Here is a 57,419-nt window from a genome sequence, read left to right on the forward strand (position 1 = left end):
CCTCTTCGGCGCCGTGCCACCGGACCAGGTCCAGCATCGCCGGATGCATGCCCTTCTCCTCGAGGATGTCGGCGTTGAGCAGCCAATCCCCGAGTACCGCGGTGTAGTGCTCCATTCCCGCGAACAGCCCCAGTCGTTCCTTGAGCCACTCGTCGCGCGCGCGTCCGGTCAAGCCGTGGTCTCCGAGGATGCGATCGACCAGCCAGGCGACTTTGGCGACGTAGGAGTCGACGTCCAAACCGATCGCTCGCAGATGCCTGCGCGCGGCTTCGTGACTGTTGGCGTGCATGGTTTCCTGCCCGATGAACCCCGTCACCTCCTCCCGCAATCGCTCGTCGTCGATGTGCGGGAGAGCTTCGGCCAGCGCCTGTGCCATGGCGCGTTCCCCTTCGGGTAGCACCAGGTGCATCACATTGACGATGTGGGTGGCCAGGGCTTCACCCGGCACATAGTGCATGGGCACGGAATCGAAATCGAAATGGACGTCGCGCGCGGTGATCGCATGCGCTTCGTCGCGATACCGGCGCTGGGTCGCGCCCGCCTGCTCAGCCATGACCCGACCGTACATAACTACAAATCATATTGCAATGTTGCAGCAACAACTAGGCTCGAATGTTGCAGAAAGGATCGGCTTTGCTAGCGTTGGCCTATGCCCACCGCGTCGAAGAGCCCTGCGAACAGCGAAAACGCTGCCAGTGACCTCGTCACCCGGATTCTGGACGCGGCCTTGGTCCTGTTCGAGCAGGTCGGTGTCAAGAAAACGACGATCGAGGAAGTGGCCAGGAAGGCGGGCGTCGACCGGGTGACCGTCTATCGCCACGTCGGGGGCCGCGACGACCTGGTGCAAGCCGTGATCAGTCGCGAGGTCGCCGCGGTACTCGCCGAAATCGCCCAGATCCCCGACCGCCACGACGATCTCGGCGATCTCGTCGCCGACATCTTCGTCACCGTCATCACCCGCTGGCGCACGAATCCGCTCGTCGACCGCATGCTGGCCCTGGAGCCCGCGCGTGTGGTCTTGAAACTCACCGTCGACGGCGCGGGACCCTTCGCGATGTCAGTCCATACCACCGACACCGCGCTCCAGCGCGCCGTCGAGCGGGGAATACTCCCGCCCGCTACGGATTTGACCACCCGTGCGGAAATCGTGTGCCGGATCGTCCACTCGCTGATCCTCGCCCCGCACGGGCTCACCGAACTGCGAACCGACCGGCAACTCGGCGATTTCGCTCGCACCTACCTGGTGCCCGTGGTGGCCGGACCCAACGTCCTGCCCGGCTGACATCCGAGCGCGCGAGACCCCCGCGCCGTCGTGCTGATGCGCGCGAATGCTCGGTTCCGGCGCGTCAACAGCTTTCGGCGACTTGTAGGGTTCGGGCAGCGCCGGAAGAATGTCCGGCGAAGGCGCGGAGGAAGGGACGGCGGGATGTCGGACGCTTCGGTCGAGGTCCTCCTGGACGACTTCGAGAACAAGGACAAGTGGGAGGTCGCGGCAGCGGGGGCGGACCGGACGCATCTGACGACGTTCGCCGAGGGCGCGCCGGGCAAGAGGCCCGGGGTGTACGCCGATGGCGTCGCGGGCGCCGACTACCGCGCGCTCGTGCTGTTGATCCGGTCGGCGACCGACGATCTCGAGGTCGAGCTCGACGTTCGGCCGGGGCAGTCCTTCTCGATCGCCGGACGGTTGGAAGCCTTGAGTCTGTGGGTGCGCTCGCCGCACGCCTCGATCCGGGTGTCCGCGCGGGTGCGCGGCGCAAGCCGGGACGAGCGAGAGCTGGACTTGGGGGACATCGCCGCGAACGCAGAGTGGCGACCTCTCACACGGGAACTCGCCGACCCGATGGACGACGCCGACCTCATAGCTTTGACGATCCGGCTCACCCAGGTAGTGAAGCGGGAAGGCGAAGTGATGATCCTGCTCGACGACCTGACCGCCCGTACGACGGCGTAAGAGCGACCGGCAACCCGCTGCCGCTGCAACCGCTTTGCTTCGGGCCGCTCTGCGAATGGTCATCGTGGGGGCCGGAAGCGATCACCCCGTGAGCCATCTGAAGTCTTTGCGGCTCACCCTGTCCAGCTTCTCCTGTCCCCGAAGTGCTTCGACGCGTGCGGATGTCGGCCGGAACGAGTAGTTGTCCATATGGCGACCCCGGGTGTGCCGCCGAACAGCGCCCCGACGAATCGTACCCACGCGCAACCTGTAGGCGCTCGGTGGCAATGTGCCCCCTGGGCTCGGCCGGTAGCTGCCTCGATGCTGACAATCCGCGGAGGGAACCGAACATTTCGGACCTGAAATTAGCTAGAAGTGTGCTGAGCTATGCGTGCCTCTCCTGCCGCTTCCCCGTGCCCGGAATCGCCCGGACGGTGATGAACGGTTCGTCGCGCATCGTCCCGCTGATCATGTCACATGCTTCCCGATGCGGCTCCGTGCTTCTGGCGCACTTGGCGTCGAAGAAGGCGACTTCATGATCTTGCCATCCAGACTGCTCCAGCCAACGAAGAGATGAGGTAGCTGCACGTTGACTATCTGCTGATCGTGAAGGAGGAGGGTTGGCGAACGCGATGAACTGCAAGGTGGCCGTCGTCGGCGCGGGCTTCGGTGGCATCGGGATGGGAGTCGCGCTACGACGCGCCGGGATCACCGATTTCGTGATTTTCGAGCGGGGTGGCGACGTCGGCGGTGTCTGGCGGGACAACACCTATCCGGGGTGCTCCTGCGATGTGCCGTCCCACTTGTACTCGTTCTCGTTCGCCCCGTATCGCAGTTGTCGCGTCCGGTTTCCGCGCCAACGGGAGATTCTCGACTACCTGCGCCAGGTTGCCGCCGACCACGGGTTGGGCCCGCATCTGAAGCTGGGTGTCGCGATCGAGGAGGCGACCTATCTGGAAGCCGAGGGCCGCTGGGAACTGACCACTTCCTGCGGGCAGCGCGTGCTCGCCGATGTGGTGATCTTTGCCGTGGGCCAGTTGCACCGGCCGAATGTGCCGGATTTCCCCGGTCGAGCCGATTTCGCCGGACCGTCCTTCCATTCCGCGCGATGGGACCACGACCAGGACTTGCGTGGGAAGAACGTGGCCGTGATCGGCACCGGCTCGAGCGCGGCGCAGATGCTGCCGACCCTGGCCGCGACGGCGCGTCACGTCCGCGTCTTCCAGCGCACGCCGCACTGGGTGCTGCCCAAACCGAGTTCCGGCTTCGGACCGGTCGCCCGAGCGGCGCTGCGGCTGCCGGGCGCCCACGGCCTCTACCGCCGGGCCCTGTACTACTGTGCCGACGTCGTGCTCACACCGATCATGCGCCGGGGCTGGTCGTCGCGGCCCGCCGAATGGGCTGCCCGGCGGTACCTGCACAGCCGGATCAGCGACCCGCGGCTGCGCGCGAAACTCACCCCCGGCTATCCCATCGGCGGCAAGCGCATAATCTTCGACAGCCACTATTACACGGCGTTGACACGCGAGAACGTCGACCTGATCACCGCCCCCATCACCCGGATCACCCGCGACGGACTACTCACCGCCGACGGCGCGCATCATCAGGCCGACGTGATCATCTACGCAACCGGCTTCCGCGCCCCGCAATTCCTGGTCCCGATCAGCGTGCGCGGACGTGGGGGAGTGCTCCTGCACGACCAATGGAACTCGGGCGCGACAGCCCTGCTGGGTGTGGCGGTTCCCGGCTTCCCGAATGCCTTCCTGATCGCGGGGCCGAACAGCTTCAACCCGGCAGGCAGTAACCCGGGTATGAAGGAACTCCAGATCGACTACATCATCCGGTGCCTGCGCTGGCGGGACCGGATCGGCGCTTCCGCTATCGAAGCCCGGGCCGCCGCGATGCGGGCGCACCAGCAGTGGATCGAACGAGCCGTCGCGACGACGGTGTGGCCCACCGTCGAGCAGAGCTGGTACAAGCACAGCAGCGGGCGGGTCACCAACCCCTGGCCTGCCTCGGCCCGTGCCTATGACCGCGCGTTGCGGCGACCGCCCGACGAATCGTTCCGCGCTGTCTCCCTCGATCCGGCGACGCCGGATCGCAAGCCTGCGCCACGAGCGAAGCGCGGGCGACCCCCAGCCGTGCCGGAGCGTTCCGAACCGGAACCGACTGCGGTGATCCGCACCGAATAGGGGTGTGCTCGACGGGTCAATGTCCTGATGCCACGGGCTCGTACAGGGCGATGTGCCAGGGAGAGCCGGGCGTCGGCTGTATGACCGCGCGGCGTTCGTGTGGTCCGGTGACCGGCTGCCCCGCCGCGAACCCGTTGGCGCGCACCCGGTTCAACGCGGATTCCAGGTCGTCTACCTTGATCGCGAGGAACGGGGTGTCGTCGTCGCGGTCGGTGCCCGCGAGCATGACACGGACGCCATCGCAGTCGAACTGGGCCCAGCGGTCGCCGTCTACGACGGTGGGCTCGGCGCCGAAGACGGCGCTCAGCAGTGCCACGGTGGCGGGTAGGTCGTCGGTGGGGTAGGCGGGGCTGAGCCGCTGGATCGTCATGGGGGCTCCGTAACAGTCGAAGGCGCAGGTTGGTTCAGCAATGTCCCGCCGCGCGTGCGCTGCGAATGGCCGCGTATGTGGCGGTGTTCGCCCGCACCGCCTCGGGCAGGTGGACGGCCATGCTCATGAAGCCATGGAACATGCCGTCGTAACGGTGGACTTCGGCCGCGACACCGGCTTGCCCGAGCCGCCGCCCGTAGTCTTCGCCCTCGTCGCGTAACGGATCGAACTCGGCGGTGACGATGTGTGCCGGAGGAAGTCCGGACACCTCGGCGCTGAGGGGGTTGACGTACGGGTCGGCGCCGTCGTGCGAGCCCAGGTACTGGCTCCAGTACCAGCGCAGGTGCGCGGCGGTGGTGAAGTAGCCTCCGGCGTTCTCGCGGTAGGAGTCGGTGGCGCACGCCGGGTCGAGCATGGGGTAGAGCAGTAGTTGGCGGGCGATCGGAGGACCGCCCCGGTCCCGTGTCATCAGCGCCATGACGGCCGCGAGATTGCCGCCCGCGCTGTCCCCGGCCACGACGAGGCGGGCGGGATCGCCACCCAACGACTCGGCATGGTCGGCGACCCAGCACAGCGCGGCGTAGGCGTCCTCGGCCGCGGCGGGAAACCGGTGTTCGGGCGCCTGCCGATAGTCCACCGACACCACGATCGCCCCCGCTCCGACGGCAATGGCCCGGCAGAACCGGTCATGGCTGTCGAGGCCGCAGAGCACGAATCCACCGCCGTGACAGAAGATCACGATCGGCGCCCGCCCCGCCGCGGCTGCGGGCCGATAGATCCGGACCCCGACCTCGGGTGCGCCCGGCGGGCCGGGAATCCGCCGCTGCCGTACCTGCGCGACGGGGATCGGCTCGAGGACGGGCGCTGGACGAGCGGCGAGCAGCCTGCGCGCCTCGGCGGCGTCGAGCACCGCGGTGCCCAGTTCGGGAAACGCGGCGCTCGCGGCATCGACGATCGCCCGCGCCTCGGGTGTCAGCGGCATCGTGCTTCGCTCCTTCGGCTATCGCTGCGCATCCGGCGGCAGGAACTTGCCCGCTGCCAGCCCGCCATCGATCGTCACTTCGGCGCCGGTGATGTAGGCCGAAGCGTCCGAGGCCAGGAACGCGACCAATTCGGCGACTTCCTCCGGCGTGCCGGTGCGTTGCAGCGGTAACGCCGGAAAGCTGCCCGGCCCGGTGGTCAGATACGGGACCATCGGAGTCGCGATCGGGCCCGGATGCACCGAATTGACCCGGATACCGGCCGGGCCCAGCTCGAGCGCCGCGGTCTTGGTCAGGCCGCGCAGTCCCCATTTCGAGGAACCATAGGCGGAGTGGCCCATCAGCCCCTCGAGGCCCGCCTGCGAGGAGATGTTGACGATCGAGCCACCCCCTGCTCGCGTCATCGGACCGACCGTCGCGTGGATGCCGCGGAACGGGCCGACCAGGTTGACGCGCAGGATCCGCTCGAGTTCCTCGGGCGAGGTCTCCGTGAGCGGCCCGGCGGTGTAGACGGCGGCATTGTTCACCAGGACGTCCAGCTTGCCGTAAGCCGAAATCGCCGCGTTCACAGCGGCATTCCAGTCGTCACCGCTGCTGACGTCGTGCCGGACGAAACGCGCCGCACCGCCGAGGGATTCGGACAGTTCCGTGCCCTCGGCCTCCAATACGTCGGTGATCACCACTCGGGCGCCGCGTTCCACGAACAACCGGGCTTCGGCAGCACCCTGTCCCCGGGCGGCCCCGGTGATCAAAGCGACTTTTCCGCTCAAATCGACCATGTCGAACTCCTCGATGTCTTCGGCGCGGGAATCAGTGGTTGCGGAAGTGGGGGATGACCTTCTCGCCCCAGTGCCGGATGGTCTCCAGGCAGGCCTCTTGCGGCACGGTGCCCATCTGGATGAGGCAGAGGATCTCGTCGGCGCCCGCGTCCTGCAGGCGCTCGACATAGGCGATCGCGTCCTCGGGGCTACCGTAGGCGTGTTCGACATTGAAGACCGAGGTGGCGCCGGTCCGCACCGGGATCTTGGCCTCGTGCAGGTAGGCCACATGGTCGTCGGCGGCCTGCTTGATGGCGGCGACCTCGTCCGCGTTCGGATCGACCGCCTCGTCGGGGGCGGGTCCCGCACCGTAGTAGTGCTTGATGGACTGCGCGAAGAAGCGCTGCCCGCGCGCGCCGATCTGCTGGGCCCTCTCCCGGTCGTCGAGGACGATGGTCGGGCACAGCGCCGCGAAGTGATCGTTCACGACGGTGGACACGAACCGCTCACCGGTGCGGACGGCGATCGCCTCGTCGTAGGTGCGCCGCAGATCCGCGATCTCCTCCACGCCCGCGAAACCGAGGACGAGCGCGCCGATTCCGTAGTCGGCGGCCATCTTCAGGGTGTCCTTCTTGGTGCAGGCCATGAACAGCGGCGGATGCGGCAACTGCTCCGGCCGCGGCAGTAGTGAGTGCGGTGAAACCTGCAAGAGCTCGCCGTGGTACTCGAATTCTGCTTCCGGGTCCTGCCACGCCTTGCCGATCATCCGCAGCGACTCCTCGACCTCCTGGTAGGTGCGCTCGGGGTCGACACCGCACATCGACGTCTCGACCGGCGTCGCGCCGCGACCCGCGCCGAGGTCGAGGCGGCCACCGGACAACACGTCGAGCATCGCGGCGCGTTCGGCCGCCCGCACCGGGTGGTTGAAGTGGAACGGCATGCACACCACGCCGTGGCCGATCCTGATCCGCTCGGTCTTGGCGGCCACCCAGGTCAGGAAGACCTCCGGTGCGCTCATGTGCGCGTACCACTTCAGGCCGTGGTGTTCGACCGCCCAGACGGTGTCGAACCCCATCCGGTCGGCGAGCACCGCCTGCTCGACACAGTCGCGCAGCACTTGGTGCTCGTGCTCGCGCGACGGGTCGGCCATCTGGGCTTCGAAGATCATCGAGAACTTCATCCGGTCTCCTTGTCGATCGCCCGATCCGGGCGAAATCCGGTTTCGTCGGGGTGGCTCGTCCCGGCGGGGGACGGCCGGAAGCTGTATGCCTAATCGAAATATGACCGCCGGAACCTCTCAGGTCAGGAGCTAGTCCCGCTGGCCGGGACCGTTCGGTGCCGGGCGCTTTCCCCGGTCCTAGCGTCGGTGGCGAATGACGGTCAGAGAGGACGGGAATCGGTGGGACAACTCGACGGCAAGGTGGCGCTGGTCACCGGCGGGGCGCGCGGTATGGGCGCCGAGCACGTGCGGCAGTTCGTCGCCGAGGGCGCGCGAGTGGTGTTCGGTGACGTGCTCGATCACGAGGGAACGGCGCTGGCCGCCGAGCTGGACTCCGCCGCGCGATACGTGCACCACGACGTGACCAGCGAGGCCGATTGGGCCGCCGCGGTGTCCGAAGCGGTCACCCATTACAGGCGGCTCGACGCGGTGGTGAACAACGCGGGCATCCTGCGTTTCGTCCCGATCGTGGAGATGGGCCTGGCGGACTTCACCACGATCATGGCGGTCAATGTCACCGGCACCTGGCTCGGCATCAAGACCGCCGCGCCGGTGCTGGCCGAGACCGGAGGTGGAGCAATCGTGAACGTCTCCTCCGTGGAAGGATTCGTCGGCGCCGCCGGTCTCTCGGCATACAGCGCCAGCAAGTTCGCGATCCGCGGCATCACCAAGTCGGCCGCCCGGGAGCTGGGCCACTTGGGCATTCGGGTCAACTCGCTGCACCCGGGTGGCATCGCCACGCCGATGACCGCGGGGGTGTCCGGAGCATCGGGCGTCGACGGCGACGACTTCTTCGCGAGCTTGCCGATTCCGCGCTGGGGGCAGCCCGCCGAGGTCTCCCGTGTGGCGGTGTTCCTGGCCTCGGACGCGGCCAGCTACTGCACCGGAGGCGAATTCGTCGTCGACGGCGGCATGCTCACCGGTTGCGGATACTGACGGAAGCGACGCGATGACTCAGGAATTCGAATTCGACGTGGTGGTCGTCGGTTCCGGCGCAGCGGGCATGACCGCCGCCCTGACCGCCGCCTACCGCGGCCTGTCGGTGACGCTGATCGAGAAGAGCCGATCCTTCGGCGGTTCCACCGCGCGTTCGGGCGGCGGTATCTGGATTCCCGACAACCCGGTCCTGCGGCGCGAAGGCGTGCCCGACAGTCCGGAGCTGGCCCGCACCTATCTCAAAGCGGTGGTCGGCGACCGGGTTCCGGAGGCCAAGCAGCGGGCGTTCCTCGATCGCGGGCCCGAGATGATGCGCTACCTGGGCGCTCGGAGCAAGCATTGGGAATTCGTCTACGACCGTGGCTATTCCGATTATCACCCGGAGTTTCCCGGTGGATCGGCCCAGGGACGCAGCATCGAGCCCGCGCCGCTGGACGGACGGCTGCTCGGCGGCGATCTGCACAAGATCAACCAGCCGACCATGTCCGGCCCGAAAGGAATCGCTTTCACCGTCAGCGACTTCCACGACCTGAACATGATCGCCCGCACCTGGGCAGGAAAGCGCACCGCGATGAAGGTTGGTGCGCAGGCGGTGCGCAACAAGCTGCTGGGGCGGCTGCCGCTGAGTCTCGGCAAGGCGCTCGCGGCCCGGCTGTGGCTGTCGCTGCGCGACGCCGGGGTGCCGGTGTGGCTGAACACGCCGCTGACCGAACTCCTCACGGAGGGTGACGCGGTGGTCGGCGTGCGCGCCGAGCACGACGGGAGGCCGGTGGTGATCAAGGCGCGCCGCGGCGTGGTGCTGGCGGCCGGCGGCTTCGAGCACAACCTGGAGATGCGCAAGCAGTACATCAGCGGTCCCCAGTCCACCGACTGGACTGTCGGCGCCACCGAGAATGTCGGGGAGGGCATCGTCGCGGGCCAGAAGGTAGGTGGTGCGGTCGATCTCATGGACGACGCCTGGTGGGGCCCGTCCGTGCGCAACCCCGACGGTCCGCCGTTCTTCTGTCTGGCCGAGCGTTCACAGCCCGGCGGCATCATGGTCAACCACGCCGGTGAACGATTCGTCAACGAATCGGCCCCGTATGTGAACGTGGTGCACAAGATGTACGAGCGGGAAGCGGACGGCGGCGGGCACATTCCGGCGTATTTCATCATGGATCAGCGCTTCCGGGACCGGTATCTGTTCCTGGGGAACTTCCCCAAACGTCCTCTTCCCCGGAAGTACCTGGATGCGGGGATCATCTCCCAGGCCGGGACCCTCGCCGAGCTCGCGACGAAGATCGGTGTGCCCGCAGGGACGCTGGCCGCGACGGTGCAGCGGTTCAACCGCTTCGCCCGTGCAGGTCGCGACGAGGACTTCCGGCGTGGCGATTCCGCCTACGACCGCTACTACGGCGACCCGACCGTGCGGCCCAATCCCTGTCTCGCCCCGATCGAGCAGGGTCCCTTCTACGCGGTCGAGATGGTGCCGGGCGACCTGGGCACCAAGGGCGGTTTGGTCACCGACGAGCACGCTCGCGTCCTGGACGCCGACGATCGCCCGATCGCGCGTCTGTACGCGGCGGGGAACAACTCGGCCTCGGTGATGGGCAACGACTACGCGGGTGCGGGCGCGACCATCGGTCCCGCCATGGTCTTCGGCTACATCGCGGCCGACCACATCGCGGGCGGCCGGCCCGGCGGCACCGCGCGGTCGACGGATACATCCATTGAAGGAGAGGTCTGATGGGACGGGTCGAGGGCAGGAACGTCATCGTGACCGGCGGCGCCCGGGGGATGGGCGCGGCCTTCGCGCGGCGGCTGGTTGCCGAAGGCGCCACGGTGGTGATCACCGACGTCCTGGTGGACGAAGGTGTCGCGCTGGCTTCCGAGCTGGGCGGCGACGCCGCGACCTTCCTCCCGCTCGACGTCACCGACGAGGCGGCGTGGAACGACGTGGTCGCCTATACGGAGAAGGCCTTCGGGCCGGTCTCGGGCCTGGTCAACAACGCGGGCATCGTGCACGTCGATCCGATCGAGAAGCTGTCGGAAGCCGACTTCCGCAAGGTGATCGACGTCAACCAGGTCGGGGTGTTCCTCGGCATGAAGGCGGTGCTGGGGTCCATGCGCCGGGCCGGAGGCGGCTCCATCGTCAATATCTCCTCGATCGGCGGCATCATCGCCTTCTCCGGCATCCTCGGCTACACCGCCTCCAAGTGGGCGGTGCGCGGCATGACCAAGACCGCCGCGCAGGAGTTCGCTGCCTACGACATTCGCGTCAACTCGGTGCATCCCGGCGTCGTCGCCACGGAGATGACCGCCGATTCGGCGCGTTCGCAGGGTATGTCGGGCAACCAGCCGATCCGCAGGCCCGGCCGCCCGGAAGAGCTGGCGAATCTGGTGCTGTTCCTGATCAGCGACGAGTCCAGCTTCAGCACCGGCTCGGAATTCGTGGCCGACGGCGGCTACACCTCCCTGTGACAACGCCCGGCAGGGCAAGCCGGCGGGCCGACCGCCGATCGAGACAAGGAATCAACCCGTGAAGAATTTCGAGGGCAGGACCGCGGTGATCACCGGCGCGGGCGCCGGAATCGGCCGGGCATTGGCGGTCGAGCTCGCCCGCCGCGGCGCCCGTCTGGCGCTGTCGGGCCGTCACGCGGACAACGTCGCCGAGACCGCGGCGCTGTGCGCGGCGGAGGGCGCGCAAGCCCGCGCCTACGAACTCGACGTGACCGACCGGGACGCGGTCTACCGCCACGCCGACGAGGTGGCCGAGGACTTCGGCCGGGTCAACCTGGTCGTCAACAACGCCGGAGTCTCGCTGACCGCGAACGTGGAAGAACTCAGCTGGGCGGACTTCGAATGGATCGTGGGCATCAACTTCTGGGGCGTCGCGCACGGCACCAAGGCGTTCCTGCCCCACGTCATCGCCTCCGGTGACGGGCACATCGCCAACGTGTCGAGCATGTTCGGCCTGGCCGCGTGCCCCAGCCAGGGCGCCTACAGCGCAACCAAATTCGCGATCCGGGCTTTCACCGACGCGCTGCGGCAGGAGATGAACATCGCCGGGCACGCGGTGGGCGTCAGCAGCGTGCACCCCGGCATGATCAAGACCGAGATCGCCTGGAAGGCGCGGGCGGGCGGCGATCGTGATCGCGACGCCTTGGCCGCCAACTTCGACCGCCTGGCCAAGACCACCCCCGAGCACGCCGCGCGGGTCATGGTCGACGGCATCCGCAAGAACAAGGCGAAGATCTTGATCGGCACGGACGCGCGCGTGATCGACTGGCTGCCAAGGCTGTTCGGTGCCGGATACCAGAAGATCCTCACGGCTCAGATGAAGAACGAAGTCGCCTAGAACAACGGCCTCGCCGTGTCGGCGCGGTCGGTCGCGTTCATGGCCGGGATCCGAGGCCACTGCGCTGAGCGGTTCAGCGCGGTGGCCTCGCCGCGCGGTCACGAAGGACCTGTTTGAGAACCTTTCCGCCGGCGTTGCGGGGCAGGGACTTCACGAACTCGATGCGTCGCGGGACCTTGTAACCGGCCATGTGCGTGCGGGCCCACCCGGTGATCTCCGCCGCCGCGATGGTCGCGGGACCGGTGCGGACGACGAAGGCGCAGCCCACCTCGCCGAGCCGGGGATCGGGAACGCCGACCACCGCCGCTTCACGGATCGCCGGGTGTGTGAGGAGGATCCGCTCGATCTCGGCGGGATAGGCGTTGAAGCCACCGACGATGAACATGTCGGCGAGGCGGTCGGTGATGCGCAGGTAGCCGTCGGCGTCCATGGTGCCGATGTCGCCGGTGCGCAGCCAGCCGCCGGAATCCACGGCCGCGATGGTGGCCTGCGGATCATCGAGATAGCCGTGCTTGACGTTGGCACCGCGAACGACGACTTCGCCGGGCGCACCGGCCGGCACGGGCCGACCGGATCCATCCACGACGCGCACCCGCACGCCCGGCAGGGCCCTTCCCACCGTTGTCGCGACCAGGTTCGGCGGCGCATCGGGGGAGCAGACCGTCGCGATGCCGGTCGACTCGGTCAGCCCGTAGCCGGTGAAGACCTTTTCGACGCCCAGATCACGGCGGATGCGTTCCACCAGCCCGGTCGGCACGCTCGAAGCACCCGTACCCGCCAGCCGCAGTGACCTCAGATCGTGGGTGATGGATCGGCCGTCGGAGAGCAAATCGTGGAAGAGCGTAGGGGGACCAGTGAGCACGGTGATCCGCTCGCGTTCGATGACGCCACAGATCCGCTCCGGATCGAAGCGGCCCACCGGCACCATGGTGGCGCCCCGCAGCAGGCACGCGATGACCCCCGCCTTGTAGCCGAAGGTGTGGGAGAACGGGTTCACCAGCAGATATCTGTCGTCGCCGCAGAGAGTGACGGCATCGGCCCACCGGGTGAACGCCACGATCGTCTGCCGGTGGGTGGCGGGCACACCCTTCGGCGCACCCGTGGTGCCGGAAGTGAACAGAATGTCGGACATGGATTCCGGGTCCACGGACGCACTCCGCGCCTCGGCCTCCGCCGGGGGTATCTCGGCGCCGAGCGCGAGAAACCGCGGCCACGAGAGGTGATCGCGCCTGTCCTCGGATGCCTGATCGAGGAGGACGGTGGTCCGCAGCTCGGGCAGAGCGCGCCCGGAATCCCGCAGCATCGCCGGGTAGTCGGTGCCGAGGAACTTACCCACGGTGAACAGCATGCGGCACCGGCTGCGGGCGAGGAGGTCGGCGGCCTCGTCACCGCGTAGCCGAGTGCTGAGCGGGACCAGCGCCGCCCCCGCACCGAGCACGCCGAGCGCGGCGATCACCCATCGCGCGCCGTTGGGCGCCCAGATCGCTACCCGTTCGCCGGGCCGCACTCCCGATCGCGACATCATCGCCTGCGTGACTCGCCGGGCCGCCGCGGCGAGTCCGGCGTAGGTGAGCTGTCCCCGCGCGGTCACCATCGCGATGCGCGCGCCGTCGCGCCGCGCCCGATCGGCCAACACCGCCGGGATCGTCGCGAGCTCACCGGTCGCTTCGCGCCGTCGATCCATGCGGCGATGGTGGCGCACCAGCTGGGCGAGCGGTGGCGATCAGCCTCGAATATCCCGCTGACCGGGAATCCTCCCTCCCTGCGGCCCGCTCGGCCCCTCACGCGGATCGCCGCACCCGGGTGCCAGGCGCGGGTGTCCATCCTGCTCAGCGGGACCACGGCTACGGCAGGCGGCCGCGAGCCCGGCAGGCTCGAATCGGGCGACAAGTGTGCGCGCCGCGGTTCGCGCCCGGCAGGACACGGTCCGGCGGACGAGATCCGAATCGCGCGCAGGCGCGGACCGTTCAGTGATTGCTAAGGAGTGACATGACCACCGGAGCAGAGCTAGTGGAGCGAAACGACGAGGCAGCGAGCGCGGCGCCGGTCATCGAACTCGACGGCGCCTGTTCGCTGTCCAGGGAACGCATCGGCGGCAAAGCATGGAGCGTCAACCGCATGCGCGCACTCGGTCTTCCCGTGCCGCCCGCGTTCGTGATCACCATCGACGGGTGGGCCGACTTCTCGGCGCGCGGGGTGATCGGCGAGGGCACCTGGCATGCGATCCGTGCGGGCATCGCCGCGCTGGAACACGGCACCGGACGAACCTTCGGAGCAGGCGCCCGTCCGCTGTTGGTGTCGGTGCGTTCGGGCGCCGCGGTGAGCATGCCGGGAATGATGGACACGGTGCTGAACCTCGGCATGAACGAGCCCGTCGCGCAAGCGTTGGCGGCCGAGACCGGTAACCCGGACTATGCGGCGGATACCAGGGAGCGCTTTCGTACGCAGTACCGCGAAACCGTGCTGGGTGCTCCCGCCGGTGCGGTGCCGGAGGATCCGTGGGAGCAGTTGCGGGCGGCCATCAGCGCCGTCTTCCGGTCCTGGGATTCGCCCCGGGCGCAGACCTATCGGCGCAATCGCGGTGTGCCCGCGACCTTGGGCACCGCGGTGACCGTGCAGGCCATGGTCTTCGGCAACCTCGACGAGTACTCCGGCACCGGCGTGCTGTTCAGCCGCAACCCGAACACGGGAGAACGCGCGATGTTCGGCGAATGGCTGGTCGGCGGCCAAGGCGAGGACGTGGTATCGGGTCGGACCACCCCACGACCGCTCGACGAACTGGCCACCCTGTTGCCGCAGGTGCACAGCCGGCTCGTCGCGGCGGCCGAGTTGTTGGAACGCGACGGCCGCGATATCCAGGACATCGAATTCACCGTCGAGTCCGGCACCCTGTGGCTGTTGCAGGCGCGCCCCGCCAAGCGGTCGGCACGGGCGGCCGTGCGGGCCGCGGTCACGATGGCCGAGGAAGGACTGATCGGCACGGACGAGGCATTGCGCCGGGTCACGGCCGACCAGGTGCGGGCCGTGCTGCGTCCGGCGACCGGGGAGTACACCGGGACGCCACTGGCGCGCGGCGAATCCGCGTGTCCCGGACTGGCCTCGGGCGTGGTCGTCGGCGATCCGCACGAGGCGGAGCGCCGTGCGGAGGCCGGTGAGGACATCATCCTGGTGCGCCCGACCACCAGCCCCGACGACCTGCACGGCATGATCGCCGCCCGGGCGATCGTCACCGGGCTGGGCGGCGTCACCTCGCACGCCGCGCTGGTCAGCCGCGAGATCGGCCGACCGTGCGTGGTCGGTTGTGGTCCCGGTGTCGTCGCGGCGCTGGCCGGCCGAGTGGTGACCGTGGACGGCGGCGCGGGCACGGTGTGGCCGGGCCGTGTCGAAGGCAAACCCGTCGACGCGAGCACCCTCGCGGATGTCGGCCGGTTGGCAGGCTGGGCGGGCACCGGCGTCGACGAGTTGTCGGCGTGGCTGGACGCGCGTGGGACCGACGCCGCGGCAGCGGTGGACGTGGCGCCTTCGGCGGTGGCAGAGGTTCCCGACCTCGATCTGCTGCGCCTGATCGGCATCAAAGGCCGCGCCGCCCACGACGCGCTCGCCGCGGGCGTCGGTGCGTCCGCCGAGGTCGTCGCCGCCCGATGCGCGGAGTTGGTGGCCAGGGGCTGGTGTGCCGCGACGCCGATCGGTGTGCGCCTCACACCCGAAGGCAGACAGCACTTGGACTGCCTGCTGGCAATGGAACGACAGGCGGTCGACCGGGCCGCGATCGCGTCCGTCTATGCCGAATTCTGTGGTTATAACGACGTTCTCAAAGAGATCGTGACCGCCTGGCAGATGAGAGATCCGGCCACCGTCAACGATCACGCCGACGCCGATTACGACGGTGCGGTACTGGCCCGGCTGACCGAACTGCATCGCGCCGTGCGACCACTGTTGGAACGGATCGGTGACGTCGCGCCGCGGCTGGCTCGCTACCCCATCCGGTTCGCGCGTGCGATCGAGCGAATCGCGGCCGGTGATCAATCCTGGGTCGCCAGGCCCGTGCTGGACAGTTACCACACCGTGTGGTTCGAGCTGCACGAGGACCTGATCGGACTGTGCGGCCTGAGCCGCGCCGACGAGGCGGCGGCCGGCCGTGCCCACTGACACCGCGGGAGAATCCACTGTGCCGGATAACCGGTGGGTCGAGTTCGCCCAGATCGACAACGTCCGCGATCTGGGCGGACTGCCCGTGCGCGGCGGTGGCACAACGCGTTTCGGGGTGGTCTACCGCTCCAGCACCCCGCAGAACCTCACCGAATCCGATCTGGCGAAACTGCTCGGTCCGATCGGTCTGCGCACGCTGATCGATCTGCGGCTGCCCGACGAAGTGCGGCGGGAGGGCTACGGACTGCTCGCCGGCGCCGACGTCCGGCGGATCTGCCTGCCGGTGCGCAAGTCGCCGCGATCCTCGCTGGCGGCAAGGGATCTGGTCCCCGACGCCAGCCGGGTCGATCTTGTCGACCTCTACGACAAGCTGCTGGCGGGCAGCGTCGACTCCCTCGTGGCGGCCGTGCGGCTCGTCGTCGACGCCGGCCGCCATTCGGTGCTGTTCCATTGCGCCGCGGGCAAGGACCGCACCGGCGTACTCGCCGCGGTGCTGCTGGACGCCGTCGGCGTGCACGCGGAGGCCATCGCCGCCGATTACGCGTTGACCGGTGAACGCATGCAGCGAGTCCGCGACCGGCTCGACGCGCTCGCGTCCTACGCCGGGCTGCCCCCGGTCAGCACCGGCATCCTCGGTGTGGAAGCCGAGGTGATGCGTCGTTTTCTCGCGAATCTGTCCGCCCGGCACGGCGGCGCGGCCGAATGGTTGCTGACCAACGGACTGACCACCGCGGAGCTGGCACGACTGCGCGAAGTGCTGACCGCACCGGCATAACCGCTCGACTCCGGACGGTGCGGTGAGCGGGGGCGATACCACGAGGCCGCCGCGCCGAGCGTCGACGGGCAAGCGCGATCGGACGGCCGCACATCCGGTGGGCTGACACCAGTGAGCGGGTCGGTGGATCATGATCCACCGACCCGCTCTCGTTCGCGACTACCGCGACAGCAGTTCGGACTTCAGCGCCTCGAGTGTCGCACCGTCGACGCCGAGCCCCTCGGAGACGAACCGGTCGAACGACCCGAACGACGTTCCCGCCTGATCGAACGCGGCGTCGAGGAAGTCGGCGCGCACGCCGAGGATCGGCTCGAACAGCGCGGGATCGGTGACCAGCCCCTTGGCCACCAGTCCGTCCATCAGCGCCTTGTTGCCCGCGGCCAGGTGGTCGTTCGATTCCAGATAATCCTTGTACACCTGGCCCTTCGGAACGCCGAGCGCGGTCATCAGGATCGCGGTCATCCAGCCGGTGCGGTCTTTGCCCGCGGTGCAGTGGAACAGCACCGGTCCGTTCGCGTTCGCGATATCCCGGATGGCTGTCGCGAACTGTGCGCGAGCCGTGGCGTCGGTGACGAGCCAGCGATAGTAGTCGCGCATGATGCCGACGGCTTTGCCGTCACCGAACATCTGCTGCTGCACCGCCGGACCGCCCTGCACGGCTCTGCCCACCATCACGTAGAAGTCGTTGCCCGGGTCGTACACCGGACGCGCGAGCGCGGGAATCGACACCGGAAGCTTGTCCGGGTTCGCCCCCGACTCGGCCGGACTGCGGAAATCGATCACCGCGGTGATGCCCGACGCCACCAGCTTCTGCTGGTCGGCGGCGGTGAGCTTGTCCAAGGCGTCGGTACGGAAGACGACGCCCGTGCGCAGTTTGCCATTGCCCTGGGTGGGATAGTCGCCGATGTCCCGGGCGTTCGGCGCCGTCGACAGCTGCATGGACCGGTCGTGCACGGTGTGTACGAGTCCCGGGCCCGCGAATGCGGTACCGGTGGACGGGAACACGGCGATCAACGCCACGGCGACACCGGTCACCGCACCGCGTACAGCACGCGAAATCGTCACTGGATCATTCCTTCCATTGGGTCGCGGCCCGGCGGCGCCGAGCCGGCAGGTGAGCCGGGGTGCCTCACCCCGGCCACAGCTCAGGCGTCGATGAGCAGGGTGACCGTGCCCGCCGACCCGTCGACGCGCACCCGCTGCCCATCGGCGAGACTGGTGCTGGCGGACTTGGTGTCGACGACACAGGGGATGCCGAATTCCCGGGCCACGATGGCGGCGTGCGAAGCCGAGCCGCCGATGTCGGTGACCACCGCGGCGGCGTAGGCGAACATCGCGGTGTGCCCGGTGTCGGTGACCGACGCCACGAGGATGTCGCCCGGCTCGATGTCGTCATCGAGGGACAGCACGCGTCTGACCGTGCCCTCCACGACGCCGGGACACACCCCGATCCCGGTCAGGCTTTCTCCGGGGGCCAAAGCGTTCGCGTCCGGTAGCGGTTGCCAATCACCCGCGATCACGTCCGGCATCCGCACACTCTGCAACCGGGTCAGTTCCGCTCGCCGTCGCGCGACGCGCTCGGTCGAGTCGGCAGGCGCCCACAGGATCTCGTCGAGGGTGAGGAAGCACGCGTCCTCGGCTCGCTGTAGCCGACCGGCCCGGATCAGCCGTTCCGCTCGCTCGCGCACGGCGAGGCGCAGGCAGTGGGTATAGCGGACGACGGCGTCGCGGACGCGTTCGCGCGCCATCGTCGCGCCGGCTGCCATGCGCGCGGTGCGACTGGCGGCCGCATCGACCGGCTCCCGTTCGGGCGCGGGCATCTCCGCGGCTCGGGCGGCGGCGACCACCAGCAACTCGGGCCGGTCGCCGAAGGTGGGGTTGATCAGCTCGCACTCGCCCGGCCCGCGATGTCCGATCCGTTCCAGCTCCTCGTCCAGCGCGGCGGAGAAGGCCGGTGAGGCCGCCCGCGCCGCCGTGACGTCGCCCTTGTGTGCCGCGTCGTGCAGTGCGGTACCGGTTCGGCACAGTCCGGCGAGCCGTTCCACGGCGAGCATGGTCCTGGCCGACTCCAACCGCTCCGGATCGATGGGTACGACCGCTGATTGCTTGCCGCGGGAGTGGATGGCGGTGGCCGCGCCGGTCATCATCACGCCGATGGACGCCGCCGCCCAGGATTGGTTCAGCCGGTCCCGCCACAGCAATGCTCGCGCGTGCAGCTGCTCGTCGGTGAGCTCGCGTATGGCCGCGGCGCTGAGGGTTTCCCGGTGGGCGGCGGCGTTGATGCCGTCGGTGGTCTCGCGATACCGCAGCGCGGTGTGCAGCACCCGGCCCGCCGCTCGCCAGGTGGCGCGGGTACTGGCGAGGCCGGTCGGAGTGGGTGGCTTGCCGTGCGGGGTCAGCGAGATCTCGGCCGGAATGTTGCCGTAGACGTCCCGTCGGATGCTCTGCTCGTCCCACCCCGGCATGTTCTCCGCGGCCAGCACACCGATGGAGGCGTTGATGTAGATGTGGTGGCCGAGCACGGTGGTGACCCGGCTGGTCCAATGCTCGAGCGCTATTCCGTCCAGCGCGATCATCCTGCCCATCGCGGCGTTGGCCAGCCGGATCGCACCCGCCTGTAGATCGACGGTCAACGGTGTGAGTGGTCCGGGCAGTGCCTCGGAGGTATTCGTCGCGGTGTGCACCGGGTAGGCCGGGTCGACCCGATCGTCGAACTCGCCTTCGAGGCCCTTCGGTGCCACCGACACCAGGGCGTGGCCGTCCGACGTGGTTGCGCGGGCGGGTATCACATACCGGGGCAGAGGAATAGCGCCTGGCTGAGTGATGAAGTCGCCACCGCTGTACTTGCGTCCGGCCAGCCCGCGAACGATGTCGGCAGCCACTTCCGACGCGCTCCAGCCGCAGCGGAATCCCCAATCATCGCGAGCCGCGTCGGCATTCAGCTCCGGTGGCGCCGACCGGGTACGGGACGCCCACGAGAAGATCCGGGTGCCCGCGGCCTCGCGGATGCTGCGCGCGTCGTCGCCCGAAACCACGCCGGACGCCGCCAGGTCGACGACGCCGGTGCGCGCCGATCCCGCAGCCACCACCAGGAAACGTTCGAGGTCGTCGTGATGCAGCAGCTGAAAGCCGCCCGTACGGCGAGAATGCAGCAGCGGCGACAGAATGCGCCAGTTCTCGCGGTCGACCCGCCTGCCCCCGACCGGCGCGGTGCGCACGATGAGGGCTTGCGCTCCACTGGACCGCACGGCATCCACGGCGATCGGATCCGCACCCGCGACGACCGGGATCACGAGCCGCGCTCCGGCTCCTCCGGCCGCACTCGCGATCGCGGCGAGCGAACCGCCGAGATGCACCACCGTCGCGCAGCCGGCGACGGCCCGTGCGCAGATCGCAGGCCCAGCCGGGTCTCCGGTGATCACCCGGACCCGAGGGTCGACGTACCGGTGCCGCGCACGGTCCAGCCCGACCACATCGTGGCCGGCGGCCAGCAGCGTGCGCGCCACCGCGCGACCGGTCGGAGCGGAGACTCCGGTGACCAGGACCCGCATGAATTCCTCCTCCTCGCTGGCGTCCCACGCAGACGTGACGCCGTTCACACACCATCGCCATCCGGTGCCGCCGCGACGGTCCGCAGTCCCGATGAACGGGACCGGGGGGTCGCTCAGCAAGATGGGCGAGCGGCTACGGCGAGCGAAGCGGAAAGGTCGACCACATGAGTGGTCGGAACGCGGTCGCGCCCCGGGATGCCGCCGAAGTGCGCACCTATGACATCGAGACCGATGTGCTGGTGGCCGGTTACGGTTGTGCCGGGGCCGCCGCGGCGTTCGAGGCGGCGACCGCCGGCGCCCGGGTGCTGGTGCTGGACCGGATGAGCGGTCCCGGTGGCGCGTCGGCCCTGTCGGGCGGGGAGATCTACCTCGGCGGCGGCACACCGATCCAGCGGGCCTGCGGATTCGACGACGATCCCGCGGCCATGGCCGCGTTCCTGTCCGCCGCGCTCGGCCCGGGCGCCGACACGGACAAGATCGCTCGCTACAGCGAGGACAGCGTGGCGCATTTCCATTGGCTCGCCGACCGTGGCGTGCCGTTCGAACCCACGCTGTGGAATGCGCCGGCCTGGGTGCCGCCCACCGACGACGGTCTCATGTGGCTCGGGGAGAACAGCAGGCCGTTCTGCGAGCTCGCCACACCCGCGCCCCGCGGCCATCGCCCGGCCACCGCCGACTTCGGCGGCAAGCTGCTCATGGACCGTCTTGCCGGAGCCGCCCGATCCGCCGGTGCGACAGCGCTTTTCGACACCCGCGCGACCTGCCTGATCGTCGCGGGCGACGGCGCTGTCGCTGGAGTGGTGGCTCGGCGCTACGGTACGGAGCTGACCATCCGGGCCCGCCGTGGCGTCGTACTGACCACCGGCGGATTCGTCGACAACGACATCATGCTCGCCGCGCACGCGCCGAAACTGCTGGGACACACCAAGGTCAGCGCGGGCACCGACGACGGCAGCGGGATCCGGATGGCGCAGGCGATCGGCGCGGCCGTGCGGCACATGTCCTCCGGGCAGGTCGGCATCTCGCTCATTCCCGGCCTCGCCGCGCGCGGCATGGTGGTGAACGGGCACGGGCAGCGGTTCATCAACGAAGACACCTATCCCGGCCGGATCGGCCAGGCGGCATTGTTCCGGCAGGGCATGGCGACGTGGGTCGTGCTCGACGAACAGGCTTACGAGGAAGTACCCGAACAACAGCGGTGGGGTGTGCGGCCGACCCATGTCGCGGAGACCGCCGAGCGACTCGCCGACCTGATGGGCGTACCGGCGGCCGCGCTGGCCGACACCGTCCGTCGATACAACACCTTCGCCGCGGCCGGCGCGGATCCCGAATTCGGGAAAGCGCCCCGGTGGGTGCGGCCTCTCACACCACCGCTTGCCGCGATCGACGTGCGGGCGGGGGTACGGCCACCGTCGGAGTCCGGTGATCGTCGCGGGACCGGCGCGTCCGTGTTCACCCTCGGTGGTCTGCACACCTCGCTCGACGGCGCCGTGCTCGATCAAGACGGCACTCCGGTCCCCGGACTGTTCGCCGCGGGCCGTGCCGCGAGCAACCTGCACGGCGAGGGCTACATCAGCGGCACGTCGCTCGGCGACGGCACCTTCTTCGGCCGTCGCGCCGGTGCGGCCGCAGCCCACACCAGCTGACCCGGAGCTGGATTCCGGTGATCGGGATGGATCGGATCCGACGGCACCGCACCGGCCTAGCGTCGAGAGGCGCACTACGAGGAGGACTACCGGATATGACCAACAAGGTGCTCGATCGGGTACGGGATCTGCTGCCCGCGATCCGAGAGCGAGCCGCCGAGACCGACCGGCAGCGCAGAGTGCCCGAGCAGAGCATTCGGCAGCTGACCGAGGCCGGGGTGTTCCGCATGCTGCAACCGTCCCGCTTCGGCGGCGACGAATCCTCACCCGTCGCGTTCTACGAAGTAGTCCGTGCCATCGCCACCGCATGCCCGTCCACCGCGTGGGTCTCGTCGGTGCTGGGCGCGCATCCGTGGCAACTGGCGCTGTTCCCCCTGCGGGCGCAGGAGGACGTGTGGAGCGCCGATCCGGACACGCTTGTCTCGTCGTCGTACGCGCCGACCGGCAAGCTCACGCCCGTCGAGGGCGGATTCCGGATCAGCGGTCGCTGGAGCTTCTCCTCCGGCTGCGATCACGCCCGCTGGGCATTCCTCGGCGCGGTCGTGCCGGACGGGGAAGGGGGAGCGGAGTACCTGACCGTTCTGGTGCCGCGCACCGACTACCGCATCGAGGACGTCTGGCACGTGTCGGGGTTGTCGGGCACCGGCAGCAACGACATCGTCATCGAGAGCGCGTTCGTCCCCGTCCACCGGACCTACCGCGCCAGCGAGCAGGCGGCGCTGCGCGGACCCGGCCAGGAGGTCAATACCGCACCGCTGTACCGGATCTCGTTCGGCTCGGTGTTCTCCAACACCATCACCGCACCCATCATCGGCGCCGCCCAGGGCGCTTACGAAGCGCACATCGAGCGTATGCGCGAGCGGGTGCGGATCTCCTACGGCGGGCAGAAAGCGGCCGAGGATCCGTTCGCCCACGTCCGGGTCGCTCGCGCCGCCTCCGAGATCGACGCGGCCGTCCTGCAGATGGAGCGCAATATCGGCGAACAGCTGCGCTATGCCGAGGCAGGTGAGGAGATTCCGTTCGAGTTGCGGGTACGCAGTCGCCGCGACCAGGTGCGCGGCACCGAACGTGCGCTCGAGGCGATCGACCTGCTGTTCGACAATTCCGGTGGTCACTCGATCCGCAAACCGAATCCGATGGAGCGGCACTGGCGCGACGCGCACGCCGGGAGCGTGCACGTCATCAACGACGTCGAGCGCGCGTTGGTGGTATACGGCCGCAACGCCTTCGGGCTGCCGGTGACGGACCGGATGATCTGATGACGCTCACCGCCGAGAACACCACGCGCTGGAGCGTGACGGGTGGGCTGAGATCGCGCTACCACGAGGCGGGGTCGGGTGCGCCGCTTGTCCTGCTGCACGGCTCCGGGCCGGGGGTCTCGGGCTGGGCGAACTTCGGCGCGAATCTGCCGGTGCTGGCCGAGCGCTTCCGCTGCTTGATCGTGGATCAGCCGGGCTTCGGCGCCAGTGGTCGCCCGGAAGTGTACGAACGCAACTATCTGCGCGTCTCCGCCGACGCGGTGCTCGGACTCCTCGACGACCTCCATTTGGAACGCGTACACCTGCTGGGCAATTCGATGGGCGGTGCGGTCGCCACATTGCTGGCGCTGGAACATCCCGACCGGGTCGAGCGGCTCGTGCTGATGGCGCCGGGAGGCGTCGGGGTGAATGTGCTCGGGCCGGAACCGTCCGACGGCATCACGCGGTTGCTGGAGTTCATCGCCGACCCGACTCGGGAGCGCCTGCTGCCCTGGCTGCGCACGATGGTGTCGAACCCGGCGACCCTCACCCGGGAGCTGATCGACGCCCGGTCGGCCGCGGCCTCGGACCCGGCCGCCATCGCGGCGCTGCGTGATGCCTACGCGACCTTCGCCGATCCCGCTCTCGCCGAACCGGTCCCGCTGTGGGCGCGGCTGCGCGGCCTGCGCGCGGAAACCCAGATCCTGTGGGGTCGCGACGACCGGGTGACGCCGGTCGAGGCGTCGTTGCTGCCGTCACGCCAGATCCCGAATGCCGACCTGCGCGTTTTCGCCAGCTGTGGGCACTGGGTGCAGATCGAGCGCAAATCGGCGTTCGAACATGCCGTCATCGATTTCCTCACCGCCGGTCTTTGATCGCCGCCAACGGCCCGCGTCGATCACACGCCGTGATCGCGAACCCACCCCGCGATCTGAGTGCGGGAGGTGAAGCCCAGCTTGGTGAGGATGTGCTCGACGTGGGTCTCGGCCGTGCGAACCGAAATCACCAGCTCGGCGGCGATGCGCTTGTTGCTGTGGCCGGCTGCCACCAGCCTGGCGACGTCCTTCTCCCGGCGAGTGAGGACATCCGCCGCCTCGGACGCGGCCGAAGCGGGGCGCGGCGACGGCGCCGCGGCGGGCGCGCGGCCCAGCGCGTAGTCGATCGCCTCGCCCAGCGACAGCGCGGCGCCGCTGTCGAACACCTCCTGGAACACGCGCTCGCCCAGGGCTTCCCGGGTCCGGCCGCGCATCTTGTCGCCCAGTACGCCGGTGATGGCGTGTGCCAGCCGTACCGTGCTGCGCGCGAGGATCTCCGCGGCGCCCAGCAGGCGTGCGGCTCGTTCGAAATCGGCGCGCGCGACGGCCGTCCAGGCCAGCCCCTCGAATGCGGAGGCCAGCCACACGCATCGGTCGAACTGGCTGAACATCTCGATGGACCGGGCGAGATGCCCGGTCGCGGCATCCTGATCGCCGCGCCGCCAGTGGTCCAAGCCCATCGACCACTGCGCCAGGCCGCCGAGCAGATGCGGTCCCCGTTCGGTGGCGACCTCGAGCAGCCGCTCGGCGAATACGGTGGAGCGCGCGTCGGCGAGCACCAGCGCGCACACGAAAGCGAAAGCGAGGCTGTCCATCTCGATCGCGTGATGGCCGCATTCCGCCGCGAGATGCGCTGCCGTCTCCGCCGATTCGAGGGCACGGGCGGTGTCGCCGTCGTTGAAGGTCAGCAGCGCCGAATCGAGCACGGCCTCGGCGAGGATGTCGGGGGCGTCGAGTTTCCGTGCCAGGGCGACGCATTCGTCCACCAACTGGTGAGCGGACCCGCGATCGGACAGCAGCGCCGCGAGCGAAGCCGCCGCGGAGAGCGCGCGTGCACGCGGCCGCGTCGGTTCGCCGGACTCGGCCAGCGCGTCGGTCAGCCAGCGATAGCCCTCGGTGAGGAAGCGGTTGTGTTCCCAGAACGGCCGCAGCACCGCGGCCATCTCGAGCGCAGACTCCGGTGTGCCCGCGAGATCGAACTGCAGAGCCGCGCGTAGATTCGCGTGCTCGCGATTCAGTTCGCGGAACCAGGCCACATCGTCGGAACTCCAATACGCGGTCCGGCCGCGCAGCGCCAGCCGCCGGTAGTGGTCGCGGTGGCGTGACCGTACCGCGGGCTCCTCACCCCGTTCGGCCAGCCGGTCGTGGGCGAACTGCCGGATCGGCTCCAGCATCGCGTATCGGCCGATGTCGCCGTCGTAGCGCAGGCTCAGCACCGATTTGTCGACCAAGCCCCGCAGCGCGTCGAAGAGCGTCCGCGGGCCGGGCTCCTCCACCACGCACACGGCTTCGGCGGCGTCGATGTCGAAGCCGCCGGAGAATATCGACAGCTGTTCCCACAGTCGCTGCTCGGCCGGGGTGCACAGATCGTAGCTCCAGCGGATCGCGCCTTCGATGGTCTGCTGCCGTTCCGGCGCGAGACGCGGTCCCGCGCTGAGCAGGCCCATGGTGTCGTCGAGCCGGGCGAGAACTTGTTCGGGCGTGAACATGCGAAACCGCAACGCGGCCAATTCCAGCGCGAGCGGAACACCGTCGAGCCTGCGGCAGATCGCGGCCAGTGCGCCGCGGTTCGCGGGCGTGGCGGCGAAGCGCGGATCGGCGGCACCCGCTCGCTCGGCGAGCAGCCGCATCGCATCGCTGTCCGCGGTCTCGTCCTCCGGTAGCGGCAGGGGCGCGAGGGGCATGACCTGTTCCCCCTGCACGCCCAACACCTCCCGGCTGGTCGCCAGCACCCGCACGTCGGCGGTGGTGGCCACGAGCCTGCCTGCCAGTTCCGCGCAGGCCTCGATCAGGTGCTCGCAGTTGTCCAGGATCAACAGCAATCGTTTGTCGGCGAGGAACCCGGTCAGCCGCGGCAGCGGCGCCGCCGTGTCGTCCCGCAGCGCCAGCGCCTCCGCGACCGTCACCGTCACCAGATCGGGGTCGTGCACGTCGGCCAGTTCGACCAGCCAGACCCCGTCGGGGAACGCGCGCGCGACCGCGGCGCCGACTTGGCGGGACAGCCGTGTCTTGCCGACGCCCCCCGGCCCGAGCAGCGTCAGCAGCCGTGTCGTGGGCAGCAGTCTCTTCGCGGCGGCGAGTTCTTCCCGGCGCCCGACGAAACTGGTGACCTCGGCAGGGAGATTGCCGATCGGACGCCGCGCCATGGGTGTCAACCCTAGGTATCCCGTCTCGCGTGCACGAGCGTTCTGGGCAAATTCCACTGTGCCGGGCGTGCTCGGCGCTCGCGCCGATGTGCGGAGACGGGCAGAGCCGCCGGCGTGGGAGGGACCGGATCGCCGCCGTTCACCGGACGGCGACAGCGGCGTCGACCTCGGTCAACTGATGGCGCATACGGTCACGTTTGGCGCGAAGATAACGCACATTGTGCTCGGTCGCCCTGATCTGCAGTGGAATGCGCCGTTCGACGACGATGCCGTACGTGGTCAAGTCGGCCTGTTTGGCGGGATTGTTGCTGAGCAATCGGACCGACCGCACGCCCAGGTCGGCCAGCATCCGCGCCGCGGCGCCGTAGCGGCGGGCGTCGACGGGCAGCCCGAGCCGCAGGTTCGCCTCGACCGTGTCGGCGCCCTCGTCCTGCAGCTCGTAGGCGCGCAGCTTGTTCAGCAGTCCGACGCCGCGTCCCTCCTGTCCGCGCAGGTACACCACGACGCCGCGGCCCTCCTCGGCGACGGCTCGCAGCGCGTCGTCCAACTGCTCACCGCAGTCGCAGCGCAGCGATCCGAACGCGTCACCGGTGAGACATTCGGAGTGCACGCGCGTGAGCACGTCGTGTTCGCCGGGCTCGCCGAACACCAGCGCGAGATGTTCGGCGCCGTCGGCTGTGTCCCGGTAACCGATCACCCGGAACTCGCCGAAACGGGTGGGCAGCCGGGTTTCGACGACCCGGACAACGCCCGACTCGAGCCGGTGGCGGCAGGCGATCAGGTCGGCGATCGAGATGATCGGGATTCCGTGCACCCGGGCCATGGTCGACAGTTCGGGAAGCCGCGCCATCGACCCGTCGTCGCCTACCACCTCCGCGATGACGGCGGCGGGGCGCAGACCCGCCATTCGTACCAGGTCGACGGCGGCCTCGGTATGCCCCTGTCGGCCCAGCACGCCGAGCGGGTGGGCCCGCAACGGGAACACGTGCCCGGGGCGGGTGAGATCCCGGGGTGTGGTGGCGGGATCGGCGAGCAGGCGCATCGTGTGCGCGCGGTCGGCGGCCGAAACGCCGGTGCCGACACCCGCCGCGGCGTCCACCGAGACCGTGTACGCGGTGCCCTTCGGGTCCTGGTTGACCGCCGTCATCGGCGGCAGTTCGAGCCGGTCCAGGTCGTCTCCTGTCATGGGCACGCACAACACGCCGCTGGTGTGCCGTACCAGGAACCCGATGTTCGCCGCGGTCGCCTTCTCCGCGGCGAGCACCAAATCCCCTTCGTTCTCGCGGTCCTCGTCGTCCACGACGAGCGCCATGCCTCCGCTCGCGATCGCCGCTACCGCGGCAGGCACCGAGTCCAGTTCACCGGTCATCGTCCGCCACCTCCATATGCCTGATCGAAATATGCCGGGGCGACAACAACCAGTCGGCGTCTCACTCAGTGAGGCGATCGATGTCCGCGAGCAGCTCCTCGGCGAAATCGCGCTCGGCCTCGTAGTGCCGCACGCACCAGCGCAGCACCAGTTGCGGGTAGACCCAGTCCGGGTTCGCCTCCGCGCCGTGGGCGTCGGCCTCGGCGCGCTGCCGCATCTTCTCGGCGTAGGCCGCATGCTCGGTCAGGATCTCGCGCATGCGGTGGGGCTCGGCGAGGTTGCCCAGCCACGCCCGCAGCATCACGCTGTGCTTGAGCACCGGCGCCTCGACGGGCGCGTGATTGACCCAGTTCGTCGCGGCCTTACGGCCTTCCGACGTGATGGAGTACATCCGCTTGCCGCGCACACTGTCCTCCTGCACGACCGTGCGGGAGGTGGCGTAGCCGTGTTTCTCCAGGCGTTTGAGCTCGGCGTAGATCTGGCTGAACGACGGGCTCCAGTAGAAGAACTGCAGGCTCCAGTCGGCCCACTTCTTCAGGTCGTAGCCGGAGAGTTCGTCGGCGTGCGAGAGCATTCCGAGCACGGCCCACGCGGTGGTCGGCAGGTCGGGCACCGCGGGTGTGACGCCATCGGTCATCGTCGGAATGTACCGCCCAGGCATATCCGGATTCGAACTATCGCCAGCGCGCCCGGCGCGGGAACAGCGTCCGGCCGGCCTCGTGGGAGATTTCGAGCAGGACCCGCGCCAGTTTGTCGAAACTCATCGCCTCGGCCCGCCCGGACAGCGACAGCGCCGCGGGGGCGGTGCCTCGACCGCGCAACGGCGCTGCGACGCAGGCGATTCCGTCCATGGATTCCTCGCGGTCCAGCGCGATGCCTCGGCGCGACCGGATCTGGGCCAGGGTGCGATGCAGGGTGTCCGGCTCGGTGATGGTCTTGGGCGTCAACCGCGGCAGCCGGGAGTGGAACGCGGCTTCGGCGATACTCGGCTCCAGGGCCGCCAGCATCGCCTTTCCGAGCGCGGTGCAGTGCGCGGGCATGCGGCCGCCGAGGCGGGTCGGCAGCATCGCGGCCAAGCGGCCACCGGCCTTGTCCAGGTACACGACCTCGCGTCCATCGAGTACCGCGAGATGTCCGACCATGCCGGTGCGCTGACACAACTCGTGCAGCAGTGGACTGACGGCGTCGCGGATCTCGTTGTGGTCGGCGGTGAGCCCGCCCAGTTCCAAGGTGCGCATGCCGAGCCGGTACCCGCCGGAGGTGTGGGCCAGCCAGCGCAGCCGGATCATCTGGTCGAGGATCCGATGCACTGTCGAACGCGGCAGGCCGGTGCGTTCCACCAGGCCGAGCAGTGTCAGCGAAGGGGTGGCGGCGTCGAACGCGTCGAGGATCAGGGTCATCCGTTCGATCATCGACACGGGCACCTCGGCGGAGCCTGCTTCGGTCGCCTTGGGGCGAGCGCGGTGGGCGCGCGGCTGCCCTTCGGGTAGCAGCGTGACGGTCATCGGAACCTCCGTCGGTCACATTCGTCTGCGTGGACCGAGCAACAGCTGCTCGATCGCTTGTGTCTCCCATCACACTGACGGGTGCGCGACCGGGCCGAATCGGGAGAACTACGTAGCTTCTACGGGTCTGGATCTCGGTGACCGGACTCCGATCTTGACGCTCCTCGGGCGGCGCCTGCTGTCATAGCTGTCAGGTATATGCCTGATCGAAATAGGAGGCCAGATGGAACCGCTGCTGGAGACGGACGGATCCCCGCTGGACGTGCGCGACTTCAAAACCGTGCTGGGGCGTTTCTGCACAGGCGTCACCGTGATCACCGCGCGAGCGCAGGACGGGCCGGTCGGATTCACCTGCCAGTCGTTCTCGGCGCTCTCGCTGGAGCCGCCCGCCGTCTGCTTCTGCCCGGCGCGCACGTCCACGTCCTGGCCGCGCCTGCGCCAGGTGGGCCGGTTCTGCGTCAACATCCTCGCCCACGACCAGCAGGAGATCTGCGGGCAACTGGCGCGCAGCGGCACCGACAAGTTCGCGGGAGTCGACTGGGAGCACTCGCCGAACGGCTCGCCGCGGCTGGCCGGGACGATGGCGTGGGTCGATTGCGAACTCGAGCGGGAAGTCGACGGGGGGGACCACACCATCGTGATCGCGCGCGTCACCGCACTGTCGGAGCATCGCGAGGCCCCGCCGCTGCTGTTCTACCGCTCCGCGTTCGGTCGGCTCGATGTGGCCTGAACGCCTCCCGGCCAGTGGGACTCCACATTTCCGCACTCGCATGCCGAACCGAAATATCGAGGTGACAAACGTGCGCGAATTGTGGAGGAACCGATGACTACCGACACCGAGGTGCGAGTGATCGACGCGGGCGCTCCGCCCGCCCGTTACGCGCGCGGCTGGCACTGCCTGGGGCTCGCGGCGGACTTCCGGGACGGGAAACCGCACACCGTCGAGATCTTCGGCACCGAACTGGTGGTATTCGCGGGTACGGGCGGAGAGCTCGTCATCCTGGACGCCTACTGCAGGCACATGGGCGGGAATCTGGGTGACGGCCGCATCGAGGGCGACTCGATCGCCTGCCCGTTCCACGACTGGCGATGGGGTGGCGACGGCCGCTGCACCGGCATCCCCTACGGCCGCCGGGTCCCGCCCCGGGCGCGGACTCGCGCGTGGCCGACGCTGGAGCAGAACAAGCAGCTGTTCGTGTGGAACGACCCGGAGGGTAATCCGCCGCCGGAGCAGGTCACCATCCCGCGCATCGAAGGCGCGTTCAGCGACGAGTGGACCGACTGGACCTGGAACACCACGGCGATCGACGGGGCCAACTGCCGCGAGGTCATCGACAACGTGGTGGACATGGCCCACTTCTTCTACGTGCACTTCGGATTCCCCACCTACTTCAAGAACGTTTTCGAAGGTCACATCGCCAGTCAATACATGACCTCGGTGTCGCGCGAGGACATGATGGGGGAGACCGCGAAGGCGTTGGGCGGCAAAAATGTCCTGTACTCGGACGCCTCATACCACGGCCCTTCCTACATGATCGACCACCTGCGCAGCGAGAGCGCGGGCCTGACGGTCGAGGGCATCCTCATCAACTGCCACTATCCGGTGTCACCCACGAGATTCGTGCTGCAGTACGGCGCGATCGTGAAGAAGCCCCACGGTGTGCCCGTGGAGCAGGCCGAGGAGATCGCGGCGAAGTTCGCCGGGGGTCTCGGCCGGGGCTTCGAACAGGATGCCGCGATCTGGAAGCGCAAGACCCGCATCGACAATCCGCTGCTGTGCGAGGAAGACGGGCCCGTCTACCAGCTGCGCCGCTGGTACGAGCAGTTCTACACCGACGTGGACGAGATCGACCCGAAGATGACCGACCGCTTCGAGTTCGAAGTCGACACCACCCGGGCGGTCACGGCGTGGGAGGCGGAAGTCGCCGGGAACCTCGCCGCGCAGCGCGCCACCGCCGGAGCCTGAGCGGACCGCTATGGAAGAGATCACCTGCCGCAGCTGCGGGACGTGCGTGCGAGTCGAGAAGTTCAGCCCGCAGCACACCAGCGTGCAGTGGAGCGCGGTCGCGGTGGCGGAGTGCGCCGAGTTCGCCGCAACAAGCACGCGGGTGCGGACCTGCGTCGCCCTGCGCGACAGCATTGATGCGGCCGTGACAGGCGGTCTCATCGACGTCACCACCCGTGACCGGGACGTGCCGTGAGCGCGGAGCGCGCGGCAGCCGTGGACGATCGCAGAGGAGACACGACAGTGATTCGGGCCGACGCGGCCACGCGGCCGCCGACGCGAGCCGATATCCCCGACGACGCCGAGAACCCCGGCGGAATCCTCACCCTGCGGGTGACGCGGGTGATCCAGGAAACCCACGATGCGGTATCGCTGGAGTTGAGTCCCGCCACAGCGCGGTCGAAGCCGATCGACTATCGCCCGGGCCAATTCCTGACCCTGCGGATACCCAGCGAGCTGACCGGCTCGGTGAGCCGGTGTTACTCGCTGTCGAGTGCGCCGCACGAGGACGGTCCGTTGAAGATCACGGTCAAACGGACGCCGGAAGGCTACGGGTCGAACTGGTTGTGCGACAACGCCATCGAGGGCATGGATGTCGACGCGCTGCCGCCCGCGGGTGTCTTCACCCCCGCGTCGCTCGACGTTGACATGCTGTTGTTCGCGGCGGGCAGCGGAATCACCCCCGTGCTGTCGATCCTGAAATCGGCACTGGCGGTCGGGTCCGGTCACTGCACGCTGATCTATGCCAATCGTGACGAACACTCGGTGATCTTCGCCGCCGAGCTCGCCGACCTCGCCGCCCGGCATCCCGGCCGCCTGCTCGTGGTGCACTGGCTGGAGACGGTGCAAGGGCTGCCCACCGGCGCGCAACTCGCCGCGCTGGCGGGGCCGTGGTCGCACCGCGAGGCATTCGTCTGCGGTCCCGGCCCCTTCATGGACGCCGTCTCCGCCGCGCTGATCGGGCTGGGCGCCGATCGCCGACGTGTGCACGTGGAGCGATTCGCGTCGCTGAACGGCGATCCGTTCCGAGCCGATACCGCCGCCCCCGCCGCCCCCGCCGCCCCCGCCGACTCCGTCGACTGCGCCGTGGTCGAAGTCGAACTCGACGGCCGGACACGCCGGATGCCGTGGCCGCGCCACCAGGTCCTGCTCGACGTCCTGCTGGCGGGCGGCCTGGCGGCCCCCTACTCCTGCCGCGAGGGCGCATGCAGCGCCTGCACCTGCCGGCTCGTCGCGGGCCAGGTGCGTATGCGGCGCAACGAAGTTCTCGACGACGCCGATCTGGCCGAGGGTTACGTGCTGGCATGCCAGGCGGTCCCGGTCACCGACACGGTGCACGTCACCTATTCCTGAGGAGTACGACGAACAATGGCTGACATCGCCTCGCTCGGCTACGTCCGAGTCGCCATTACCGATGTGGCGGCTTGGCGCGCCTTCGCCTTCGACGTGATGGGCTTCGCCGAGGCCACCGGACCGAATCCCGACAGCGTGTACTTGCGCATGGACGAGCACGCTTATCGCTTCGAACTCGTTCCGGCGGATCAGGACCGGGTGCTGGCTGTCGGCTGGGAGGTGCGCGACTATCGCGCGCTGGCCCGGGTGCGGGACACAGTGGAGCGAGCGGGCGTCACTGTCGCACCGCTCGACCGAGAGAAGATCGACGCACTGCGCGTGGAGGAAGCGTTCACTTTCACCGATCCCGCGGGGTTCACCATCGAGGTCTTCCACGGCCCGGTGCTCGACCACAGCCCGGTCGTCACCGTGCACGGCAATCGCTTCGTCACCGAAGGGCTGGGACTCGGTCACGTAGTGCTGCCGGTGCCCGATCTCGCGGAGGCGAACCGCTTCTACTGCGAGGTGCTCGGATTCCTGCCGCGTGGCTCGTTCCGAGTGCCGACCCCACCCGGCGTAGGGCCGATTCGCGTTCGATTCCTGGGTGTGAATCGGCGTCACCACAGCCTCGCGCTGATCCCGGGCACTCGTCCCGACGGTCCGGGGCTGGTGCACATCATGGTCGAGGTCGACGAGCTCGACGCCGTCGGCCGGGCTCTCGACCGCGTCATGGGCGCGGGCTACCCGTTGTCGTCGACTCTCGGCAGGCACACCAACGACAAGATGATCTCCTTCTACGTCCGCACTCCCGGCGGCTGGGATCTCGAATACGGCACCGAGGGTGCCCTGGTCGACGAATCCGTCTACAGCGCCGAGGAGATCACCGCCGACAGTTACTGGGGCCACGAATGGTCTCGTGGCTGACCCGGCCGTCCGGATCGCCCCGATCGTCCTAGACTGTCGATTCGAGAAGGAAGGACGCTGATGAAGCGAAATCTGAATTGCCCGTGCGGAGAATCGATCGTCGGAACCGACGAGGACGACCTCGTGGAGAAGACGCAAGCCCATCTCGCCCAGAACCATCCCGGGCACGAGTATTCGCGCGACGAAATCCTGTTCATCGCGTACTGATCGAGGATATTCGCGCCGTCACGGTCTGGGGCGCAGGCCTTCGATCATGTGCGTGGTGGTCTCGTCGAGCAGTTCGTCGGCGGTGTCCGCGGCGATCACGCCCGAGCCGACGAAGGTGGCCAGGCCCTGGAGCGCGGCGACCGCGGACAGTGCGATGCGCCGCGGGTCGCCGGCGATCACTTCACCCAGCTTCTGCGCTTCGGCGATGCGCGTGACCGGAATCGCGAACGCGGCGTCCACCGCCTGGGACATCGCATCGCCTGCCGCAGGGCTGTGCCTGCGCGCGAACATCAGAGCGATGAGCGCCGGGTTCTCGGTCGCGAAGTGGAAATAGGTCCGGGCCAGCGCGCGGATGTGCCCGTCGATCGAACTCGCGGCCGCGGTCTGCTCCAGGGCCGCGGCGAGTCGTTCGAAACCGGACACCGCGATGGCGTCCAGCAGTGCCTGTTTGTCCTTGAAATGCCGGGTCGGGGCGGCGTGACTGACACCGACGTCACGAGCCAGCCCGCGCAGCGACAGGCCGTCGACACCGGACTCGCGCAGCGTCGCCTCGGCGCGCTGCAGGAGTTCGGCTCGTAGGTCGCCGTGGTGGTAGGACCGGCTTCGGGAGATCGCCATGGTGTCAGCAGGATAACAAAATGTAGGCATTGCCTACTTTGTAGGCGGTGACTACATTTGCTCTTCATGACGGTTCGGACCTTCACCGCCCCGATCGCGGTGCTGATGGTCTTCGCGGCGCTGCTCGCCACCATGTACCTCGGCTACGCGGGCAATACCGAGAAGAACCTGCACGATTTCCCGGTAGCGCTGGTCAACCAGGACGTGGGCGACACGCTGGACGGCAAGCCCGCCGATATCGGGGCCCAGGTCACCGACGCGCTGGTCGCGGGCATCCCGGCGGAGAAGGTCGATCTGCGCGTCGTCGGCATCGCCGAGGCGCGCAAGCAGTTGCAGTACGGCGAGGTCTACGGCGCCATCGTCATCCCGTCCGACTTCACCAAGCGGCTGGCGATTCTCGGCGCGGCCGCCGTGGTCCCCGGTGAGATCGAGCGCCCGGTGATCACGATCCACACCAACCCCCGGGTCGGGCCCTACACAACCGGCATCATGCAACGCATCGCCGACCGTGCGCTGGCCCAGGTGGACGAGACCGTCGGCAAGAACTTGACCGACCAGGTGAATTCCGCCCTCGCCGAGGGGCCCGGTGCGCCGGTCGAGCTCAGTGGCGCCGCCCGCCTGATGCTCACCGATCCCGTGCAGATCGTCACCGCGCCGTATCGCCCGATGGACGATGCCGCCGGGCAGGGCCTGGTCGCGTTCTTCTATACGTTGATCGTGTTGCTGGCGGGCTTCACCGGCGCCATGATCATCCACACACTCGTCGATTCGGTCCTCGGTTTCACTCCGACCGAATACGGCCCGTGGTTCGTCCAACCGCCGGCCACCGGGATCTCCCGCTTCCATACGCTGCTCGTGAAGTGGGCGGTTCTCGTGACCGCGGCGCCGATTCTGTCCGGGATATTCCTCGCCGTGGCCGCGGCGCTGGGTGTTCCGCTGGGCAGCGCGCTTCTGCTGTGGCTCTACGGAACACTGGCCATCGTCGCCGTCGGTGTGACCGCGCTGGCCGTCCTGGCCACTTTCGGCACCGCCGGATTGCTGGTCAACTTGATCCTGTTCGTCGTCCTCGGCCTGCCGTCGTCGGCCGCCACGGTTCCGCTGGAAGCGACGCCCACCTATATCGCGAACCTGGCCGCCTTCGAACCGATGCACCAGATCTATCTGGCCGTGCGCGCCATCTTGTTCTTCGACGCCCGCGCCGAAGCCGGTTTCGGCCTCGGATTGTGGATGACGTTGCTCGGCCTCGGAATCGGCTTGCTCCTCGGTGCCATCGCCACCTATGTCTACGACCACCGGGGACTGCACCGCGCGGCAGCGCCCGCCGACAGCGCACCGGTCGTGCGGGTGCCCGCCGCCGCCCGATGAAGGGTCCGGTGATCAGTCGTCCACGGCGTCCAGGAGTGTGTCGAACTCTTCCGGGTCGACGCCGAAGCCGGTCAGGCGGTTCAGCGGGATGGAGGCGATCATGCGCATCATGTCCATGCCGAGCGCGGTCCCTTCACCCATACTCTCGGACATACCGCCGAACACTTCGGCCAGCGCTGCCGCCGCCGTCGGATCGGCCAGCGCCTCTCCCAGGGTCGACTCCGCCGTGATGGGGATCCGCAGTTCGTCTCCGGTGAGGTCCACCCGCCCGGTGACGCGCAAGTCCCGGCTGGAAGCGCCTGCCCACACCTGGTAGGTACCGGTCTCCACGATCCAGCGGTCGACGCGAGTCTCCCAATAGGCGAGTTCGTCTCGCGGGAGCAGGATGGAAACCTCCTCGCCCGCCCCGGGTTCCAGGTCGGCGGTGACGGCGAACCCCTTCAACTCGCGGGCCGGACGCGTGACGGAGGATCCGGGCGCCGCCGTGTACACCTGCACCACGTCGCGGCCTGCGCGGGAACCGGTATTCGTGACCAGGACGCGCACCGTGATTCCCGCTTCGTCCGCCGCGAGTGCCGGCTCGGAGTAATCGAAGGTGGTGTAGGACAGGCCGTGCCCGAACGGGAAGGACACCTCCATATCCCGGCTGTCGTACCAGCGGTAGCCCACATACAGTCCCTCGCCGTAGCGCACGTGCGAGTTCTCGCCCGGGAAGTTCAGGTAGGCCGGTGTGTCCTGCAACCGAACCGGCACCGTTTCCGCGAGCCGCCCCGATGGATTCACCACACCGAACAGCACGTCGGCGAGTGCGCCGCCGCCGGCCTGGCCGAGTAACCCGCCGTCCAGGATCGCGGGCGCCAGTGCGGCCACCGGGGCCAGCCGCACCACTCCGCCGTGCGCGAGCACCACCACCGTGTCCGGTTGCGCTCGCACCACCGCCTCCAGCAGATCCAGCTGATCGGAGGGCAGCTCGAGGTGTTCACGGTCGAATCCCTCGGATTCCTGCGTGTCGGCCAAGCCGAGGAACAACACAGCCACGTCCGCGTTCGCGGCGGCGTCGACGGCTTCCGCCCGCAGCGCGACGTTGTCCGCGTCCGGGTCGGCCGTGGTGAAACCCCGGCTGTAGGAGACCTGTGCAGAGCCCGCGAGCGCGCGGATCTCCTCGAGCGGCACATCGAGCCGGGTCGGGTTTACATGCGAGCTGCCGCCACCCTGGTACCGGGGTTCCACCGCGAACTCGCCGATCACCGCGAGTGAGCGCCCTGGAGTGAGTGGCAGGAGGTCACGCTCGTTCCGCAACAGGACGACGCAGCGCGCGGCGACCTCGCGGGCCAGCCGATGGTGCTCGTCGGCGGTATCGGCGGCATCGGCGAGTTCGCGTCCGGCCACTACCCTCGCCGCCAGCGTCGCCACGTTCCGCGCAGCCCTGTCGACGGCCGCCGCGTCCAGCGTGCCCGCGGCCACCGCCGCCACCACCTGCTCGTCGGAGACGCCGCTGCCGCCGGGCATCTCCAGATCGAGCCCGGCCGCCACCGAGGCGGGCCGGTCGGCCACCGCGCCCCAGTCGGAGACCACCGCACCGTCGAATCCCCACTCGTCACGCAGCACGTCGGTGAGCAGCCAGCGGTTCTGCGCCGCGTGCACGCCGTTGACGCGGTTGTAGGAGCACATCACCGTCCACGGCCGAGCGGTGCGCACGATGTGGGCGAACGCGCGCAGGTAGATCTCGCGCAGCGGGCGCGGGTCGATGTCGGAACTCGCGCGCATCCGATCGTGCTCGGCGTTGTTGGCGGCGAAATGCTTGAGGGAAGCGCCCACCCCGGTGCTCTGCAGGCCCGTCACCCATGCCGCGCCGAGCAGGCCGGTGAGTAGCGGATCCTCGGAGTAGTACTCGAAATTGCGCCCGCCGCGCGGATCCCGCTTGATATTGACTCCCGGCCCGAGCAGCACGTCCACGCCCAATGCGCGGGCCTCCCGGCCGAGCGACGCGCCCACCCGCCGCGCCAGCTCGGTGTCCCAGCTCTGCGCGAGCCCGACCGCGGGCGGGAAGCAGGTGGCGGGCAGGCTCTCGGCCAGCCCGAGGTGGTCGGTCGCCCCCGGCTGTCTGCGCACACCGTGCGGGCCGTCGGTCAAGGTCACCGAGGCGACCGGACCGACAGCCTTCGTGGTCCAGAAGTCCGCGCCGCTGCCGAGCGCGGCGCGGTCCTCCAGGGACAGATCGGTGAGGTCGGGCTTGCTCGGCATCGAGGCTCCTCGGATCGAAACCGCTATCGAAAACAGTATGCCATTCGGTTTTCGTGACCGGGCTGTTCCGAGTACAGTCACGGCGTGGTTCGGCGCGGGGCGTATTCGAAAGGGATCGCCAAACGGGAGGAGATTCTCGAGGCGGCACTGGAGATCGTGGCGCGCGTCGGTTACAGCCGGACGACCGTGCGTGAACTGGCTGAGGCCGTCGGCCTCAGCCAGGCCGGTCTGCTGCACTACTTCGGCAGCAAAGAGCAGCTCTTCGCCGCGATTCTCGCGCGTCGCGACGACGTCGATCACGAAACCTTCACCACCCCCGCCGCGCCGCCGGAGCTTCCCGCCGCGCTGGTCCGCCTGATCCGGCACAACGCGGAAGTCCCCGGCTTGATCGAGCTCTACGCTCGCTTCTCCGCCGAGGCCATCCGTCCCGACCACCCCGCTCACGACTACTTCCGCGACCGCTACCGCACTGTCCGCGAGGCGCTCACCCGCACCGTCGCCGAACTCCGCGAATCGGGTCGCCTTCCCCGTGACATCGATCCGGACCGATTCGCCGTCATCACCTCGGCCCTGCTCGACGGCCTGCAGACGCAGTGGCTCTACGACCCGGGCGTGGACATGGCCGACCACGTGGCGTACTTGTGGGAGCTGATCGAACGCTCCGGGGACTCCGAGCGCTGACACCCGTGCGTAGCGGCAGGTAGGTGGGACTCCAGGGTCCGGAGATCACGTAGTCGGCCACCCGTGCCCACGCCGCCGGTGCACGCTGTTCGTTCGAGCACGACGCCTCGATCCACGCCGGTAGACTCGAACTCGGTGGTTCGCGTCGGCCATACCTCGTTCGGCCGGACGCAGCCACAGGAGTGGGAGATGAGCGCACGCGACGGCCCCAGCCCGCGGCGGTTGCATCGCAGCACTCGATTGCTGGTGATCGCCGCCACGGTGTTCGTTGTGTCGCTGTTGATCATTCCCCGCCTGATCAGAGGCTATGTCAGCTGGTTGTGGTTCGGTGAAGTCGGATTCCGAGGCGTCTGGCTCACCGCGCTGTTCACGCGCTTGTCGCTGTTCGTCGTGGTCGGCCTGATCATCGGTGGCGTCCTCTTCGCTTCGATGTGGCTCGCCTTCCGGTTCCGTCCGCTCTTCGTCCCCGATGCGGGGCAGGACGACAGCCTCCGGCCATATCGGGCGATGGTGCTGCGGCGGCCGTCGCGGTTCGGGCTCGGCATCGCCGCGACGCTCGGTCTGCTCTGCGGCCTCATAGCGCAATCGAGCTGGATGACAGTTCAACTGTTCCTCCACGGCGGCTCCTTCGGTGTGTCGGATCCCCAGTTCGGCCACGACGTCGGGTTCTTCGTGTTCGACCTGCCGTTCTACCGTCTCGTCGTCAACTGGCTGTTCGTCGCCGTCGTACTCGCCTTCTTCGCCGGACTCGCGACGCACTACCTGCTCGGAGGACTGCGGCTGTCCGGAAAATCCCGCGGCCTGACGCATGCGGCGCGCGTCCAGCTCGCGGTGCTCGCCGGTGCGTTCATCGTCTTGAAGGCCGCCGCCTACTGGCTCGACCGGTACTCGCTGCTCTCGAGCAGCAGCAAGGAGCCCACCTTCGCGGGGCCGGGCTACACGGATATCAATGCCGTGCTGCCCGCCCGCCTGATTCTCTTCGCGATCGCCGTCATCTGCGCCGTGGCGATCTTCGCCGCCGTCGTGGTGCGCGACCTGCGCATTCCGGCGATGGCCGCCGCGCTGCTGTTGTTGTCCTCGATTCTCGTCGGAGCGGTCTGGCCGCTGGCCGTCGAGCAGTTCTCCGTCCGCCCGAACGCCGCCGACATGGAGCGCGTCTATATCGAACGCAACATCGCGGCTACTCGGCAGGCGTACGGAATAGGCAGCGATCGGGTCGATTACCAGGCCTATTCCGGTGTCGGCAGCAAGCCGCCGTCCGAGGTGCCCGCGGACGTGACCACGATCGCCGATGTACGCCTGCTGGATCCGAACGTGCTGTCGCGAACCTTCACCCAGCAACAGCAGCTGAAGAACTTCTACAGCTTCCCACCACATCTGGACCTTGATCGGTACCGCGTCGGTGGGGAACTACGCGACTACGTGGTTGCAGCGCGCGAGCTGACGCCGAGCGCGCTGAGCGGCAATCAGCGCCATTGGGTCAATCGGCACACCGTCTACACCCACGGGAACGGGTTCGTCGCCGCACCTGCCAACCGGGTCAACGCGGCGGTCCGCGAGGCCGCGGGCGACGCTGCCAGCAGCAACAGCGGATACCCGATCTACGCGGTCGGCGATATCGCTTCCCAGGCATCCGGGCAGCAGGTGATCCGGGTGGATCAGCCCCGCGTGTACTACGGCGAAGTGATCGCCCATGCCAGCCCGGACTACGCCATCGTCGGCGGCGGCAGCGAGCCCCGCGAGTACGACACCGACACCACCAAGTACACCTACACCGGATCAGGCGGTGTCCCCATCGGGAACTGGCTCGATCGCCTCGCGTTCGCGGCCACCTACGCCGAACGCAACATCATTTTCTCCAAGGCCATCGGTCCTGAGTCGAAGATCATCTTCAATCGCGATCCTCGCCATCGCGTCGAGCTCGTCGCGCCGTGGTTGACCACCGACAACAATCCCTACCCGGCGGTCGTGGACGGCCGCATCGTCTGGATCGTCGACGCCTACACCGCGGTCGACGGTTACCCCTACGCCAAGGGCAGCTCCCTGGAAGCTCTCGAGCCAGGCGAGGACGCCCGCCGAGGATCACCGCGACAGGTGTCCTACGTGCGCAACTCCATCAAGGCCACCGTCGACGCATACGACGGCACGGTCACTCTCTACCAGGTCGACCGGCAGGATCCGGTGCTCGCGGCGTGGATGAAGGTATTCCCCGGCACCGTCGAACCCGAGGAGTCGATCACGCCGGAACTGCGCGCGCACTTCCGGTACCCCGAGGACTTGTTCACGATCCAACGCGAGATGCTGGCCAAATACCACGTCGACGAACCGCGCGAATTCTTCACCACCAACGCGTTCTGGTCGGTGCCGAGCGATCCCACCGTGGAGACCAACCCGCACCAGGCTCCGTTCTATGTCCTGATCGGCGACACCGACACCGCCGAGCCGTCGTTCCGGCTGGCGAGCGCGATGGTGGGGTACAACAGGGAATTCCTCTCCGCCTACGTCTCCGCGCACTCCGATCCCGAGAGCTACGGCAAGATCAGCGTCTTGCAGCTGCCGACCGACACGCTCACCCAAGGGCCGCAACAGATCCAGAACTCGATGATCTCCGACACCAGAGTGGCATCCGAGCGAACGCTGCTCGAGCGCTCGAACCGGATCCAGTACGGCAACCTGCTCACCCTGCCGATCGCCGACGGCGGCGTGCTCTACGTCGAACCGTTGTTCACCGAACGGATTTCGACGGCACCGAACGCGTCGACATTCCCGCAGCTGGCGCGGGTGCTCGTCAGCTACCGTGAACCGGGCACCGGCGGCGTGCTGGTGGGATACGCGCCGACCCTGGCCGAGGCGCTCGACCAAGTATTCGGTTCAGGGACCGGCCGGCTCGCCACCCCACCCGGTGGCGGTCCCGGGGCTCCGCTGCCACCGGGCCAGCAACCGGCGCCGCAGCCGTCGCCACAACCGTCAGCGCAACCGCCGCCGCCTGCGGATCAAGCGAAGATCGCCGAACTCAACGCGCAGATCGACGAAATCCGCGCGGCGCTCGAACGTCTCCAGAAGCAGTTGAACGACCTCGATCGCAACGGTCGCTGACGTTCGCGTCGGCCATCCCGTCTCCGCTGGTCTCACTCCCGGGCGGATTCGGCTACTTCGACTGTTCCGCGTGAATCAGGCTGCGCCGAGCTCGTTCCAGGTACGGCGGAATACTGCGAGGCCGGAGACTCCGGCAAGTGAACGAGAATCAGGCCCACGGCGGCGATCAGGAAGTTCTGCAGCGCAGCCGAGGAGGCGTTGACGTCGTCGTTGGCCCACATACGGAACCATTCGCCCGCGACGGTCAAGAAACCGCCTGCGAACAGCAGCATCGCCATGGTCCAACCCAGGCTCGACAGTTTCACCGCCACGTCGAGTCCGGCTCGGAGCCGGCGCGGCCGCCCGGTCAGCACCCGGACCCACACAGCCGCGCCGGAAAGCAGCACGAAGGCGATCAGGAATTCCCAGATCACGATCAGAATGTAGGCGACGAGCGCGACATTGCTGTCGGTGATCGCCCGCCAATCCGTTCCCGGAGTGTGGATCGTCGACTTCATCGACAGTACAGCGGCCACACCGTTGCGGTTGGTGTCGGTGTCCACGCAATTGGTGAAGGCGACGAACAGATAGTAGAAGCCGGTGATGGTGGCCAGCGTCGCCACCGCCATCCGACGGCTACCGAGCACGTCGAGAACCTTTGCGCCACTGTGCTTCATATACGTCCACCTCGGGTCGACTGGCATGAATGTCAGGCCATCCAGGCGTCGATGATCATATAAGCACCCCGATCGTGCTCCGTCCCCACGGCGGGGAGGCCCGGGAATCGAGAAGGCTTCCATCGCAAAGCCTTCCGTCACCCCGGCCGGTCACGACCTCTATCCGGCCCGTTCCAAAGGCCGTCGCAGTGATCGGTGTGCGGTAGGACCGGAGTCCATGAGGTCACAGCTTTCCGTCGAGCACCTCGGCGGGAGCTCACGTGAGCTCCCGCCGAGGCGTCCTGTCCTACTGCGCGGTGGTCTGCCGTTTCGGCAGCTTCCACCCCGGCCGGGGGAAGTGGCAGGTGTAGCCGTCGGGGTAGCGCAGCAGGTAGTCCTGATGCTCGGGCTCGGCCTCCCAGAACGCGCTCGCCGGGGTCACCTCGGTGACCACCTTTCCGGGCCACAGCCCCGAGGCCTCCACATCGGCGATGGTGTCCAGGGCGGTGCGCTTCTGGTCGTCATCGAGATAGAAGATCGCCGATCGGTAGCTGCTGCCGATGTCGTTGCCCTGGCGGTCCTTGGTCGTCGGGTCGTGGATCTGGAAGAAGAATTCCAGCAAATTCCGGTAGTCCGTCCGGGCCGGGTCGTAGACGATCTCCACGGCCTCCGCATGGCCCGGGTGATTGCGATACGTGGGGTGCTCGTTGCGTCCACCGGTGTAGCCGACGCGCGTCGACACCACTCCCGGCTGCTTGCGGATCAAGTCCTGCATACCCCAGAAGCATCCACCGGCCAGAATCGCCTTGCGCGTGTCGGTCACGCCTTCTCCTTCGCGAAGAGAGTCCTGTACTGTCCGTAGCCTTCCGCCTCGAGATCGTCGAGGTGGATGAAGCGCAGCGCTTTCGAATTGATGCAGTACCGCAAGCCGCCCGCCTCGCGGGGGCCGTCGGTGAACACATGCCCGAGATGGCTGTCGCCGTGCGTCGACCGCACCTCCGTGCGGACCATCAGATGACTGAAGTCCCGCTTCTCGACCACGTTCCCGGCGTCGATCGGCTTGGTGAAACTCGGCCATCCCGATCCGCTGTCGAACTTGTCGACCGAGGCGAACAACGGCTCACCGGACACCACATCCACATAGATACCCGGCTCGTGGTTGTCCCAGTACTCGCCCGTGAACGCCCGCTCGGTCCCGTTCTCCTGAGTGACGTGGTACTGCTCAGGGGACAGGGCGGCGATCGCCGCGGGATTCCGGTTGTACTCCCGTGTCACATGACCTCCTCATATCGGCCCCTGGTACAACCCGCGCGCAGGCTCGGAAAATCCCGGCGAGCCCGGCGTCACACCCCCGGCCGGGCGGGCGGCAGACGCCCTGCGACGCCCGCCGCCCGCAGCCTCGGCTGTCCGCCGCTATGCCGTGCGAGTAACGGCATCTTCGGCAACAGAGGGAGCGCTGATTTCCTGCGCTTTCCTGTGGGGCACGGTGAACACGGCGATCACGCAGAGAATGGCGACGACGAAGCACGCCAGGGTGTACCAGAGATTCCCGATGGGGTCGCCTTCACTCGTCACGCCGTCGACGGCGCCGAAGAAGTCGGGCAACGCGGTCACCCAGAGGAATGCCATGACGCCCAGGTACACCACGCTGTAGATCCGGACGAAGGCGTTGGTGTAGGGCGCGCTCTCCGCAGAGGCTCGCCGCAGCCGCAGCCACTGGCGGGTGAGGATCACGACGGCGACAATGGTGACGATCACCAGTTCGGTCGCGTAGAGGAATCCGCGCACCGTGGTACTTCCCATCCCCAACACCGTCGCGGGGATCGGCAACACCGCCGTGCCCAACGAGGCGAGTATGCCGATGACGACCGTGCGCCAGACCAATTGCGGCCCGGAGAAGGATTGCCCTCGATCGACGTGGCGGCCGACGAACAACTGGACACAGAACGCCAGAGACATCGGCCATAAAGCCGCGAATACCACGACGCTCGGAAGTGGCACCGAATCGAACATCGGCTGATTGATCGGGTTGTCGATCGACCATTCCCACCACCGCAGCTGCGGTCCGAGATGGTCGAAGATCTCATAGAAGGCATGGTGGACGAAGCCCACGCACACCGATCCCGCAAGTACCCCGTACCGCCGGAAGACTCCGAGCATCCTGACTATTTCGAAGGCCAGTGTGGCCATGAACGGATAGATCGCGATGATGTAGAGCGGTAATCGGCCCCACAGAAATTCCACGGTGAACAAGTTGTGCGCGAACATCGTGTCGACATGCGCATCGATACCGAAGGCCGCCGGGAAGTACAAGGGTGGTTCGATGATGAACAGGTATGCGGTCGCGCCGAACCAGAGCACCAAGTTGGTGGGATCGCCGTGGCGGCGCAAACGCACGATCGCGTAGATCAGCGCGAGTATCGCCCCCAGGACGATCGTGAACTCGAGTACGGGCAGCGTCCAGTTCTCCAGCGCGAAAGGATTTCGCACCTCGACCAGTCCGCCTACCTCCGCGCAGGCGAAGCCGAGTTCCGTCGCGAGTTGGTCGAAGGTGGGCGCGCAAAGGTCAGCCATCGGTCCACTCCTATCCTGCGACCGTGTCAGCGGTGTACCAGTGCGACACGTCGTAGCCGGCGTCGTAGCGCTCGAACCACACGCCGGCGAGTGCGGGCAGCTTCTCGTGGTCCGGGTTGTGCTTCGGCAGCTGACTGCGAATGACGCCCGCCAACGCGACGAGTTGCTCGCGGAGCGGAAGATGGTCGAACGCGCGGGGCATCGTTCCGTTGTCCTCGGCATGAAGGAACGGCAACCACTTACGCAGCTTCTGCATACGCCGATAGGACGCGAACATCGACAATGCGTCGATCTTCCGATCCTCCAGCGGGACATGCTCATTGAAGCCGGCGCAGGCCAACCGGATCACCTTCATCACGTGACGGAAGATCGACGGAGCCATGCGCATCCGGTATACGTCGCTTCCGACGACCGAATCGAAGATGATCAATGCGGAACTTCGATGCTCGACTTCTTCGACGAAGTGCCAGATGAAAAGGGAGGCTACCCGGTCGTCTCCCGGCCGGAACAGCGTGTCGTCGTTGTCGAGCATCAGTTTGAACACCGGGGTGAAGGTCGCCTCCAGGTCGGCGGTGTAGGCGAGCCGGTATTCGACCGAAGTGTTCACGGTGAGGCGATCGAATTCCGCGATCACTTCGTTGAGTGTCTCCTGTAGCCCCGGGTAGCGCCTGATGAGGCCGTTGGCATGTTGGCGGTGGGCGGTGGAATGCTGTCCTTCCTGGCGTACGAACGCGTCGGCTTCCTCAGCGACCGCTGGATCGGTGATCAGCGGCATGGCCTCGCGAATCATGTTGACGATCATCTTCTCGAAGCCGATCGCCAGGAAAGACACCGCGTTGGCCATGGACGAGAAGGCCGGATTCTCCTCGTTCCACAAGAAGGGCACGTCGTAGTCGGCGAATGCGAAGCGCATCTTCCGGACTTGAAGATCGGTCACTGGCTGTACCTCGTCTTTCGAAATGCACCGGCCCGGGGGCATCGCTCGGATGTCGCGAGCCATGTTGTTTCGGTGATCATACACAAAATGGCTCTCGTGTATGATGACAATCGGACGCTCGAACAACGGGCCGGGGGAGGGGGCCACCCTGTGATACGGTCGATCTCTGATCCGGATGGTCGGCAGGCTTTCCATTCAGGGGGTTCGCAAGCGACAGGCTTCGAGTCGAGGAAGCGGGCAGTGGCACGAAGGCGCGGGTGGGGCGGGAGTCCGCCGAAAGACGACGAGGAAGCTTCTCGCCGAATCGTCGCCGCCGCAGTCGATCTGATCGGGCGCACGGGTGCGGAGATCAGCATCGCCGACGTCGCGGAGTCGCTCGGTGTCATCCGTCAGACGGTCTACCGATACTTCCCGAGTGCGGACGCGCTGATGACGGCCGCGGCGATCGCGTCGGTCGACGGTTTCCTCGATCGGCTGACGCAGCAGGTCAGCGGTATCGAAGACGCCGTGGAAGCGATGACCGAGGCAGTCGTCTACACGCTGGCCGAGGTACGGCGAACGCCCCACCTCGGCATCTTGCTGTCGAGCACGTACTCGAACGTTCACCCCGAAAGCCTCACCTCCGAAGAAGCGCGAGCGTTCGGGATGACGATGATCAAGCGCTTCGACGTCGATTGGGAGCGTTACGGATACGACGACGAGTCGCTGCACGAACTCGTCGAATACGTGCTCCGGACGATGCAGTCCTTCTTCATCTCTCCGGGCAACCCGCCACGCGGCGAGGACGACCTGCGACGATACCTACGCCGGTGGATGGGAGCCGCGATCGTCGCCCAGATGAAGCCGTCGGCGAGCGTCTAGCGCCTCGTTCGGGCAGTTCGTCGCGGTACCGATACGGCAGCTCTGTCTCCGGCTGCTACTCGTGGGAGCGTCAGCGCCGTCAGGGCGCGTCCAGCACGCTCGCCGGAACCCCATAGGGCAGGAACCGCACCCGACGGCGCGCATCGGTGTTGTCGCGATGCGCGCGCAAGGCTTCGAGTTCGCTGGGGAAGACCTGGTCGACCCGGGCCTCGCCGAGGTCATCGATGCTGTAGATCGCCCACACCCCGCTGCCGGTCTCCCCGGTGGTCTCGCCCTCGGCTTCCGGTGGACGTGGCCGTTCCGGTTGAACGAACTGACCGAACAGCGACGCCAGTGAACCGAGGCTCGCTTGATCTACGCGATCCAGATATACGCCGGCTTTTCCGAGCAGGTCGCGGAGCTCGGTGCCCGCCCCACGCAGGGCGCGTTCGAAATCTTCCGGATCGATGCCGAAAGGCCCGTTGGTTGCCATCGCATGTGCTCCTGGGGACGAGGTGGGCGTTACGTCCTCAGTGTCCTCGCGAAACGCCGACTTCGCCACGCCGACCTCGCCCGCCCCCCGACGCCCCACCTTCGACCCGGCCCCGGCAAGTGCCTTCCCGGCGACTCGGATCACGAACTCGCCTTCGCCAACAGTCGACCGGCGTGCTGATTGTCCGCCCGGACCGCCGGAACGCCGCCACCCGACCGCTGCCGCGGGCGGTCCGGCAGTGCCCGAAATTTCGTTTTGCGACGTTCGGCTTCCGGTTGGAGGCAGGATCCGTCCGTTGACCGGTTCGTCGGGCGGACTCGCCGTGATACTCGTGCACGACCGTCGCTACGACGGCTGAAGGGCTCACGCGCAGAAGGGAAACCGATGACAACCAGCCTGCCCGCATTCCCCGCGGCGAACGAGGATCTGCTGGACACCTGTATCCGGCTCCGGGAGATCGCGCCGGTGGTCGAGGTGGAGTTCCCCGGTGGCGTGCCCGCCTACCTGGCGCTCACCCACGACGCGGTGCGCGAGATCCTCGCCGGGGACAACAAGACCTTCGCCCGCGATCCGAAGCACTGGCCCGCCCTGTACGACGGTTCGATTCCCGAGGACTGGCCCTTGCGTGCCATCGTGCAGGGCGATCACCTGTCCACCAAGGACGGCGACGACCATCGTCGGCTTCGCGGCCTGATCAGCAAGGCGTTCACCCCGGGCCGGGTGCAGGCTCTGGAGCCGCGCGTCCAACAGATCATCGACCGATTGCTGGACGAGGTGGTGGCGGCAGGCGACGGTGTCGACCTGGTGCCCACCTTCACCGAAGCCCTGCCGATGGCGGTGATCTGTGAACTGTTCGGAGTGCCGGAACCGGAGCGGGATCGGCTGCGGCGCTGGACCGCGACCCTTCTGGCGCACACCACTCCGCCCGAGGAGGCGTTCGCGACGCAGAACGCCCTCATGCTGTACCTGTACGAACTGGCGGACCGCAAGCAGCGGGAGCCCGGGGACGACCTGACCACGGGCCTGGTGCAAGCCCGCGACGAGGGGGACAAGCTCACGGCCGAAGAGCTGGTCGCCGTCCTGTGGATCATGTTGGTGGCCGGCCACGAGACCACGGTGCACATGCTCGGATACGCCATTCTGGCGCTGTCGCGGCATCCCGATCAGCTCGCGCTGGCGAAGGCCGAGGACCGCTGGGCCGATGTGGTGGAAGAGACTGTGCGCTACCGCCATTCGGTGATGATGACGAGTTGGCGGTTCACGCTGACGGAAGTCACCGTGGCGGGCGTGACCATTCCCAAGGGTAAGGCGGTCGGCGTGGCCTACCAGGCATGCGGGATCGACCCGGCCCAGTACGGCGAGACGGCGAACGAGTTCGACATCACCCGCAAGCAGCACGGCGGACATCTCGGGTTCGGCCATGGACCGCGGTACTGCATCGGCGCGGGGCTGGCCCGCTTGGAGGGACGGCTCGCGCTCGCCTCGCTCTATCGACGGCTGCCGAACCTCGAACTCGCCATCGATCCGGAGAACATCCCGTATTCGCCGTCCTTCTTCACCATCGGCCCGCTGTCCCTGCCGGTCAAGCTCGGTGACGAACGGGGGTGAGTGCGGCCCGACGCGGCAACCCGTGCCGGGGGCCGAGGTCTTCTTCCGGACCGCGATCGGAGGCCGGATCGACGCCGAGTCTCCGTAGGGTGCCGGTTGCCGCGTCGGGAGACCGGCACGAGTCGGCGTTCGAGCTTCCTCGAACGCCGCTCGCGATGACGTTACGGCCGCGAACGCCGTCAATGTGGGCCTCCGCCCCCGCGTTTCCGCTGGTCAGGGCCTGTTGCGAACGGAGAACACATCATCGAAATCTAGGACAGCCTATCGCCTGTCATGTCAAGCTGCTGCGGTCCGCAGTTCCGCAGAAACTGGCAGGAAGGATCGATGACGCCGATGTCACAGGGAGATCCGATCGTCGGGACCACGTCCGAACAGCTCGCTCGAATCGCGGTCGAGGGGGCTTGGGACGCGCGGGGGCAGGTCCGCCCGGAAGCAGTGCAGTTCGCGTCGAACCTGGTGGCTGCGCTGCGCAAGCGTAGCGGCGACGGGCTCGTGCCCGATGATGTGGCCGACTTGGTGAGCCGGGCGCTGAACGTCGCCGTCCCGACGTTCCCGCGCATCGAGGCGCCGGGCGGGATCGGGCTGTCGGCGCACATGCTGCGGCAGACCAGCACCCGATCTTGCCCGCTGGTGGTCTTTCCCGCCGGATGGACACCCGTGGGTTGGCCGTTGTTCGAATACGCTTACCTCACGCTCGCGGTGAAGGGCTACCACGTGCTGGCCTACACGCCACGCGGCATCGGCTGGACCGCGCTGCCGGGTACCAACCTGCCGTGGTTCGGCACATCGGAAGGGACCGTCGACGTGGCTGGTCCCAAGGATCGGGAGGACGGCTCCGCGGTGCTCGAATACGCGATAGACGAGCTCTCGCCCAGCGGCGTCGCGTTCATGGGCGAGTCCTACGGCTCGGGCATCAGTCAGCTCGTGGCCGCGCACGACGACCGGGTGGATGTCGTCGTGGCACTCAGCACATGGGGAAACCTCGCTACCAGCCTGTATGACAACCACACTCGCCACCTGCGGGCGGTGGACGCGCTGATCGCCCTGACCGGCGGCGACCCCGCGGACAAGTTCGACGAGGAAACGCTCGAGATCCTCGCGAAGTTCGCGGAGGGCACGGATATGGATCCGGTCGTCGACTGGGGCACCGACCGCGCGCCGGAAAGCTATGTCGGCTCCCGCGAGATCCCGACCTTCTTCTCCAATACCTGGCACGAAGGGCTCTTCCCCGTCAACCAGGTGCTGGAAACCTTCGAGAAGCTGCCGCGGCCCAAGCGACTGAACATGTGGATCGGCGATCACGCGGCGCCGGAAGGCCCCGGGCTGATCGCTCCACCCATGCCGGGAGCGGGACCGAACGAGCCGCTGCGCGAGGCGTATGCCTGGCTCGATCACTACTTGAAACGCGAGGACAACGGCGTCGACACGTGGCCGGAGATCAGCAACCAGGTCATGTTCACCTACGTGACCACCCCATCCGGGAACGGCCAGAACGTGATCATCGAACCGGCGCGGCGGGAGGAGAAGGCTTCGTGGGCAGACGTCACCACCGACACCGAAACGCTGATCCTGACCGATGAGCGTGAAGGCGGCGACGGCGCACTGACGCCCGAGGGAACGGCCGGTTGGCAGCGCAGCTTCACCGTGGGCAAGGAGCCACAGGTCCTCGCGATGGACAAGCTCATGGCCACCGGCCAGGAAGAGTGGGCGGGCAATCCCAAGATCTACCGGACCAACGAGATCGATCGCAGCCATGCCCTGGTGTGGTCGACGGGGCCGCTGCTGGCGGCGCGCGGCGGGATAGCCCGGGAGATTCGCGGGATCCCGCGGTTGCAGGTGACCATCGACAGTACCGACGAGGCCGCGACGGTGGTGGCCTACCTGCTCGATGTCGACGAGGACGATTCGGCGAGAATCATCACCCACGAGCCGAAAACAGTCGAGTCGGGCATGCCCGCCACCGTCGCTTGGGACTTGCAGGCAGCCGCCTACGACGTGCCGGACGGCCACCGATTGATGCTGGTCATCGACGGCATGGACTTCCTCTATTCCCATGCCAATTCGATCGACTCCCGGATCACCATCAGTTCACCGGCCGGCGCGGCCTCCTGCCTGGAGTTGCCGCTCGGCTGACCGTTGTGCGTGGCCCGGTTCCAGCACCGGGCCACGCCACGGTCGACGGCTCGCGTCCGAAGCGCCCTGCGCACCAACTGTTTCCGTCCCTGACGCTCCGGATCGAGCCGGACGCTTCAGCCCGGAGCGAACGTCACCACCAGAACATCGCGATAGGCGGGGCGGTTTCGGTCGACCGGACGTACCGGCGAGACACTGTGCAGGGTGCGGCGGTCGTCGCCGAGCAGCAGCGCTCCCGGCCTGCCGAGTGTGCTTCGCAGCAGCCGTCTTCCGTTCGAATCGAATACCGAACTCGCGCCACCGGCAGCGTTCTGCCTGCCGACCAGAAGCGAAGAGACGAGTGTGACGCCGTCGCGGTGGCGGCCTTCCGGTGTGGGCAGACCGTTCGCGTCCGCCGATGCGATCACACGGAAGGGATGTACCTTCGCGCTCCATCGCGCCGGGGCGTCCAATGCCGTCGCCATCCGCGCGAGCAGTCGCAGCACCGCCAGGAACACGGGGTCGGCCACGAAGGATTCGGTCAGGGGCTCGAAAGTGCGATCCACGCCGATGTAGAGCGGATTGCTGTTCTCCGGCTGCACGAACGAATCCTGCGGCAACCGCCCGATCCGCTCGCTCGAGCCGGTGAGCGAGAACTGCCCGTAACGGCGCAGCCTGCATGTTCCGTGGGCGCCGGCGTAGACGTCTGTGCTCAGATCTTCCCAATGTCGACGGAAGCGATCCCAGTCCGCTGTCTCCAGACCGAGAGCTGATGTCGTGAGTGCGGCGGGCATCAGGTGAACGCCATCGGTGACCAGGGCGTGCCGAGCGGCTTCCACCGCCGGTCGGTACCGCCCCAGTGCCTGCGGTGATTGCTGCGCCTCCGTCCCCGCCGCGGTAGGGATTCGCTTCACGGGATGATCTGCCTTTCTCTGACCTCTGCGCGACGTCGTCGACGCTCGCGACCAGGGGCTAATGAGAGCCGGTTCGGGCAGGTGTCGAGAGGATCCGGTGGGCTCTGGCCTTGACGGCGTCGGGCAGGACGTGATTGGCCAGGCCGAAAGCCTTGGACAGCAGCGAGGCGGCGAAGACTTGTTGCCGGCCGCTCAGCAGGGACTCGACGCCCTGGCGGGCCACCTCGGCGGGATCGTCCTTCGTCATGCGGCCGACGCGGGTGCCCAGCATCCCGGCGCGGCGGAAGAAGTCGGTGTCGGTGGGGCCGGGCAGCAGGGCGGTCACGGTGACATCGGTGTCCCGCAGTTCTTCGCGCAGGGCTTCGGCGAACGACTGGATGAAGGATTTCGACGCGTTGTACACCGCTTGGCCGGCGCCGGGCATCGTGGCGGCGATGGAGGAGGTGAAGAGCAGTTTGCCGTCGTTGCGCTCGACCATGCCGGGCAGGACGAGTTTGGCCAGGTGCACGGTCGAGCGGATGTTGAGATCGATGATGGACAGTTCGTCGTCGAAATCGGTCTCCAGGAACGTGCCGCCGCGGCCGACGCCCGCGTTCAAGGCGACAGCGCTGGGGTGCCGCCCGTATTCGGTGGCGGCCCGGTAGAGCTGTTCGACGCCGCCCGCCGTCCGCAGGTCGACCTGCACCGGGCGCACCTCGAAGCTCGGGTCGAGCAATGACGCGGCGGCGGTCTTGATGGTGTCGTCTTCGGCGGCGATCACGACGTCGTAGCCGTGCTCGACGAATTGCCGAGCCAGCTCGAAGCCGATACCGCTGGAAGCTCCGGTGACGAGTGCGAGGGGTCTGTCTGTCATGTGATGCGGCTACCCACTGACGCCGCACCCATACCCGAACTCGGATTACCGCCGACCGCGACCGCACGCACGAGGCCGTGCGCGCGCTTGTGCGATGGCCGAGCCGGTCGTCCGGGCGGCTCGTGGTGGTGACTCGCCCGCTCGGTAGTCTGCAAGGGTGTCCGCCGCTCCCGCCGACGCACCGATCACGCCGGTGCGAAACGGAGTGTTCTTCACACTTCCGGAGGCGTTGCCGCGTGGTCGGCACAAGCTGGCGCGGGAGCAGGTGCTGGCCGCGCAGCGAGAACGGCTGCTGGCCGCGGCGACCGAACTGCTGGCCGCCCGCGGTTACTCCGGATTCGGCCCCACCGACATCGCGAAGCGGGCCGGAGTCTCGTTGGCGGCTTTCTACGACGCCTTCGCCAACAAGGACGAATGCGTCTTCGCAGGCTACGACCGCTTCATCCAAGTGCTGCTGACCCAGCTCATCACGGCGGAGATCAAAGGCAGAGACCGCAGGTCCGTCGTCGGTGCGGCCCTCAGCCGGTACCTGGGCACCTTGCAGGACGACGTGGTCGTCGCTCGCGCTTACCAGGTCGAGATCGATGCGCTCGGGCCCGCCGTCCGCCGCCGGAGAAGGCAGTCGCTACGCCGGTTCGCCGAACATATCCGGGGTTTGGTGCAAGGCGCGAGCAGCGATCGGCAACCACCCCTGTCCGTCACGGCTTACATGGGCGTCGTCTACGCCGTACGTCAACTCACCGCCGACGCGCTCGACGAATCGGAAGAGCCGGACCTGACCGCGCTCAGCGCCGACTTGGAACCCTGGCTCATCGATCTGTTCCGCGAACGCTGACCGAGGGCGCTGCGCGTGTTTCCGACTTGACATGGCAGCCGCGGTCCCGCAGCATTGGCGTAAACATCATTACTCCGATATCGCCCGCCTCGGCGCGGCCACCGCAAACCGAATGCCCGATTCCGCCGTCGTCGATCCGCTCGACGGGTGCCTGTCGTCGAAAATGACCACCGGATGGCCATAACAATCGCACTTTTCACCCGTGACCTGCGTGTCCACGACAATCCCGTCCTGTTGGCCGCCGTGCGCGAGGGGGCGGCGGTGGTTCCTCTCTTCGTCGTCGACGACCGTATCGTCGGCAGCGCCCGCCCCGCCGGCAATCAGCTTCGGTTCCTCTCCGCCGCGCTGGCCGAGCTCGATGCCGAACTGCGCTGCGCCGGTGGACAGTTGGTGATCCGACACGGCGATTACGTGGATGCCGTGGATCAGGTGGCGGCGCAGGTACACGCCGACAGCGTCCACGTCGCCGAGGACGCCACCTGGTACAGCCGCTGCCGGACACGGGCGCTGCGGGAACGGCTGGCGCGTCGCAGTTGCCTGCTGCATACCCATCCCGCCACCATCACCGCCGTCGATCCGTCCGACTGCGCCCCGCACGGAGCGAGCGACCAGGTTCCCGACTTCCCGGCTTACTTCCGCCGATGGCTGGAAGCTCCCAAGCGGCGTCCCCTGGTCAAGCCGTCGGAGTTGATCGTCCCTCGCCTCGACAGTGATCCCGTTCCCAGATTCGACGAACTCGGCGATGCCGCTGTTTCACCGGAGCTGTCCGTCGGCGGGGAGATCACAGGGCGTGCGCTGTGGCGGGGCTGCACCGACGACCGGAACCCGTCACGCGGCAGGCCAAGAGGCGATCTCACCAGGGAGGGGTATTCCCGGCTGTCGCCGTACCTGCATTTCGGCTGTCTTTCCGCGGCCGAGATGGCGCATCGCACCGACATGGCGACGACGGACGGACGCGCCTTCCTCCGCCTTCTCGCTCGGCGCGACTTCCATCTCCAGTTCCTCGCCGCCCGCGCCGACATCGCCCGGTACGGTGATCGCCTCCGCCAGCGGCACCCCCATGATCCGGTCGTGGTCCGTGCCTGGCGTGACGGCCGTACCGGATACCCGATCGTCGACGCCGGGATGCGGCAACTGGCCGCGCAGGGATGGATGCCGGAACGAGCGCGGGTGATCGCCGCCGATTTCCTCACTACGACGTTGCGGGTGGACTGGCGGGTCGGCGCCGAACACTTCCGGCGGTGGCTGCTCGACGCCGACGCCGCGAGCGGCCGCTTCACCTGGCAGCAGGTGGCGGGAAGCCTGCGCATTCCGTTCTCCGTCGGACGTCTCGACCCGGGCGCCGCCGGCGCTGCGGAACGCTACGACCCCGAGGGGAACTACGTGCGGCGCTGGATACCGGAATTGGCTTCCCTGCCGGGTTCGGAGATCCACCGCCCGTGGCGGCATCGCGTGCCGACTTCGGTATATCCAGCCCCTATCGCCGGTAGCGGCCGCAACTAGCGGGTCATCCGCGCGGTTTCGCGTGACCGCTGCCGGGTACCGCCGCGACGGACGTAGTTTGTCAGCCCGTCCCGACAGCCCGAGGGAGATCAACTATGGCAACCACGATCGATTCGACCACCGACGCGATCGATTTCCTCGTCCACCAGCACGGCCGGATCCGGCAACTGTTCGTCGAGACCGCCGACACCACCGATCCGGTGGAGCGCGAGAGCAAGTTCTTCGAACTGCGGCGTCTGCTCGCCGTGCACGAAACAGCCGAAGAGGAGATCATCCACCCGCGTGCCCGTCGTGAAATCGGTGACGGAGCTTCCGTCGTCGATGCGCGGCTGGAGGAAGAGAACAAGGCCAAAAAGCAGCTCGCGGCGATGGAGGAACTCGACATCAGCTCGATGGAATTCCAGGTGAAACTGGCCGCGTTGCGCGAAGCCGTGCTGGCGCATGCCGACCACGAAGAACGAGAGGAATTCACGCAGCTGCGCGAGGAACTCGACGCCGATACCTTGCAACGGATGCGCAGGACGGTGGAACTCGCCGAGACGATGGCCCCGACCCGGCCGCATCCGGGAGTGGAGTCCGCGACCGCGAACGTTTTGGTGGGACCGTTCGCCGCGATGATGGATCGCGCCAAAGACGCGATCAGCAAGCCGCGGCACTGATTCCGGATCATGCGCGCGGCGCGCGGCTTCGATGCGCCGCGCGCCGCGAGAGCGCCTGAGCCGCCACATCCGAACTGCGGCGAAGGCGCAAGGTCAGTCCGGCATATGCAGTTCGTGAGTGAACGGTTTGGTGCCGTGGACCGCGGGCTCGCCGTCGGGGTTGGTCTCGGCGCCGTGATTCACCCGGTCGTCGGTGTCGAGCCATTCGGTGACCGGATTGTCGATATAGCGCCATTCCGTGCCCGCAGGCCACGGTCCCTGCCCTTCGTTCCAGGGACCACGGGCGCTCGCCGCGCCGTTGGACATGTTGAACGCGACGTTCTGGAACCGGTCGTCGCCGGGCAGCGCTCCGGGTGGGAAATTGATCGGCAATTCGTTCAGCGCCGCGGTGAACTGCTGGAAGTGCGCGATTTCGCGGGTCATCAAGAACGAAAGCGTGTCCTGCACGCCGGGATCGTCGGTGAACTGCTTGAGGTACTCGTAGACGATCTTGGCGCGGGACTCTGCGGCGAGATTGCTGCGCAGGTCGACCGACGGCTCACCGTTGGAGTCGACGAACGAGCCCGACCACGGCACGCCCGCCGCGTCTTTCACCGCGGGTCCGCCGCCGCTCAACACGAAGTACAGCGGATTCACCGCGACCTGGTGGATGACCTGGTCCCGTCCGCCGGACGTCGACACGACCGGCATCCAGTCGCACCGCTCGTTGGCTTGTTTCAGATCGTCGTTGAGCCCGTCGAGCAACATCGTGATCATGGCGCCGACGATCTCGAGGTGACTGAATTCCTCGGTGGCGATGTCCATGAACAGGTCGTAGGTTTTCGGATGCTTCTTACGCAACAGAAACGCCTGGCTGAAATATTGCATGGCGGCTTTCAATTCACCGTTGGCGCCACCGAACTGTTCTTGCAACAGGGTCGCGAAGCGGGGGTCGGGACGGTCCACGCGAACCTCGAACTGGAGATCCTTGTTGTGGGTGAACATCGCTCTCCTTACCAGTATGGTCGGCTGTTCTAGCCTCCAGCGCGGCTTCAGTGCTCACGCAGCGCAGGACGAGCAGAGATGCGTTACTTGTTCGATGGCGACGATACGGGTTTCACCAACCCCTCTTTCGCAACGACACGAAGTGCGGCGACGGGTACAACTCCGGCCTTTCGATCACCAGCGGTCACGCTCGTGCTCGCCGCGTGGACGCTGACTCTGATGAGACGGACGTCCGACCCTGATCTGCCGGGCAGGCGCCAGCGGCGAGCTGTGACCGATCCGCCCGGCACGCATGGCCGATACCAGTTCCGCGCAGACCTCATGCGCGCCGAAGCGGGGAGACCACCCGAGTTCACCTCGCGCCTTGGAGGAGTCGAGCAGGCACGCGCGGTCGGCGAGGGCGAGCCATCCCGGGTGCAACGGCTGGAGTCCGGTCCACCATCCCGGCCAGGCGGCGGCATGGAGCGCTGCCCGTGGCGTCGGCAGGCGGAAACCTCCGAACGTGGTCGCGAGCGCGTCGGCGTGCAGAGTCGGTTCGGCGGCGAGGTTGAACGCTCCCGCCGCACGATGGCGCACAATGCGCCCGATCGCCGCGGCCACGTCCGAGCTGTGCACGAGCTGTAGCCGGAAGTCACGCCACAGTGGAACGGGCAACAGGCGCCTGCCGAGCAGCCACCTCGGCAGCCACGGCGGCAGGATCCAATCCGCCAGTTCGGCGGCGGACTCGGCCTGCGCGATTCCACACGGACGAATACGCGCTGTCCGGATCTCCGGGTTGCTCGCCTCGAAGCGGTCCAGACGCCTCTCCAACCGCGCCTTGGACGCGCTATAGGCACTACCGGGCACCCCGGACCGTTGCCATTC

General features: G+C 67.8%; 50 protein-coding genes and 1 pseudogene (2 of these 51 cut by a window edge). 27 read left to right on the forward strand and 24 right to left on the reverse strand.

Features of this window, described 5'->3' with window-relative positions; translation table 11 throughout:
• On the reverse strand, window positions 1–553 hold the 5' portion of the coding sequence (locus tag K8O92_23015) for a metal-dependent hydrolase (protein ID UAK30747.1). The gene continues 338 nt to the left of window position 1, outside the view; 553 of the gene's 891 nt are visible here — the first part of the coding sequence; the start codon lies at window positions 551–553; its stop codon lies beyond the left edge, outside the window.
• A gap of 96 nt (window positions 554–649) precedes the next feature.
• On the opposite strand from K8O92_23015, the gene K8O92_23020 reads away from it, so the two are divergent.
• The 3 genes from K8O92_23020 (at window position 650) to K8O92_23030 (ending at window position 4,122) form a co-directional block, all read left to right on the forward strand.
• Window positions 650–1,282 (forward strand): TetR/AcrR family transcriptional regulator, encoded by a 633-nt coding sequence (locus tag K8O92_23020; GenBank protein ID UAK30748.1) that lies wholly within the window; start codon window positions 650–652, stop codon window positions 1,280–1,282.
• 144 nt (window positions 1,283–1,426) lie between these two features.
• Window positions 1,427–1,951, forward strand: a complete 525-nt coding sequence (locus K8O92_23025) for a hypothetical protein (protein UAK30749.1) — start codon at window positions 1,427–1,429, stop codon at window positions 1,949–1,951.
• A 611-nt stretch (window positions 1,952–2,562) separates the two neighbouring features.
• Window positions 2,563–4,122 (forward strand): NAD(P)/FAD-dependent oxidoreductase, encoded by a 1,560-nt coding sequence (locus K8O92_23030; protein ID UAK35890.1) that lies wholly within the window; start codon window positions 2,563–2,565, stop codon window positions 4,120–4,122.
• A gap of 16 nt (window positions 4,123–4,138) precedes the next feature.
• Here K8O92_23030 and K8O92_23035 read toward each other — a convergent pair whose 3' ends face one another.
• Genes K8O92_23035 through K8O92_23050 form a run of 4 tightly spaced genes read right to left on the reverse strand, consistent with a single transcriptional unit; the run spans window position 4,139 to window position 7,410 of the window.
• A complete protein-coding gene (locus K8O92_23035) occupies window positions 4,139–4,492 on the reverse strand; it encodes a hypothetical protein (protein ID UAK30750.1) in 354 nt (117 codons plus the stop codon).
• A 34-nt stretch (window positions 4,493–4,526) separates the two neighbouring features.
• Window positions 4,527–5,474, reverse strand: coding sequence for an alpha/beta hydrolase (locus K8O92_23040; GenBank protein ID UAK30751.1), 948 nt, complete (start codon window positions 5,472–5,474; stop codon window positions 4,527–4,529).
• A gap of 18 nt (window positions 5,475–5,492) precedes the next feature.
• A complete protein-coding gene (locus K8O92_23045; GenBank protein UAK30752.1) occupies window positions 5,493–6,251 on the reverse strand; it encodes a glucose 1-dehydrogenase in 759 nt (252 codons plus the stop codon).
• Window positions 6,252–6,282: 31 nt separating this feature from the next.
• Window positions 6,283–7,410 (reverse strand): LLM class flavin-dependent oxidoreductase, encoded by a 1,128-nt coding sequence (locus K8O92_23050; protein UAK30753.1) that lies wholly within the window; start codon window positions 7,408–7,410, stop codon window positions 6,283–6,285.
• Between the two features lie 219 nt (window positions 7,411–7,629).
• Here K8O92_23050 and K8O92_23055 point away from each other — a divergent pair, with 219 nt between their 5' ends.
• Genes K8O92_23055 through K8O92_23070 form a run of 4 tightly spaced genes read left to right on the forward strand, consistent with a single transcriptional unit; the run spans window position 7,630 to window position 11,722 of the window.
• Window positions 7,630–8,385: a glucose 1-dehydrogenase gene (locus K8O92_23055; GenBank protein ID UAK30754.1), complete on the forward strand. Its 756-nt coding sequence runs from the start codon at window positions 7,630–7,632 to the stop codon at window positions 8,383–8,385.
• Window positions 8,386–8,398: 13 nt separating this feature from the next.
• On the forward strand, window positions 8,399–10,111 hold the full coding sequence (locus tag K8O92_23060; protein UAK30755.1) for a 3-oxosteroid 1-dehydrogenase: 1,713 nt from the start codon (window positions 8,399–8,401) through the stop codon (window positions 10,109–10,111).
• Window positions 10,111–10,845: a glucose 1-dehydrogenase gene (locus tag K8O92_23065; GenBank protein ID UAK30756.1), complete on the forward strand. Its 735-nt coding sequence runs from the start codon at window positions 10,111–10,113 to the stop codon at window positions 10,843–10,845. The genes K8O92_23060 and K8O92_23065 overlap by 1 nt, the downstream gene beginning before the upstream one ends.
• Before the next feature lie 58 nt (window positions 10,846–10,903).
• Window positions 10,904–11,722 carry an SDR family NAD(P)-dependent oxidoreductase gene (locus tag K8O92_23070; protein ID UAK30757.1) on the forward strand — a complete coding sequence of 273 codons (819 nt, stop codon included), beginning with the start codon at window positions 10,904–10,906 and terminating at the stop codon, window positions 11,720–11,722.
• 73 nt (window positions 11,723–11,795) lie between these two features.
• Here K8O92_23070 and K8O92_23075 read toward each other — a convergent pair whose 3' ends face one another.
• Window positions 11,796–13,406: a FadD3 family acyl-CoA ligase gene (locus K8O92_23075; GenBank protein ID UAK30758.1), complete on the reverse strand. Its 1,611-nt coding sequence runs from the start codon at window positions 13,404–13,406 to the stop codon at window positions 11,796–11,798.
• A gap of 305 nt (window positions 13,407–13,711) precedes the next feature.
• On the opposite strand from K8O92_23075, the pseudogene K8O92_23080 reads away from it, so the two are divergent.
• Both K8O92_23080 and K8O92_23085 read left to right on the forward strand, forming a co-directional pair.
• Window positions 13,712–15,073: pseudogene (locus K8O92_23080) on the forward strand (pyruvate, phosphate dikinase).
• A gap of 787 nt (window positions 15,074–15,860) precedes the next feature.
• Window positions 15,861–16,646, forward strand: coding sequence for a tyrosine-protein phosphatase (locus K8O92_23085; GenBank protein ID UAK30759.1), 786 nt, complete (start codon window positions 15,861–15,863; stop codon window positions 16,644–16,646).
• A gap of 159 nt (window positions 16,647–16,805) precedes the next feature.
• Here the strand turns inward: K8O92_23085 and K8O92_23090 are convergent, their stop codons facing one another.
• Together K8O92_23090 and K8O92_23095 are read right to left on the reverse strand one after the other, a co-directional pair.
• Window positions 16,806–17,585, reverse strand: a complete 780-nt coding sequence (locus K8O92_23090) for a tyrosine-protein phosphatase (protein UAK35891.1) — start codon at window positions 17,583–17,585, stop codon at window positions 16,806–16,808.
• A gap of 206 nt (window positions 17,586–17,791) precedes the next feature.
• Complete coding sequence (locus K8O92_23095) at window positions 17,792–20,197, reverse strand: NAD-dependent epimerase/dehydratase family protein (GenBank protein UAK30760.1); 2,406 nt, start codon at window positions 20,195–20,197, stop codon at window positions 17,792–17,794.
• A gap of 164 nt (window positions 20,198–20,361) precedes the next feature.
• Between K8O92_23095 and K8O92_23100 the strand changes: the two genes are divergently transcribed.
• From K8O92_23100 to K8O92_23110, 3 genes are all read left to right on the forward strand, one after another.
• On the forward strand, window positions 20,362–21,843 hold the full coding sequence (locus K8O92_23100) for an FAD-dependent oxidoreductase (GenBank protein UAK30761.1): 1,482 nt from the start codon (window positions 20,362–20,364) through the stop codon (window positions 21,841–21,843).
• Window positions 21,844–21,938: 95 nt separating this feature from the next.
• The gene (locus K8O92_23105; protein ID UAK30762.1) at window positions 21,939–23,102 is read left to right on the forward strand and encodes a flavin-dependent monooxygenase; all 1,164 of its coding nucleotides are present in this window, start codon (window positions 21,939–21,941) and stop codon (window positions 23,100–23,102) included.
• A complete protein-coding gene (locus K8O92_23110; GenBank protein UAK30763.1) occupies window positions 23,102–23,956 on the forward strand; it encodes an alpha/beta fold hydrolase in 855 nt (284 codons plus the stop codon). Before K8O92_23105 ends, K8O92_23110 begins: the two co-directional genes overlap by 1 nt.
• A gap of 23 nt (window positions 23,957–23,979) precedes the next feature.
• Here K8O92_23110 and K8O92_23115 read toward each other — a convergent pair whose 3' ends face one another.
• The 4 genes from K8O92_23115 to K8O92_23130 form a co-directional block, all read right to left on the reverse strand.
• The gene (locus K8O92_23115; GenBank protein UAK30764.1) at window positions 23,980–26,262 is read right to left on the reverse strand and encodes a LuxR C-terminal-related transcriptional regulator; all 2,283 of its coding nucleotides are present in this window, start codon (window positions 26,260–26,262) and stop codon (window positions 23,980–23,982) included.
• Window positions 26,263–26,401: 139 nt separating this feature from the next.
• Window positions 26,402–27,631, reverse strand: a complete 1,230-nt coding sequence (locus K8O92_23120) for a bifunctional 3,4-dihydroxy-2-butanone-4-phosphate synthase/GTP cyclohydrolase II (protein UAK30765.1) — start codon at window positions 27,629–27,631, stop codon at window positions 26,402–26,404.
• Window positions 27,632–27,692: 61 nt separating this feature from the next.
• Window positions 27,693–28,268, reverse strand: a complete 576-nt coding sequence (locus K8O92_23125; GenBank protein UAK30766.1) for a PadR family transcriptional regulator — start codon at window positions 28,266–28,268, stop codon at window positions 27,693–27,695.
• 37 nt (window positions 28,269–28,305) lie between these two features.
• Entirely contained in the window at window positions 28,306–29,136 is an 831-nt protein-coding gene (locus K8O92_23130; protein UAK30767.1) for an IclR family transcriptional regulator, read from the reverse strand.
• Between the two features lie 223 nt (window positions 29,137–29,359).
• On the opposite strand from K8O92_23130, the gene K8O92_23135 reads away from it, so the two are divergent.
• From K8O92_23135 to K8O92_23160, 6 genes are all read left to right on the forward strand, one after another.
• Window positions 29,360–29,866: a flavin reductase family protein gene (locus K8O92_23135; GenBank protein ID UAK30768.1), complete on the forward strand. Its 507-nt coding sequence runs from the start codon at window positions 29,360–29,362 to the stop codon at window positions 29,864–29,866.
• Window positions 29,867–29,959: 93 nt separating this feature from the next.
• Window positions 29,960–31,102: a Rieske 2Fe-2S domain-containing protein gene (locus tag K8O92_23140; protein ID UAK30769.1), complete on the forward strand. Its 1,143-nt coding sequence runs from the start codon at window positions 29,960–29,962 to the stop codon at window positions 31,100–31,102.
• Between the two features lie 10 nt (window positions 31,103–31,112).
• Window positions 31,113–31,337: a hypothetical protein gene (locus K8O92_23145; protein ID UAK30770.1), complete on the forward strand. Its 225-nt coding sequence runs from the start codon at window positions 31,113–31,115 to the stop codon at window positions 31,335–31,337.
• 122 nt (window positions 31,338–31,459) lie between these two features.
• A complete protein-coding gene (locus tag K8O92_23150) occupies window positions 31,460–32,494 on the forward strand; it encodes a ferredoxin--NADP reductase (GenBank protein UAK35892.1) in 1,035 nt (344 codons plus the stop codon).
• Window positions 32,495–32,509: 15 nt separating this feature from the next.
• Window positions 32,510–33,397, forward strand: a complete 888-nt coding sequence (locus tag K8O92_23155) for a VOC family protein (GenBank protein UAK30771.1) — start codon at window positions 32,510–32,512, stop codon at window positions 33,395–33,397.
• 60 nt (window positions 33,398–33,457) lie between these two features.
• A complete protein-coding gene (locus K8O92_23160; GenBank protein ID UAK30772.1) occupies window positions 33,458–33,604 on the forward strand; it encodes a DUF1059 domain-containing protein in 147 nt (48 codons plus the stop codon).
• A gap of 18 nt (window positions 33,605–33,622) precedes the next feature.
• Here the strand turns inward: K8O92_23160 and K8O92_23165 are convergent, their stop codons facing one another.
• Entirely contained in the window at window positions 33,623–34,222 is a 600-nt protein-coding gene (locus tag K8O92_23165) for a TetR/AcrR family transcriptional regulator (protein UAK30773.1), read from the reverse strand.
• Between the two features lie 66 nt (window positions 34,223–34,288).
• Here K8O92_23165 and K8O92_23170 point away from each other — a divergent pair, with 66 nt between their 5' ends.
• Window positions 34,289–35,587, forward strand: a complete 1,299-nt coding sequence (locus K8O92_23170) for an SNG1 family protein (GenBank protein ID UAK30774.1) — start codon at window positions 34,289–34,291, stop codon at window positions 35,585–35,587.
• A gap of 12 nt (window positions 35,588–35,599) precedes the next feature.
• On the opposite strand, the gene K8O92_23175 is transcribed toward K8O92_23170, so the two are convergent.
• Window positions 35,600–37,831 (reverse strand): glycoside hydrolase family 3 C-terminal domain-containing protein, encoded by a 2,232-nt coding sequence (locus tag K8O92_23175; GenBank protein ID UAK30775.1) that lies wholly within the window; start codon window positions 37,829–37,831, stop codon window positions 35,600–35,602.
• Window positions 37,832–37,945: 114 nt separating this feature from the next.
• Here K8O92_23175 and K8O92_23180 point away from each other — a divergent pair, with 114 nt between their 5' ends.
• Together K8O92_23180 and K8O92_23185 are read left to right on the forward strand one after the other, a co-directional pair.
• Complete coding sequence (locus K8O92_23180; GenBank protein UAK35893.1) at window positions 37,946–38,512, forward strand: TetR/AcrR family transcriptional regulator; 567 nt, start codon at window positions 37,946–37,948, stop codon at window positions 38,510–38,512.
• Between the two features lie 189 nt (window positions 38,513–38,701).
• Window positions 38,702–41,608, forward strand: coding sequence for a UPF0182 family protein (locus K8O92_23185; GenBank protein UAK30776.1), 2,907 nt, complete (start codon window positions 38,702–38,704; stop codon window positions 41,606–41,608).
• Window positions 41,609–41,640: 32 nt separating this feature from the next.
• On the opposite strand, the gene K8O92_23190 is transcribed toward K8O92_23185, so the two are convergent.
• The 5 genes from K8O92_23190 to K8O92_23210 all read right to left on the reverse strand — a co-directional run bounded on the left by K8O92_23190 (window position 41,641) and on the right by K8O92_23210 (window position 45,754).
• Complete coding sequence (locus K8O92_23190; GenBank protein ID UAK30777.1) at window positions 41,641–42,264, reverse strand: DUF2165 domain-containing protein; 624 nt, start codon at window positions 42,262–42,264, stop codon at window positions 41,641–41,643.
• A gap of 286 nt (window positions 42,265–42,550) precedes the next feature.
• Window positions 42,551–43,066, reverse strand: coding sequence for a peptide-methionine (S)-S-oxide reductase MsrA (gene msrA, locus K8O92_23195; GenBank protein UAK30778.1), 516 nt, complete (start codon window positions 43,064–43,066; stop codon window positions 42,551–42,553).
• Window positions 43,063–43,518: a peptide-methionine (R)-S-oxide reductase MsrB gene (gene msrB / locus K8O92_23200; GenBank protein UAK30779.1), complete on the reverse strand. Its 456-nt coding sequence runs from the start codon at window positions 43,516–43,518 to the stop codon at window positions 43,063–43,065. Before msrB ends, msrA begins: the two co-directional genes overlap by 4 nt.
• Window positions 43,519–43,656: 138 nt before the next feature.
• Window positions 43,657–44,817 (reverse strand): hypothetical protein, encoded by a 1,161-nt coding sequence (locus K8O92_23205; protein UAK30780.1) that lies wholly within the window; start codon window positions 44,815–44,817, stop codon window positions 43,657–43,659.
• A gap of 10 nt (window positions 44,818–44,827) precedes the next feature.
• Window positions 44,828–45,754 (reverse strand): metal-dependent hydrolase, encoded by a 927-nt coding sequence (locus tag K8O92_23210; GenBank protein UAK35894.1) that lies wholly within the window; start codon window positions 45,752–45,754, stop codon window positions 44,828–44,830.
• A 240-nt stretch (window positions 45,755–45,994) separates the two neighbouring features.
• Here K8O92_23210 and K8O92_23215 point away from each other — a divergent pair, with 240 nt between their 5' ends.
• On the forward strand, window positions 45,995–46,615 hold the full coding sequence (locus tag K8O92_23215) for a TetR/AcrR family transcriptional regulator (GenBank protein ID UAK30781.1): 621 nt from the start codon (window positions 45,995–45,997) through the stop codon (window positions 46,613–46,615).
• A 79-nt stretch (window positions 46,616–46,694) separates the two neighbouring features.
• Here K8O92_23215 and K8O92_23220 read toward each other — a convergent pair whose 3' ends face one another.
• Window positions 46,695–47,087: a hypothetical protein gene (locus K8O92_23220; protein ID UAK30782.1), complete on the reverse strand. Its 393-nt coding sequence runs from the start codon at window positions 47,085–47,087 to the stop codon at window positions 46,695–46,697.
• A gap of 384 nt (window positions 47,088–47,471) precedes the next feature.
• On the opposite strand from K8O92_23220, the gene K8O92_23225 reads away from it, so the two are divergent.
• Together K8O92_23225 and K8O92_23230 are read left to right on the forward strand one after the other, a co-directional pair.
• The gene (locus K8O92_23225; GenBank protein ID UAK30783.1) at window positions 47,472–48,695 is read left to right on the forward strand and encodes a cytochrome P450; all 1,224 of its coding nucleotides are present in this window, start codon (window positions 47,472–47,474) and stop codon (window positions 48,693–48,695) included.
• Window positions 48,696–49,028: 333 nt separating this feature from the next.
• Window positions 49,029–50,828: a hypothetical protein gene (locus K8O92_23230; protein UAK30784.1), complete on the forward strand. Its 1,800-nt coding sequence runs from the start codon at window positions 49,029–49,031 to the stop codon at window positions 50,826–50,828.
• 116 nt (window positions 50,829–50,944) lie between these two features.
• On the opposite strand, the gene K8O92_23235 is transcribed toward K8O92_23230, so the two are convergent.
• Both K8O92_23235 and K8O92_23240 read right to left on the reverse strand, forming a co-directional pair.
• The gene (locus K8O92_23235) at window positions 50,945–51,601 is read right to left on the reverse strand and encodes a 2OG-Fe dioxygenase family protein (protein UAK35895.1); all 657 of its coding nucleotides are present in this window, start codon (window positions 51,599–51,601) and stop codon (window positions 50,945–50,947) included.
• A 178-nt stretch (window positions 51,602–51,779) separates the two neighbouring features.
• The gene (locus K8O92_23240) at window positions 51,780–52,574 is read right to left on the reverse strand and encodes an SDR family NAD(P)-dependent oxidoreductase (GenBank protein ID UAK30785.1); all 795 of its coding nucleotides are present in this window, start codon (window positions 52,572–52,574) and stop codon (window positions 51,780–51,782) included.
• 157 nt (window positions 52,575–52,731) lie between these two features.
• Here K8O92_23240 and K8O92_23245 point away from each other — a divergent pair, with 157 nt between their 5' ends.
• The 3 genes from K8O92_23245 to K8O92_23255 all read left to right on the forward strand — a co-directional run bounded on the left by K8O92_23245 (window position 52,732) and on the right by K8O92_23255 (window position 55,571).
• On the forward strand, window positions 52,732–53,409 hold the full coding sequence (locus K8O92_23245) for a TetR/AcrR family transcriptional regulator (protein UAK30786.1): 678 nt from the start codon (window positions 52,732–52,734) through the stop codon (window positions 53,407–53,409).
• Between the two features lie 174 nt (window positions 53,410–53,583).
• Window positions 53,584–54,912: a deoxyribodipyrimidine photo-lyase gene (locus tag K8O92_23250; protein UAK30787.1), complete on the forward strand. Its 1,329-nt coding sequence runs from the start codon at window positions 53,584–53,586 to the stop codon at window positions 54,910–54,912.
• 95 nt (window positions 54,913–55,007) lie between these two features.
• Window positions 55,008–55,571: a hemerythrin domain-containing protein gene (locus K8O92_23255; GenBank protein ID UAK30788.1), complete on the forward strand. Its 564-nt coding sequence runs from the start codon at window positions 55,008–55,010 to the stop codon at window positions 55,569–55,571.
• Window positions 55,572–55,664: 93 nt separating this feature from the next.
• Here the strand turns inward: K8O92_23255 and K8O92_23260 are convergent, their stop codons facing one another.
• Both K8O92_23260 and K8O92_23265 read right to left on the reverse strand, forming a co-directional pair.
• Window positions 55,665–56,555: a manganese catalase family protein gene (locus K8O92_23260; GenBank protein ID UAK30789.1), complete on the reverse strand. Its 891-nt coding sequence runs from the start codon at window positions 56,553–56,555 to the stop codon at window positions 55,665–55,667.
• Window positions 56,556–56,729: 174 nt separating this feature from the next.
• Window positions 56,730–57,419 carry the 3' portion of an NAD-dependent epimerase/dehydratase family protein gene (locus K8O92_23265; protein ID UAK30790.1) on the reverse strand. 390 nt of this gene lie beyond the right edge of the window, so only the last 690 of its 1,080 coding nucleotides appear in the window; its start codon lies off the right edge, out of view — the gene reads right to left on this strand; it ends in the stop codon at window positions 56,730–56,732.

Origin of the sequence: Nocardia asteroides (assembly GCA_019930625.1) — a bacterium.
Classification (GTDB): domain Bacteria; phylum Actinomycetota; class Actinomycetes; order Mycobacteriales; family Mycobacteriaceae; genus Nocardia; species Nocardia sputi.

Excerpts from the sequence above, each read along its gene's own strand:
- K8O92_23205 (UAK30780.1), bottom strand. The coding sequence starts at position 44,817 with ATGGCTGACCTTTGCGCGCCCACCTTCGACCAACTCGCGACGGAACTC.
- K8O92_23160 (UAK30772.1), top strand. The coding sequence starts at position 33,458 with ATGAAGCGAAATCTGAATTGCCCGTGCGGAGAATCGATCGTCGGAACC.
- K8O92_23260 (UAK30789.1), bottom strand. The coding sequence starts at position 56,555 with ATGTTCACCCACAACAAGGATCTCCAGTTCGAGGTTCGCGTGGACCGT.
- K8O92_23060 (UAK30755.1), top strand. The coding sequence starts at position 8,399 with ATGACTCAGGAATTCGAATTCGACGTGGTGGTCGTCGGTTCCGGCGCA.
- K8O92_23155 (UAK30771.1), top strand. The coding sequence starts at position 32,510 with ATGGCTGACATCGCCTCGCTCGGCTACGTCCGAGTCGCCATTACCGAT.
- K8O92_23130 (UAK30767.1), bottom strand. The coding sequence starts at position 29,136 with ATGACCGTCACGCTGCTACCCGAAGGGCAGCCGCGCGCCCACCGCGCT.
- K8O92_23250 (UAK30787.1), top strand. The coding sequence starts at position 53,584 with ATGGCCATAACAATCGCACTTTTCACCCGTGACCTGCGTGTCCACGAC.
- K8O92_23170 (UAK30774.1), top strand. The coding sequence starts at position 34,289 with ATGACGGTTCGGACCTTCACCGCCCCGATCGCGGTGCTGATGGTCTTC.
- K8O92_23255 (UAK30788.1), top strand. The coding sequence starts at position 55,008 with ATGGCAACCACGATCGATTCGACCACCGACGCGATCGATTTCCTCGTC.
- K8O92_23235 (UAK35895.1), bottom strand. The coding sequence starts at position 51,601 with ATGCCCGCCGCACTCACGACATCAGCTCTCGGTCTGGAGACAGCGGAC.
- K8O92_23030 (UAK35890.1), top strand. The coding sequence starts at position 2,563 with ATGAACTGCAAGGTGGCCGTCGTCGGCGCGGGCTTCGGTGGCATCGGG.
- K8O92_23185 (UAK30776.1), top strand. The coding sequence starts at position 38,702 with ATGAGCGCACGCGACGGCCCCAGCCCGCGGCGGTTGCATCGCAGCACT.
- K8O92_23125 (UAK30766.1), bottom strand. The coding sequence starts at position 28,268 with ATGACCGATGGCGTCACACCCGCGGTGCCCGACCTGCCGACCACCGCG.
- K8O92_23090 (UAK35891.1), bottom strand. The coding sequence starts at position 17,585 with ATGCAGCTGTCGACGGCGCCGAACGCCCGGGACATCGGCGACTATCCC.
- K8O92_23050 (UAK30753.1), bottom strand. The coding sequence starts at position 7,410 with ATGAAGTTCTCGATGATCTTCGAAGCCCAGATGGCCGACCCGTCGCGC.
- K8O92_23120 (UAK30765.1), bottom strand. The coding sequence starts at position 27,631 with ATGACCGGTGAACTGGACTCGGTGCCTGCCGCGGTAGCGGCGATCGCG.
- K8O92_23040 (UAK30751.1), bottom strand. The coding sequence starts at position 5,474 with ATGCCGCTGACACCCGAGGCGCGGGCGATCGTCGATGCCGCGAGCGCC.
- K8O92_23020 (UAK30748.1), top strand. The coding sequence starts at position 650 with ATGCCCACCGCGTCGAAGAGCCCTGCGAACAGCGAAAACGCTGCCAGT.
- K8O92_23175 (UAK30775.1), bottom strand. The coding sequence starts at position 37,831 with ATGCCGAGCAAGCCCGACCTCACCGATCTGTCCCTGGAGGACCGCGCC.
- K8O92_23075 (UAK30758.1), bottom strand. The coding sequence starts at position 13,406 with ATGGATCGACGGCGCGAAGCGACCGGTGAGCTCGCGACGATCCCGGCG.
- K8O92_23165 (UAK30773.1), bottom strand. The coding sequence starts at position 34,222 with ATGGCGATCTCCCGAAGCCGGTCCTACCACCACGGCGACCTACGAGCC.
- K8O92_23135 (UAK30768.1), top strand. The coding sequence starts at position 29,360 with ATGGAACCGCTGCTGGAGACGGACGGATCCCCGCTGGACGTGCGCGAC.
- K8O92_23100 (UAK30761.1), top strand. The coding sequence starts at position 20,362 with ATGAGTGGTCGGAACGCGGTCGCGCCCCGGGATGCCGCCGAAGTGCGC.
- K8O92_23110 (UAK30763.1), top strand. The coding sequence starts at position 23,102 with ATGACGCTCACCGCCGAGAACACCACGCGCTGGAGCGTGACGGGTGGG.
- K8O92_23115 (UAK30764.1), bottom strand. The coding sequence starts at position 26,262 with ATGGCGCGGCGTCCGATCGGCAATCTCCCTGCCGAGGTCACCAGTTTC.
- K8O92_23220 (UAK30782.1), bottom strand. The coding sequence starts at position 47,087 with ATGGCAACCAACGGGCCTTTCGGCATCGATCCGGAAGATTTCGAACGC.
- K8O92_23045 (UAK30752.1), bottom strand. The coding sequence starts at position 6,251 with ATGGTCGATTTGAGCGGAAAAGTCGCTTTGATCACCGGGGCCGCCCGG.
- K8O92_23225 (UAK30783.1), top strand. The coding sequence starts at position 47,472 with ATGACAACCAGCCTGCCCGCATTCCCCGCGGCGAACGAGGATCTGCTG.
- K8O92_23190 (UAK30777.1), bottom strand. The coding sequence starts at position 42,264 with ATGAAGCACAGTGGCGCAAAGGTTCTCGACGTGCTCGGTAGCCGTCGG.
- K8O92_23105 (UAK30762.1), top strand. The coding sequence starts at position 21,939 with ATGACCAACAAGGTGCTCGATCGGGTACGGGATCTGCTGCCCGCGATC.
- K8O92_23035 (UAK30750.1), bottom strand. The coding sequence starts at position 4,492 with ATGACGATCCAGCGGCTCAGCCCCGCCTACCCCACCGACGACCTACCC.
- K8O92_23140 (UAK30769.1), top strand. The coding sequence starts at position 29,960 with ATGACTACCGACACCGAGGTGCGAGTGATCGACGCGGGCGCTCCGCCC.
- K8O92_23065 (UAK30756.1), top strand. The coding sequence starts at position 10,111 with ATGGGACGGGTCGAGGGCAGGAACGTCATCGTGACCGGCGGCGCCCGG.
- K8O92_23095 (UAK30760.1), bottom strand. The coding sequence starts at position 20,197 with ATGCGGGTCCTGGTCACCGGAGTCTCCGCTCCGACCGGTCGCGCGGTG.
- K8O92_23240 (UAK30785.1), bottom strand. The coding sequence starts at position 52,574 with ATGACAGACAGACCCCTCGCACTCGTCACCGGAGCTTCCAGCGGTATC.
- K8O92_23145 (UAK30770.1), top strand. The coding sequence starts at position 31,113 with ATGGAAGAGATCACCTGCCGCAGCTGCGGGACGTGCGTGCGAGTCGAG.
- K8O92_23230 (UAK30784.1), top strand. The coding sequence starts at position 49,029 with ATGTCACAGGGAGATCCGATCGTCGGGACCACGTCCGAACAGCTCGCT.
- K8O92_23025 (UAK30749.1), top strand. The coding sequence starts at position 1,427 with ATGTCGGACGCTTCGGTCGAGGTCCTCCTGGACGACTTCGAGAACAAG.